Source organism: Actinoplanes sp. NPDC020271, from assembly GCF_044388125.1.
Classification (GTDB): domain Bacteria; phylum Actinomycetota; class Actinomycetes; order Mycobacteriales; family Micromonosporaceae; genus Actinoplanes.
The window spans coordinates 57,672-115,342 of the sequence record NZ_JBIRWQ010000027.1; the positions used below are offsets into that span (position 1 = coordinate 57,672).

The window sequence follows — 57,671 nt, forward strand, 5'->3', positions numbered from 1 at the left end:
GCGCTACGCGGGCGGCCGACCACCCCAACCTGCGTGCCCCGGCCGCAGTTCGGCTGCCGTTCGCCGAGTAGATCCGGTGAGACAGGACGGCGCCGCGAGCCCGTGCTCCATCAGCTTTGTCGGGTCCGACTCAAGGAGTCTTGGGCCTCAGCGTGCCCAGCGGTGGCGTCACGTAGGTAGGCGTGGCAAACCTCGCCGGGTGTCCGCGCTCCCGCCATGTAAAGCTGATTCCAGCGAGAACAATCGTCTGGTCTCGGTAGCAGAGCTGGGTCTGTCTGTCGTTCGGGTTGGCGCTGGGACCGTAGGTGATCATGAGTGCAGTGATCGAGGAGTCAGCGTCAGTGTGAACGGCCCATACTTCGCCGTAGCCGGCAAGGCCGGTGCCTTCCGGAGTGAGCACAACTGCGCGACCGCGTAGCGAGATGGTTGACGAGAGGCCATCTGGGTTTTGGATATACAGAGTTCCGGTGAGGCGTGGGGCCCGCCGGCGCCGTCGCCACCTGCGACGCTGGGCGCGCCGAGCTCCTGAGTTTGCGTCAATCCGCTTTGTCGATCCGCGGTCAAGGACGGTAGGGCCGGGTTGGGTTTCTTCAGGTCCGAGGAATCCAGCCGCAGTCACCGATTCATCGACAGCTGGAATGTCCTTCTCCAGCGCGCGAAGCAGGCGAGATGAAGCGCCGTATTGACGGATCCTGTAGACGAATTCGGATGATACTGCGCCGGGACGCGGAGCAGGAAAACGAATCTCGAAGCCACCTTGCGTAGAGCTGGCCCCGGGACCGGTGTCAAAGCTCATGAGCGGTCCACCATCCTCGAGGCGGTGACCCAAGCCGATCCAACGCTGTGGCCAGGTCACCGAGGACATGCCGCATGCCCTCGCTGTTCAGGTCATCCAGCTTTAAGGCACCGCTGAGTAAAATGCAGCCGGTCGGTAGACCACTGCCGCGTTCGAAAGTGGGCACTGCTAACACTCCCTGGGCGCGGGTGCCTGCGCTGATCAGTTGCCCCCAGTTCATGCCGTATCGCTGTGGGACCGGGAGTTGCTCCCAGGCGCCTTTGCCGCCCGCGACGGCTTGCTGAGTGAAGCTTGCCCAATCCACGCCGATGGCCTCTTGAGCGGCGAACGCGGTGCCCACCACCCCGGTACGAATTGTCCATGACGCCGCGGTGTGTGAGGTCCCGGCGCCCAGCCTCAGGGACGCGACACGAACTAGTCTGCGCCGCAGGAAAAGGTTGCGGCGGAGACGGTAGTAGGTCACCTCAATCTCATCCCATCTAGCGCCGGTAAGATCGACGACGGCGCACAGGAGCTGACTAAGTTCCGCGCGCAGGTCGAGGTCATACTCTCTAACTCTCGAGGCCCTTACGAGGTGGGTGACCTGCCGGACCTCACTATCAAAAATAAAAAGCGCCAGAATCGCGATGGATGCCCATTGCATTGCGACTGCAGTCGGATGCTGCCATACCTCCTTTGTCGGGAGGTTAAGCTGCGCGGCTGTCACCACTGCGGTTGCTAGAGGCACAGCGATGACAGCGCCGATGCGTGCAGGCGTCACGTCTTCATCTTCCAGGATGGATGCAAGCACGAGACGTCCACATGGTGCGTCATGACGATGGTTCAGCGGCTTCGGGTGAGCCTCGTCCGCAGCGCGGATCTTCGCCGTCAGCGAGTCTTGTCAGCCAACCGGAGGCGTATCAATCGGATGCCTGGGTGTGAGACGTATGAAATTCGGTGAGACACAGACCGCTTCCGGAGCTAAAGCTCCGCTGAATGAGGACCAGCGGAAGCGACACGGCCGCACCGGGCCAACCGCCGGTGCGGCCTTACGCGGGTAGTTCACAACGATCCCACCTGTCAAGCTGCCTCATCGACGCCGGCAGGAAAGCGGAAAGGCCCGGAGAGATCGCCTCGGGTGACCGCGGCCGCCACGACGCGTTCGGCGCGGCGGCGCCGCATGCGCAGTGCCGAAGCCGTGGTTCCTTGCTCGGCGGCGAGTTGCTCGATCAGCGCGTCGCCGAAGCGGGTGGCACTGATCAGCTCGGCCGCTTCGCCGGTGATCAGGCCGGCAGCAGCGGCCCGGCCGAGCAACAGGTCCGGATGGCCGTAGGGCATGCGCGGGGTGCGAGAGCCGCTGGGAAGGTCCAGCGGCAGTTCCTCGCCTTCCTGGTCCTTGACGACCGCGGCGCCGGCACGCCACGCCGTCCAGCACATCCGCAGCCACAGCCGCGGCTTGTCCAGATCCGTGGTGCGCAGCGCGGCCAGGAACCCGGCCAGGACTTCCGAGTCGACGTCATCGGCGAGCCGGGGCTGCCCGGAGCTGATCTTCGCCGCGAGGTGGGTCAGGGCGGGCAGCGCGACCCCGATTGCGCCGACGACCCAGGCCGGTCCCCACTCGCGGGCGTGCCGGGCGAGTTGGCGCCATAGGACGTCGGTGGTGTCGCTGTCGTACTGCTCGTACATCAGCAGGGTGCGCAGCCGGTCCAGCGGCATCGTGGTGTTCGGTAGTCCCGGCACGGGCCGGGCATCGAACACCAGCGGAGCCGGTTCGCAGGTCAGCAACGCGAATGCTTTCTCCGCGCTGGTCAGCGCGGTGCCGGTCGTACGGCTGCGGATGCTCGTCACCATGATGGGTTCCCCTCGGTGGGGAGCGGCTCGCCGGATGCGATCCGCTCCGAGGCACCGATTGGGACACCGGGATCTGACACCGGAGACGATTGTCAGGCCAGGACAGGTTGTGACCGGTTCGGACAGGATCGCGGCGCGCTTCCGCGTCCGGTGAGCCGGTCCGGTCACCTGGGATGACCGGTGCTGACAGGACGCGGCCGAGTTCGATTGACCTGACAACTGGGATCTGGGCATCGTCAGTGCGCTCGCCGGTCCGGGGGCCAACCCGCCCATGACCGAGAGAAAACACCAGCAGGCACCGGTTCCCGTCGGGGACATGGTGGCCGGCGACCCGCCCGTGCCGATCACCGTGTGGCCGGTGCCCGCCCCGATGACGGGCGAAACCATGTCCAACGCGATGGGCGTACGGCTCGTGCACAACCTCACCCACCCGTCCGACCTGATCACCGACCTCACCGCCGGGCCGCAGCTGGCTCGCGCGATCATCGCCGCCCGGCGGCGCAGCCACCTTCAGGACATCCGAGCGGTCGGCTGGGAGTGGTACGAGGCGACGCTGATCGTCACCGGCTGGCCGCCCCACGAGCCCGCCGAGCCGGGCGAGTTCTTCGACCGCTGCCGCGCCAGCCTCGTACCGGGCGGCTGCGTGGCCGTCCTGCTCCCGCACGGCGACGTCGTCCTTCCGGTCGACGTCATCGTCGCGGCGAAGAAGGCCGGGCTGGCGTACCTGCAACACATCGTGGGAACCGACCGGCTGCCCCGCCCGGGTCAGCAGACCCAGCTCGACATCCACACCGACGTGCTGGTCCTGACCCGCAGCACGGCTGAGACCGCAGGCCGCGATGGCTGAGAAGTCGTTGCCCGTCACCTCGGTCTGGCTGACCTGCCAGCAGCCGGCTCGCGACCAGCGCCGCGGTCGCTACGTCCCCGAGACCTCCGCTCACCCGGGCAAGATGCTGCCGAACCTGGCCGCCCACGCGATCAGCTCATTCACCGCACCAGGCGACCTGGTATTCGATCCGATGGCCGGCTCCGGCACCACCCTGGTCGAGGCCATGCACCTGGGCCGCAACGCGCTCGGCATCGACATCGAACCCCGCTTCACCGCGCTGGCCGAGAAGAACATCACCCTGGCCTCGGCGCAGGGCGCAACCGGCACGGCGAAAGTCATCACGGGAGACGCCACCCGACTGCTCGACCTCGTCCCCGCATCCGCGGTCGGCCAGGTGGCACTTGTGCTCACCTCACCGCCGTACGGACGCGGAACCCACGGACTCGTCCGGGTCAACAGCAGCGGAGTACGCAAGCGTGGCCATCTCTACGGGGACCGCGAGCGCGGGAACCTCGCCTACGCGGGATGGTTCCGCCTGCTCGACGGGTTCGCGACGATCCTGGCCGCCTCGTACGAGCTCCTGTGCCCCGGCGGAATCGTGGTGATCACCTGCCGACCGGTACGTCGCCGGCGCGACGACCTGATCGACCTGCCCGGCGAGCTTCTCAACGTCGCCCGGTCGACGGGACTGGTCCCGGTGCAACGGTGCGCAGCGATGCTCGCGGCCGTCCGCGACGGGCAGATCGTGCACCGCGCCTCCATGTTCGGGCTGATGGCTGTCCGTCGCACCCGCGCTGAAGGTGTTCCCGTGCATCTGATTGCGCACGAGGACGTCCTCGTCCTGCGGCGCTGACTCCAGCGACCGTCCCGGATCGACGGCTTGCCGGAAACGCCGCTTCAGCGAGTTTGCGATTCGCACCGGTGCTCGTCGCTCGTTGTCGGCCAGTCGGGTCGTCGGCGCTGGTTGACGAAGTGGGACCGATAGAGCCGAAGCGCTGTCAGATCGTTCCCGAAGGGGACCGCCTGTCTTTCGGCTGCACGGCGGGATCGCCGGCCGGGACTTCCGGAGTTCCGGCCGGTCCCGCTGGATCAGGCCAACCAACAGCGCTGCTGGATTCGCGTGTTGTCAGGCCGTGTCAGACCGGCCGACCGGACAGCCTGATGCCGAGACACCTGCAGCCCTCATACGCTGAGGGTTCTTCTTCTTTTTCGTGTCCCGATCCCCCGCTCTACGCGACGGCATCGCGCCCACCACCATGGTCGGCCGCCGCCGCCAGCCTTGGATCTGGCACTCATATCGCTGACGCCCTCCGCCTACGCGGACAGGGCGCGGTAGCCCCATCCCACTTCCCCGGCGGCCACCACCTGGTGGCCGCCTTCTGCTGTCCGCAGGAGGACGGCATGCCCAAACGCGTCTATACCTGCCCGGCATCTCAAGGAGGCCCACCTGCTGTTGCGCCGTCTCGCGCAGTAGCCAATTTCCTTATTGCCCTGGAAGGACAACTGATGAGTCTGTACCCGCTCGTCCCGAAGCCCGGCTTTGAGCGCTACACGATCACGGTCGGCTGGAACCCCCACCAAACCCTGTTCTGCACCGTTATCGACTTCGAATTCGATTACGACGCTGAGACAGACAGCCCGGCGGATTACGTCGAAATCGGCCGTTCGGAGCAAATTCTCGATCCCGGCGTCATCGTGGCCACGGTTGAGCCGTACGCCGTGATTCCGGACGACCTGATCGAGCGCCTGGAAATCGACATGATCGAGCACCACGTCTACCGCCGCGACTCTGCCAACCGCGGATGAACTCGCGAATGACCCCATCAAAGCCTCACGGACATCCTCGATCCACAACTCCGGCATCGATTCTGTTGAGCCTCAAGAAAGGCACACTCATGACATTGTTCTACATCGCCGTTTATCACAATATCGGTACCCGATTCCTCCGGTACGAGCCCGGTCACAACCTCATGAAGGTCATCTCCCACTGGCGGCACCTGCCCGCCGAAACCAGCCCGGAGCAGATTGCCGAGCTGGTATTCCACCTCTTCAACACGGACCTCGATCAACTGCAGGGCTGTCGCGGGGGAATGACTTCCGATGGCGAGATGAACTTCCTTCTTGCCTGTGCCTACCGGTTGCTGAAGCTGAGGTCGCTGTCGACCAGTGACGTCATATCGATCCTCGAACCGAACGCGGGCGTCACGTGGCTGGCGTGTGAGTTCGCCGGCTGGCGACGCATCACCGAACCGGAGGACTGGACCGGCCGCGGCCTTACCGCAGCGCGCGTTCACCAGCACGTGAGTCGCGGCGAAGATGCGTAACGACCCTTGCCGAAACCCCGGTAAGCGACACCCGAAATTACGTTCCAGGCGTCGCCGCGCCGAGGGTCACATCGTCATTCCCGCCCAGACATCTCCGAAGGGCTCGACCATGAACTTGTTCCGCATCGACCTCTACGAAAACACCGACAGCCGGCTCTTCCCGTACGAGGCCGGCCACCACCTCACCAAGATCCTGACGCATTGGCGGCACCTGCCCACCGAAAGCAGCCCGGAGCAGATTGCCGCGCACATGCGCTTTGTATTGAGCATCGACCTCGGCTACTTGCAGGACGGCCGAGAGAAGAAATGCGCCCTTCCCGGTTGCACCTTCGCCCATCGCGACGGCGACGGCGAGACGGACTTCCTACTTGCCTGTACGTTCCGGCTGCTCGGGCGAGCCGGGCTCGGGCCCGGTGACATCATCGGAGTCACCGCCAACGACATCACCGTGTTCCTGACGATCGATGCCACGTGCAGCCCTTTCGACTGGCGACGCCTCAACCCGCCCGAGAACGTCACCGGAAACGGGCTGACCGCCGACACCGTCTACCAGCAGCTGCGCGGAGGCCACCATGCCTGACCACCCCTGCCACCTGCACCGGCCCGGCCAGCACACCGACAAGTGCCTGACCGGCAACTGCGGCTTCTGCGGCACCAGCCTCAACCACATCGCCTCCGGCGAATGCCGCGCCTGCCTCCGGATCGTCTGCGAACAGTGCGATGCCGGATACCAGCCCGATCTCGGCCCGATCTGCCAGCCCTGCGCCCCGGCCGCACCCACAAGCTCGACCACCGAGGATGTCGAGCAGCACCGGCTGTGCGTGTTCGAGTTCGACCTGTCCTGCGGTCATGTCGTCATCGTGGCGCTCACCGGCTGGTACCCCGTCACCGTCCGCTGCTGCGACCGGCTCGGCGGCACCATCCGTGACGGCATCTACGTGCCCTACGCGTCCCACATCGACTACGTCAGAGTCCTGTCGGAGCGCTACGAGCTGCGGCCCACGGGGACCCCGCGCGGCCGGACGCAGGTGATCGGTCGGCGGGCACGCACGGATGAGCCCTACCAGGGCCCATACTCCGGCATCGATGACTCAGCCGGACGGTTCCCGGCGCGCGTCGGCGCCACGTGGAGCCTGGACGGCACCATCGCCGCCGAGAACGGCTGAACCGCTACCTCGACGCACCATCCACGCCGCTAGAAGGCCCGCTACGCGGGCCGTTCGCGTATCCGGAAATCGCTGAAAGCCCGCCGCAGGATCGCTCACATTCCGCGGCCTTGCGATCGACGGCTCAGCGCCTTCACACAACACCGCACTTGCGCGGTCCCACCCGTGTGCCGACGGGCAGGCTGGGACCGCCGAGGTCCCAGCCTGCTCGCCGCCACATAGCGGAGAACAGGAGAGACCCCCATGGTCACCAACGCCGAGGGCACTGCCCGCACCCCGAAGGACCAAGAAGCGTTCCTGCACAAGGTCAAGGAGGACTTCGATACCCGGCTCGCCCACCTCGCATCCAGCCCGGCGCAATGGGTCGAGTTCATCGAGCAGGCCGCCGAGTTCGGTGCCCGATACACCCTCAGCAACCAGTTCCTGCTCCTGATGCAGGCCGAGGAACGCGGCATCACCCCTCGATACTTCCTGCCCTTCGGCAACAAAAAAGGCACCAGCGGCTGGAGAAAGCACCACCGCATCGTCCGGAAAGGCGAAACCGCCTTCAAGGTCTGGGCACCGATCCGCCGCCGACCGACCGACGAAGAGGCGGCGCGGTGGGAAAGCGAAGGCCGGGCAGTGGTCCGCGAGCCGTCCGGGCGTCCCGCCGTTCAGGTCGTCGGTTTCGCGCTGTCCCCCACATTCGAGCTGTCGCAGACCGACGGTGAGCCGTTCGAGGTGCCGACAGTGCGACGGCTGCGCCGCGTACGGGCATCGGCGGCGGGTCTGCCGCAGCTGCTGTCCGGCGACGATTCGACCGGGGCGTTCAACGACCTGGTCGCCTTGATCGAGAACGCCGGATACAACTTCGGGCTGACCGCGCCCGGCAGCGGCTATCTCGGGACGGCGAACGGCGTGACCGTGGGCGGCGACGTCATGCAGGTCCGCGTTCGCGACGACATCAGCGGCGCACACCGGTTCAAGACCACCGTGCACGAGCTGGCACATATCCGCTTCGGTCACCTCACCGGGATGCAGAACGGCGAGAACATGCACCGCGGCCGCCGGGAGACCGAGGCAGAGAGCGTGGCGCACCTCGTCTGTGCAGCTCTGGGACTGGATTCCACTGCTTACAGCGACGCCTACGTGCTGGGCTGGGCGGACGGCGACTTGGATCTGGTGCAACAGTGCGCCGCCGGCGTGCTACGCGTCGCCAAGGGCATCCTCGCCGACCTCACACCGGCGGACGCCACGGACGGCACTGCCAGCGGCGAAGAAGCTGCGACGTCAACCGGCTCCACGAACTCCACGGGAGCCGGGCAATGATCAGCGAACGGGAACGCACCCGTACGGCCAGGGCCGTCCTCGCCTGTCTCAGCATGAACCTTCCGGCGTCTGCCGAGCGGTTGCACGAGCTGACCGTCTTCCTCGGACCGGTCGAGGCGTTGGACAAGCTGATCTCGCCGAGCACCTCCGCGCAGGACCGGGCGGTCTACCTCGGCGCTATGACGGTCGAGCAACTACGGACTCGCGCCGCCGCGGTTGCTGACGCCACCCGACGAGCGGGTGCCCGGGTACTCATCCCGGAAGACGATGACTGGCCGGAACGCCTCGACGATCTGTCCCGGGTGCCGTACGCGGCGGCGCCGAGTTCCGCCCTATGCCTGTGGGCGCGTGGAAGTGGGGGCACGTTCTCTGCCCGCACGGTGGCAATCTGCGGCAGCCAGGTCGCCAGCCCGTACGGGAATCATGTGGCCTCCGACCTCGGACGAGGCATGGCCGATGCCGGGTGGTCCGTCGCGGCCATCAGCGGTTACGGGATCCCGGCCGCCGCGGTCCGCGGTGCACTGGCCGCCGACGGCCGCGTCGTAATGGTCCTTTCCGGCGGCATCGATCGCCCGCATCCGCAGAACCTCAACGGCCTGCACACCCAGGTCGCTCGCACCGGTCTCCTGGTGAGCGCTTATCCGCCCGGTACCACCCCTACTCGCGACCGTGCGACTGCGGCGGGTCGGCTGCTGGCCGGCATGGCCAGCGGCGCTGTCCTGGTGGAGTCGCCCCTGCGCGGCCGTGCCATCGCGGTGACCAAGGAAGCCATCCGCCGCGGCCGGCGCGCCATGGTCGTGCCCGGCCCGGTCACCTCTGCCCTGTCCGCCGGAACTCACCAAGTTCTCCGCGACCATCCGCAGACTCGCCTGGTCCGTGACACCGCCGACATTCTCGCGGAGTTCCCGCACCTGCGATAGCTGACCGGTTCCCGGCGCACACAGAAAACGGCCCGCTGCGGCGGGCCGTCGTCGTATCCAGCGCCCGGGACGCACCGCCTGCAAAACGTTCGCGTCCCGGGCTTCTCCATCGGAATGGAGGACCCCAGTGTTCACCACACACCTTGTGATCGCCACCATCCTGGCGGCCACGCTCGCAACCAGTGCCGGATACCTTCTCGCCCGGCGAACCGTGAGCCGGCTACGGACAGAACTGGCCAAAGCCACGTGGAGGCTGAGCCACGACCAGCTCACCGGCCTGCTCAACCGCACCGGTCTAGGAACGCGCTGCACCGAGATCGCAGCCGGCAGCCCGGAACAAGCGGCGATCGTCATGCTGATCGACCTCGACCTTTTCAAAACGGTCAACGACGCGTACGGCCACGATGCCGGCGACGACCTGCTCATGGAGATCGCCGATCGCCTCCAGCAGATCGCCGAGATCTGCGCCGGAGGCGTGGCCCGGCTCTCCGGGGACGAATTCGCTGCCGTACTGCCCAGCCACGGCCGACCGGCCGGCGCCTTGGGTGAACTGGTCAACGCACTCATCGCCGAACCAGTAGAGCTTCACGTCGGCACTGGCCCGGTCAGCGTCACGATCACGGCCAGCATCGGGATCGCCGTCGTTCCGGCCGCCGATCTCCGCCACAGCAACCCTCTACGCCACGCGGACGTTGCGATGTACCACGCCAAACAGCGCGGCCGAGGCCGACACGTCCTCTATGCGCCGGGAATGACCATGCCCGGCGGGACACCGCGCAAAGGGCCGCGGGCGCGTGATCTGCACCGTCACAACCCGGGCGGCCGCGCATGAACCTCGCAACCCTCATCGCCTGCGGCATCTGCCGACTGGCCCTGACCGAGAACCGGGACGGAGAGCGGGTCACCTTCCGCCATCCCGTTGACGACGACTCACACGACCCGCAGCCGGTCGACGCCCGCCACCTCCAGCCGATCTTCAACCGCTGCCACACCTGCACCGCAGCCCCGCCCGCCTGGGACTACAGAACCGGCCTGATCGGAATCGCCGCCATGGGCAGCGGCGTCCTTCAGACCTACAACGATCACTGGCACGTCTGCTACCGGTGCGCGCAGTTCATCGAGGCCGACGACGTCGACGCCCTCACCGCGCACTGCGCCGGGCTGATGCACTGGCGCCCGGCGAGCACGCAATACACGATCCTGAACACGCTGCACCGCGGCATCGTCCTCGGCCGCCAAGAACGAACGCTGCTCACCACGACAGACTGGCCGGCCGCTCGGATCAACGCCGACATGCTCCCCAAGATCCGAGACCGGCTCACCGGTCTACTTCGCGGTCCCGCCGGCCTGCCGACCGCGATCGGAGACCGGCAGCAGCGCCGAGACCTGGCCAACCAGCTCGATCGGGCAACCATGTTCTGGATCAACGAGGAATCCACCGACCTCGTCAACGCCAACAGCGCCGATCAACCGGTCGCACGGGCAACCGACGCTCTCGCACCCGCACCGACCGGGCTGATCGCCTGGCCTTCCCCGGTCGGAGAAACCCAGCAGCTCGCCGCCGTGTCCTGGACACCGCGCGAAGACGGCTGGCAATTCATCGGCTACCACAGCGTCGGCAACGCCGTCGACGAAGATCTGATGCCCACGCTGCGGCACGAGATCGGCTGGCTCATCCCCATCCATGCCGAATACATCGCCCGGCGCGCCATCATCGACGGCGCACACCCACTCGGCCCCCTCATGACAACCTGGCTGCTCATCAAGCAACGAATGGCCGAAACAATTCCGGCGCAGCTGCCTAAGGGGATCCGCAAGTCGTACCAGCGCAACAAACGGCCCGCACCCGAGGTGCGGATCGTTCAGATCCGGCCACGCCGCACCACCGCGCCCACCCCCTCAGACACGCCATCGGCCAGCAAGAAAGCACGAGCTAAACCAGACCATCGATTCTGGGTATCCGGCCATGAACGGCAGCAGGCATACGGTCCAGGCCGCACCCTCCGGAAGCCCATCGACATCGAACCCTTCCTTAAAGGCGACGACGATCTACCCATTAAGCTGAGCACGACGGTACGGGTCCTGGGCGAACGCTCAAGCGATGTAGAGGCCCGCCGAGAAGACGAATAGCAGCAATACGGGTGGGCGGGACATAACCCCGCCCACCCGTGCGCATATACCGGATTTCTTTCGTTTTTGCGACACGTGGATCCGACTTCCCAATTCCTACCCCGCCTCGTTCCACTCCGAGTGGTTGAGGCCGGCCCTGGTCGTCGCCAGGAAAAGCCGGAGAAATTCTGTTAGAACACCGACGATCTCGTCATCGAGGAAAGCCTGGCCGCCTTCAGCCAAATGGTCAGCAAGTCGCTCAGCCAACTGCCGAACACCATCGTCGGCGCGGACGGCACACAGAGAAGGCGGTTCCCCCGCTCTCCACCTGTGGATCCACTCCTCTACTTCGTGTTCCCACCAGATACGACCCATCTTCAGTTCGCGTAGGGGTGCGGGGAAGTCGTCACGATCGGCCAGCTGCTGGATGCGCTGACGGGAAAGACCCAGTCGGATAGCAATTTCCCTGGAACCGACCGGCCGCAGGATCTCTCCTAAATGAACCGTCGATCCGTGCGGGATGAGCATACGCCTCATGGATAGGCCGCCTACTCGTCAGTTTGATTTAGATCGCAGTGACTATCAACGTTGCAACGAACCGCATGCTCCAGACGAGCCGCTCCATGCACCGTAGTCACCGCCGCCACGAACCGGCGCAACGCGTCGGGAACCTCCTCCGGATGCGGCCGAAGAAAAATCACGCCACGCCGTTCATCCAAACCGAGACTTTTAACAGTGAGGGGAATGCCATCCAAGCTGATCTGAACCTCAGCGTCGACACCGATTTCGGTCAACGCAGCTATGAGGTCTTTTTGCGTATACATACGATTCCCTTCGGAACATGAAGGTAAGAGTGATTGATCCGAGCGGTGAACCCTCGTGACCCAATCAGGAAGAGATCATTAACTGTGGCGTTCACAACGGGAAAGGTTGCGCGGCATGAGTTACCACTTATCCGGGTTCGATTACTTTCCGCTGCAGTCGCTCAACGTCGTACACTGAAGGCACCCCGACTCGCACAGCACCGATCAACTCGGGCCGGCTCGCCCCGGGCTGACGCAGAGGCAGGCGCAAGCTCCGACAGAAGATAGCCACCGCGCCTTCCCGCCGCCAGCATGGCCCCGGCGAGCCGCAGGCTAAGCAACGGCCCGTCGCACTCGACGTCACATGCAAATCGAGCGTCTCCTGCGCCCACCTCAGAGAACTCTCCGCTGAAACCGCGTAGTAGGTAGTGGTCGAGGGCCCGATATCTATGCCCTGGCTCTGACGCCTCACGTTTCCTTGCTCCCTTCTGGCCACAGGCCTGATTTCGCCCGGGATCGGAACGGCCAACATCGCCACACGCGGCAACATCGGCAGTCCCGGCCGGTCGTCGCATAGCCGTTGTAGGCGGCCAGTCCGGGCGGTGCTCGCCGCCTGAAGATCGTTCACTGCACCAACGTGTCTCACGAACCATCTGTTACAGACAGACTAAAACGAACTTCTACTTTTGCCTATCCGTGATGATTGATCCACTTAGGTTTTTTCGCCCCACGCCAGCTACCAGCCATAATGGGCCGCGCAACTTGCACACAGGAGGAGAGCAGGGTGGCCAACCCCACGATCCAGCGACGCAGGCTCGGCATAGCCCTCAAGCGGGCGCGAGAAGCAGCTGGCAAGACACAGGAAGACGCTGCGGAGGTCATGGACGCGGCAGCATCCAAGATCTCGCGGATTGAGCAGGGCGTCTCGGGGCTCCGCCTGACAGATCTCGGAATTCTGCTCGACTTCTACGGGGTATCCGGGCCGGAGGCCGACACCATGCGCGAGATGGCCAGGGCAGGTCGACAACGCGGCCGCTGGTCCTCCTACCGCGAGTCGTTGCCGACCTGGTTCCGGCAGTACATCGACCTGGAAGGCGACGCGACAGAGATTCGCTGGTACCACGCCGAGATCATCCCCGGCCTACTCCAAACCGAAAGCTACGTACGCGCGCTCTACGCTGGCTCGCCCGCCGAGAAGCCCGAAGAGGCCGAGAAGCAGATCAAGATCAGGCTTGAACGTACCGCGCTCGTCGATGCCGCAACCTCAGAGTTGCTCTTCGTACTCTCCGAGTCAGCTCTCCGCCGGGCGGTCGGCAGCCCAGCCACCATGGCTGCTCAGCTCGAACACCTGGTCGAGGTATCCCAACGCCCGAACGTGAGCCTCCAGGTCCTCCCGTTCCGGGCGGACTCCTACACGACCTCGAGCTTTCCGTTCATCGTCCTGCGATTCGGACCCGATTCGTCCACCGACGTGATCTACACCGAGGACTATCGGGACGCCACCTACCTCGACAAGTACGACGACGTCAAAGCGTACAATCGGCTCTGGGATGACCTACGAGCAGCAGCGCTCGGACCCGTAGAATCCGCGCGGCTACTCACCCTCGTAGCCAGTGAATTCGAAGAAGGTGGATCGTAGTGAACACCCCAGACCTGACCCACCTCACGTGGCGAAAGTCGGTACGTAGCGACAACAACGGGGGCTCCTGCGTGGAGGTGGCCGACCTGTCCGACGGCGGCGCAGCTGTCCGAGACTCCAAGGACAAGGGCACCGGCCCCGTCCTTATCTTCACCGCGGCAGAGTGGGACTCCTTCCTCGGCGGCGTCAAAGACGGCGAGTTCGACAAGAGATAGACCGAGCAAACAAGCTGCAGGCATCCGCGTTGTCGCCCAGCGCGTCGCTTGAGATGCTCAAGCAGATCCGCGACACGGACCACCAGCAATAGGAGTTGTGATGCTCGACCAGACCTGGCGCAAGAGCACCCGTAGCGGAGACAACGGTGCATGCGTCGAGGTCCGGCGCGTAGGCGACACTATCGAGGTCCGCGACACGAAGGACCGGAGCAAACCCGCGCACGTCTACACGCTGGCAGACTGGGAAGCCTTCATCGACGGCGCAAAGGCCGGCGAATTCGACCTCTGATCAACGGGGCGTGTAGCGGAGCAGCGCGCGACGGGAGCCCAGACTGTCGGTGTCTTTACTAAGCTAGGTACGTGACTAGCTTCGATGGGAACGAGGTCGTTGATCGTTTACGATCGGTGGCCGAGGACCTGGGCTCGTTGAGCGATCGTCTGCGACTCACAGCGCAAGCTGCCCAGACGCGGCATTTCCAGGCCGCTGACCGAGGCGGCCTGGCCGAGGTCACGGTGGATGGTCGGCCCCGGGTCGCTGAGCTGCGACTGCATCGTGATGCCCTCAGCATGAGGCCCGACGAGCTCGACAACATGCTGACCACCGTGATCAACCAAGCGCTGCAAGAAGCGCGCTCGGCGACGCACGAGGCGATTCTCGACGCCCTGCCCTCATCACTCCGGCAGGACGCCGACAAGGCCGCCGGGCAGGCACGACCGTGACCACGCCTGAGCAGTCGATGGAAGCGCTCCGATGGGCGATCGCGGATCTGCCACACCGGATTGCCGAGGTGACCGAGCGCGTCAATGCCATCTCAACGGCGACGGTCACCGGCCAGGACGAGAGCGATTCAGTCACGGTCACAGCGTCAGGAGAAGGGCAAATCAGGATACTTCGAGGGACGAGGCACCGGGACATCCTTCCCAGGCCGCTGTCTGGTTTCGAGGTGTCCGGTCCTAAGGGGGAACCTCACAGACCCCTCGCGCTCTAGCCACGCCAGGTCACGCCGCGTGCGTGAAATCCGTTGACGACGGAGCTGATCATTGAGCCTTTTTCATCCTGCGTAGTGGTTGGCTTCGACGTGGTGCAGAACGAGGATGGCCTGCACGATCGCGGTCGCGCGGCGCGGGCAGCAGCGCAGCTTGGTCAGGATTTTCCAGGTCTTGAGGGTGGCGATCGCTCGCTCACCGCGGGCGCGGATTTTCGCGTGGGCGCGGTTGATCGTCTTCTGCCGGCGTGACAGCTTCGGCCGGAAGCGGCGCCGCTTGAATGGAGTGCGTACGCTGCCGCGTGCTCCTTGGTATCCCTTGTCCGCGAAGGTCATCACGTCGGCGCTGGTCAAGGCGTCGATGATGCCGTGGGTGCGGGCGGCGGTCAGGTCGTGCGTCCAGCCGGGTAGCGCGGCCGAGGCCCAGACGAGACGCCCCAGTGCATCGGCGATGACCTGCACGTTGACGCCGTGACGCTTGTGTTTCCCGGAGTAGTAGGGCTTTTGGTCGGCGACCCGGTCGATCGGGATCAGCGTGCCGTCCAGGATCGCGTAGGCCAGTTGCCGGATGCGCTGCATGGCGGCGTTCAGGTCGTCGGCGGCTGCGCTGAGCAGGGCGATTGCTTCCTGGACGTAGCGCCAGGCGGTAGTGACGCCGATCTGGAAGCCGGCGGCGAGGCGGGTGTAGGTGTCACCGTTGCGCAGATGGGCCAGGGCGAGCAGGGCCTGACGGCCCGGAGTCAGCCGCCGCCATCGGGATTTGCGCTGCTGGCGATGGCCGCGGATGCGGTCGGCGAGGTGGTTCAGGGTCCGGCTGGACAACGAGATCGTGGCAGGGTAGGACAGCATGGCGAGGCTCCCGGTCGGGGCATCGGGTTTTGGTCGATTTGCTGTCCTACCTGGAGCCTCGCCCTCATCGATCAGCGACCCCCTGCCGACGGGCTCTGACCTGCAAGATCAGGATGAAAAAGGCTCATTATGGTTGGGCAGTAGCCGCAGACAGGCTTTGCCCTGCCGATGCCGGCCCGGCGCACAAGTGTCGTGCGCGGCCGGAAGGGAGGTACGGCGCTGTGGCAGTGACCAGGGGCGGGACGCAGATTCCCGCGGAGCAAATCGGGCGCGAGATCCTGCAGCGGTTGAGCGCGGTCGATGAGGCTGGGTACAAGAAATGGGATCTGATCCTTGACGCGGTCATCGCGCTGACCGAGTTGCATGAGGCGGCGGACGACGGCGAACTACCGCAGGTGGTCGACGGGCGCGACTTCAAGACGACTCTGGCCGCGGAATGGGACCGGCTGCGCCCGGAGGTCAGGGAGACCGTCGAGTGCCGCCTGGAGGAACTCGAGGGGACGAACGACGAGAACTTGTACTGGGCGCTGGAAGCCCGATCCGCGGTGCAGTTCCTCAAGGACGACTTCGCAGACACCGTGGCGACCGGACTGGTCGACGACGAGTGGCTGGCCGCGGCGGATGCTGAGCTGCGAGTCAGGTTGCCGTATTGCTCGCTGGAGTATCCGCTCTCGTCAATGCCGGCGCATGTTCCGCTGTCGCACTGGTGGTGGGACGGCATCTTTAAAGACGCCATGCTCGATCATGTGTGGCTGTTCCGGTACGGCAAGCCGGGTGATGTGACGTCGGCTTGCTATGTGGCGAACCGGGCGTATCAGCGGCTCGAGCTGGCACAGGCGGCCCTGGCCGAGGCGAGAGCGTACTTCGAGCGTCTTCCCGCGCACGTCGAGGAGGTGCAGTCACGCACTTTTGAAAATTTCGCTGCCGGATGGGTGCCGGCGTGGGCTGACTTCCGGGAACGTTTCGTGCTGCAGGGCGCGCCGCTGCCGGCCCGATTCGGTCCGCAGGACTACGGGTTCCCGCCGGGGTGGGATCTGATGATGGCCGAGATCCACCGGTCATGTGCGGTGTCTAAGGAAGAGCTGGGAAGGTTTGCCGCCGAGGTGGTCCCGCAGGCTTACGCCATGGTGTTGGACTCGGCGCCGGTCCGGTTGCCGCGGTGGTCGCTCAGCGGCGAGGTAGAGCAGTGGGGTTTCGACACGACGCTGTTTCTGCAGCGGTCTCACACGGTCCGGAGTATCGGTCGGACCCGCGTGCGGGTTGCGGCGTTGATCGACTGGTTGACCGCGGGCGGCTGGCATGTGGGTCAGGTGAAGATGGATCCTGAGCTCAGCGTTTCCGGGCGAACGGTCACCGCGACGCGGGACCTGCACACGCTGGTGGCCTTCGCCGGGCCCAGCGGGATGCAGATCTACATCGACTCGCCCGGTTATCGGGCCGACGGCCCAGGGTGGGTCGTCGAAGACAACCGCCATCGCCGGCTGTTGTCGTCGCCCTGGCAAGAAAATTCGTCGATCTTCCCGGCCAGCTGTTTCCCGGAAAAGGGTGACGAGGACCTCGACGAGCCCCTGAACACGTGAGCAAGCTGAGCGCCGCCCGGACAGCGACCCTGGGTCGCGCTCGGCATCGCGTGGAGACCGTAGGGAAGGCCGTCCGGTCAGATCCGGCTCGCGGCCGGCGCTGTAGGCCCAGACGGCGGTGCGGTCCTGGGTCAAGCAGGCTGAGCTCGACGCGGGCACCCGGGTGGACGGGCTGACCACTGACGAGCGGGCCGAGCTGGCCGGGCTGCGCTCGGAGAACCGCCGGTTGCAGCAGGACGTCGACATCCTCAAGCGGGCTACGGCTTTCTTCGCGCGGGAGACCCGGTGAACGTGTATCCGTTCATCGAGGTGGAGCAGGCCGGCAAGCACAACGTCAAGCGTGCGTGTGAGCTGCTTCAGGTCTCCCGGTCCGTCCACTACCAGCATGCCCGTGGCAAGCAGTCCACACGGGAGCGGGTCGACGCCCAGCTCACCGACCAGATCATTGCGGTGCATGCGGCATCGAAGGGCACCTATGGGGCGCCGCACATCCACGCCGAGCTGGCCGCGGCCGGGCGGCGGTACGGCCGTGAACGCGTTGCCCGCCGGATGCGCGCGGCCAGGATCGCCGGCAAGAGCCCGCAACGGTGGAAGACCACCACTGTCGCGGACCCGCACGCCGGAAGCCGCCCGGACCTGGTCGACCGCGACTTCCAGGTTGACGCGACCGCCGTCGACACCCGCTGGTGCGGCGACATCACCTACATCAACACGTGGGAGGGCTGGATGTACCTGGCCACCGTCATCGACCTCGCGTCGCGCCGGGTCGTCGGCTGGGCGGTCGCAGACCACCTCAAGACGGACCTGGTCGACGCCGCCCTGACCTACGCCCTGCGGTGGCGCAGGCCCGCCGAAGGCCTGGTCTTCCACTCCGATCGCGGCTGTCAATACACGAGTGCTCAGCACGCCCGGCTCGCGAAGCGGCACGGCGTACGGCTGTCCGTCGGCCGGCGCGGGTAGTGCTGGGACAACGCGGTCGCCGAGTCGTTCTTCTTCACGATCAAGACCGGCCCGCCCCGGCCACCGAGGCGAGGGCACCGGACACGGCCTGATCGGCATGCGCGAACGCGCCGAAGCCGCGGGCGGCCAGCTCAGTTGCGAGTTGGGCGTGGATGGCACGTACGCCGTCCACGCCCAGCTACCTACCGCGGGAAGTGCCGATACGCTCACGCGGTCCAGCCACCGCCCATAATGTCCGCACCAATGGCGCCGAACCGCTGCGGGCCGCGGCCGCGTTGAACCTCACTCGCGACGCGGCCTGGACATGCTCAGTCTTCGACGAGAATGGCCAGGGCTGGGCAGAGAGCGGCGGCCTGATGCACGTCGTCAGCGTGGCCGGGTTCGGGTTCGGCGGTCAGCAGGACGGCGATGCCGTCCTCGTCGCGTTGGTCGAAGGTGTGCGGCGCGTTGAGCACGCACTGGCCGGAAGCCACGCACTTGTCCTGGTCGAGGAGAACTTTCACCATGTCACCGGCAGTTCGTAGACGCCGTAGACCTGCCCGTCGTGTTTGAACGCGATGCTCTCCAGGTCGCCCGCCCGGCGCAGCGTGGGTATCCGCCGGTACAGGGTGCTGTAGACGACCTGCAGCTCCATCCGTGCAAGGGGTTGGCCCAGGCATTGGTGTACGCCGAAGCCGAACGCGACGTGCCGGCGGGCATCCCGGGTCAGGTCGAGGCTGGCCGGGTCGGGGAACACGTCCGGGTCGCGGTTGCCGATGTCGTTGGCCAGGATCAGGCCTTCGCCGGCGCGGACGGTGACTCCGGCGATCTCGATGTCCTCGAGCGCGACCCGGCGCCGGCCGGTGTGGGTGATGTTGAGGTAGCGCAGCAGTTCCTCGACGGCGCCGGCGATCAGTTTCGCCGTAGCCCTGACAGTGGAGCGGCCCGCGCACGTCGGGGCACGCCGAAGCACAACGAAGGCGCCGTCCGAGTGAGTTCACTCGGACGGCGCCTTCCCGGATGCCTACTGCAGTGGAATAATTATAGATAGGATCGGCATGGCATTGGCTTGTGTCGATCTATAGACACAACGACACAGACGTGATCTCACCTGACACAGTCAGCAAAAATCACGCCGAGGGATAACATCAAGCCCCCGGGGCAAACAATCAACCGCACCGCACCGCTGATGGCAAAACCAGCAGGGAGACCGCTTACCTGGTCACGTCCCCGACCGCCGCCGAGGCTCAACCCGCTGACCTGCAGAAATGGGCGAGGGCAGAATGGCTGATCGAGAACCAGGTCCATAACGTCAGAGATGTCACGTTCGGTTGAGGTCTACATCGAGCCCGGACCGGCACCGGTTCCACCGTCATGGCCACCCTGCGTAACACCGCGATCGGCTGGCATCGAATCAACGGCGACACCAACATCGCCCACGCAAACCGCCGGGCTGACCGCCAGTCACGCGACCTGATCGGCGCCATGACCAGCAGTTACACCAGCACGCAGTGGCCCTGGGCTAAAACGGCACCTCTCCATCCGATGGGGGATTTGGGCGATCGTAAATATCATCAGAGATGAGTTCGGCCGCGCGGATAAGGTAATGCTGATTAGATGAAATCTGGATAACTTCCTGAATGCGGGGTAAAAGCCCTAGCGAATGAATGACTTCATTGCTATCAAGAAGATAAGTCATTGCAATAACTGCAGCACATCGAACTAGAGGATCCGGATCATCGAGGAACGGCACGATAGCCTCACAGATGGCAGGCCGAAACGCTCGGAACTTCAGCACCTCCGGGCGATCTTCGAGTGGGGCAAATCCATGCCGTCTCATCGCTTCTGCAGCAGAATCACTGGCGTCATCAGCCATCTCTGCCAGCCAGTCCAATAGCACAGCACGCAAAGGGCGCGCGACATCATTCGGGCGATACACTCCGATCGTACCGACTCTTGCGTCGGAAAGGATAGCGGCTACATACAACGCCACAGGCCCCGTTGCGGAATAGATAGTGTTCTGGTGATGAACCGTCTGCTCAAGATGTCGAAGTGCACGAGCAACTTCAACAGGATCCTTCGCAAGCAGCTGAATAAGAAACTCTGGGACATCTTGGGCGGAACCTAAAGCATGATTAAAATCGGCCCATTGAATATCATGCAGCAATGCTTGGGGGTTCGAAAAAACTCCTGAAAGATTCGACAGATCCACGTCTCCCCTTATCGCCTAAGACAACCAGAGTGCACAGTATGCCAATTAGCAACCCAGGCAGACCCTATCAAACAGTCTTAAAACTACTGCAGGTTGCCGCGGCAAGTACGAGCCATCAACCGCGGCGGCCTGGGTACCGTGTCAGCGGCCGGTATACGGGACGCTCTGAAGAACACCCCCGCTGTCCCTATAGGTGATCGTGAGTGTCGATCCGGAAGGCAGCATCTGCTCCAGGGATGAGTGACATGATCCACAAATGTAGTCGCCCGTAATGAAGAGAGTGCCCCGTTTAGACCCTGTAGCCCTCATTCGAGCGGCCGCCTGCGCCTCCAAATGGTGCTCGAAGCCCGACATCGCCCCGGGAGGAACAACGTACCCAGGATCAAGATTCTTATATCCGGAACTCACGTAATACGGCGCGTCATCCATATCCGCATAGAGCACGCCATTCATTTTCCCCGATCCAGTTGAGGCGTTCGATGCAGCATCAGCCAAGCCAACTCTCGGACAGGGTACAGTCACATTATGCACAAGCACGGGGGTTTTGCCTGCAAGCACATAGTACGAATGTATGTCGGCAACCGTAAGGTTCAGCATGTGACGCGGTTTAGTGAACAACGTGACAGCTTCAACACGGACGTCTGCGCCGTCCAACGCGGTGAGCCTATCACCGCGTTGCAGGTCGGCCACTGTAGTCCACTGATCAGTGGTGGCATCCCAGAAGCGGTGATTCCGGGTTGTGCGGATTACACTCGTGTGACCTTGGCCGTCAGTTACCTTAAGGTTCGCTAGGTCGACGTCCAAGTTGTCATGCAGCTCGGTGACTGGTTTGTTCGCTGTCTCGTTAGTGCTCGGATCGGTTGCTACAACGAGGTCGCCGACTTCAATTTCGGAGATCGGCTTGGTACTTCCGTCGGCCAAGACGACGAGCGTATTGGGGTCGAAGCTGTCGCAGCTGGTCTTTGCGGCCTTGGCTGCGCCAGATGCGGCTCCAGATTCGGCGTCCTCAAGCGCTTCCAGGCCGAGCTTTGTGGTGGCTGCACCTCCAGCAACCACGGTTCCTGGCGCTGCGGATTCGATGGCGGCTTCGCCTGCCACCGTCGCGCACCCGACGATGCCCATGTCCAGGCATACAATGGTGCCACCTATGAGGACTACACCGCCGACGAGGATGATCGCGAGTGAGGCCGCGCCTTTAAGGACGCATTTGCCGGCGCTATCGTGGCAGGTGTTGTCTTTCCGGTGGTCATAGTCAAGATCATACTTAGCCATTTCTGGGCGGCTGATTCGATGATCTTTATTCGTGTCGGCGTATGCCATAACTTCGTCGGGTTGATATGTGCCGGTACCGGGGTTGTAGTTGGTCGGGTAGTCGATCTTTCCCGCTGGGTGGCATTCTTGGGATGTGCTATTCGCGCAATCTGCCGGGTCGTAGTCGGGGTTATGCCATGGGCGCGGTTCCAGGCCGCTGGGGTCGGACAGGGTGATCGGGTTGTTGTTGGCGTAGGAGTAGCCGTTCCACTGTTGCGGGTTGGCGGGGTCGAGGATCGGGTCGACCGAAATGAAATGTCCGAAGGTGGGGTCGTATTTGCGGGCTCCGACGTCGGTGTATCCGGTGCTGGTGTCCTTCGGTGCGTGGAGGTATCCGCGGGTCATGTCGGGCCATGCGGTGGTGTTCGCGTTGCTTCGTTCTTCGCCGTAGGGCTTGTACTGGTGGCGGGCCACTTGGAGTGTGGTGGTGTCGATCGACATGCTGGCGGTGCCGTTGGCGGTGCCGAAGAGGTAGTGGGTGCCGCCGTTGGGGAGTGTGGAGCGGATGGCGACGGTGGCGCCGCCGTGGTTGTAGGTGCGGACGGCGCCGAGGAGGGCCGGGGTGCTGGTGGAGGTGTCGACGACGATTTCGGTGTCGCCGATGAAGAGGCTGGTGCGGCCGGGGTCGCGGCGGATGAGCTGGTTGCCGTCGGCGTCGTAGAGGTATTTGGTGGTGCCTGCCTGGGTGCCGCTTGTGGTGACCTGGCTGAGTTGGCCTTCGTGGTTCCAGGCCAGGGATTGATTGTTGCCGCTGCTGGCGGTGCGGGTCAGCAGGTTCCCGCTGGCGTCGTAGACCAGGGTTGTCGGGTCGGCGTTGCCTTTGACCTGCGTGAGCGTGTGCGGTTGGGTGCCGTTGGTCGCGCAGGTGGTCATGCAGCCGTTGGCGTATGTGGTGGTGGTGTCAGCACCACCGGTCGTGGCGTGCTCGACCAGCTGTTCGCGGTTGCCGTTGGCGCTGTAGGAGAAGCTCTGCCAGTAGGAGCCGGCGCCGTTGGCGACCTCGTCGGTAGCTGGTTTGGCGATGTCCGGCTTCGGGCATGCTGAGGCTGCGGTCCAAGCGTCGACGAGCCGGTCGAGGCTGTCGTAGCGGTAGCACTGGGCATCGGTGACGACGCTGCCTGATTCGGATTGCTGGTTCACTGTCGACAGCGGGTTGCCGGCGTCGTCGTAGGTGAAGGTGGTCTGGTCGATCTGGGGTCCGACGCCGTGGCTGCGGTAGATCGACTGGGATGCCGGGCGCAGGGTTTGCTCGTCGTAGGAGTAGAGCGCGTCTACATGATTGGTCGAGTCGCCCATCGTCAGCTTGGACGGTTGCCCGAAGTCGGTGTGGATGGTTGCAGCCACGTACAGGTCGATGCCTGAGGTGCTCATCGCGGCGCCCAACGCGTCGTGGTTGTAGGTGATCTTCTCGCCGGGCAGTGTGCCGACGGCGGGATCTTCCTGAGTCGCTGGTAGTTCAGTGTTCGGGGTGTAGGTGAACTTCGTGGTGTAGGCGGCCGGGAGCGGTTGCTCGATGCTGGGCAGGGTGAGGGTCTGGCCGAGGGGGTTGCCGAGGACGGAGTAGCCGGTGACGGCGACGGTGTATCCGCCGGTGACGCCCGAGACGTAGCGGGTGGAGGATGTCGGCAGGCCGATGCGCAGGGTGTCGTAGGTCCAGGACGCGTATTTGAAGTTGCTGGCGCTCTTGTCGACAGCGGTCAGTTTGCGGCCGAGCAGGTCGTAGGTGTATGTGAGTTGGTTTCCGCGCGCGTCTTTGGTGAGGGCTAGGTTGCCGGCGTCGTCGTAGCTGCTGTAGCTCGTTCCGGCGTCCGGGTCGGTGTGTGAGATCTTGCGGCCGAGCAGGTCGTAGGCGTCGCTCCAGACGGCTTTGTCCGGGCCGGTGATAGTGGCGGACTGGCCGGCCGAGGTGTAGGTGTAGGCGACGCTGTTGCCGGTGCCGCCGGTGGCGGTGAAGCCGTCGGTGAGGTTGCCGTTCAGGGTCGGTGCGGTGGTGTGCTGGGTGAGTTCGACGAGTCGGCCGCGGGCATCGGTGGTGCTGGTCGTGGCGACTGCGCCGGTGGGCGGGATGGTGGTGACCTTGTCGCCGGTGTAGGCGGTGCGGGTGTACCAGGTTTTCGTGCCGTTGTGCTCGGCGGTGCTCTGGGTGGTCCGTCCCATGGCGTCGTGGTCGGTGACGGTGGTCGCGGGAATCGACACCTGGGACAGGTGGTCGGAGATCAGCGTGTCTACCGGGTCGCCGGAGACGGCGTAGGAGTCGTTGGTGATGACGGTCCAGCCGTGCGAGTCGTATTGGGTGTCCGACACGATCGTGCTGCCGTTCTCCCCGGTCTGCTGGGTCTCCAGGGGCCGCAGCATCGCGTCGTAGAGGGCTTTAGTGACCGCGTAGACGGGTGTGGTGTCCGCCGAGTCGCTGTCGAGCAGCGTCCTGGTGGTGACCACGCTGGGTCCGTTCTTGGACACCTGGTAGGTGTGTGTGATGTTCGGCGGTGCGCCGGCGGCTTTAGTCTTGTTCGGCCGCCACACCGCGGTGATGCGTCCCAGAGCGTCGTAGGTGGTGGATGTCAGGAGGCCGGCCACGTCGGTCGTGGCGACCGCCAGCTGGCGGACCGGGTCCATCGTGACGGTGGACAGCTGGCAGTCCTTGCTCGATTTCGTCACAGCTGAGCAGCTCACCCCGGCGGTGACCTGTTTGATCGTGGTCACGGTGGTGGGAAGGGCACCGGACGCGGGGGACGTTTTGACGTAGACGGCGCGGGCCAGGCTGGTGGTCCCGTCGGCGGCCTTGGCGTTCGGGGTTTGGATGGTTGACGTGGTACGGCCGTAGCTGTCGTATGTCGTCTTGTGGGCGTCGATGAATCGGTCCACCGTGACGCCGGTGGCGGCCGCTGCGGTTTGCGTGAGGGTGGGGTTGCCGCGGGTCGGCTGCGGTGGGCTGGACTGCCCGTCGTAGCCGAATCCGAGGTCGTCGTAGGAGGTCCGAGTGTCGGACAGCAGCGTTCCGGACGGCTTGGCGTCAGCCGTGTTGCAGTCCTGGGCGGTGCCAATCACCTCAGCGGGCAGGACCAATGGAGCGGTTTTGCCTGCGGCCAGCGGCACGCTGCTGCTGAGGTAACGGGTGAAGGTGCACGTGGCGACGTTGGCGGCCGCGCCGGTCTCGCCTCGGTCGACGCTCTGGACCGGCATACCGGTGGTGCTCTGGCCGAGGGCCTTGTTGTAGAAGGTGTCCTTCTCGGTGCGGCGCCAGCCGTAGGAGACCTTCTGGCGGTGCAGGGTCTGCGAGGTTCCCTGTACGTATGCCTGCAGGGCGCTCATGCCGTCGCGGATCCGCGAAGCGGTCGGGCCGATGAGTGTGGGGACGGTGACTGTCGCGTTGTCGATGGTGGCGTCGCTGTCGGCGCTGGTGTAGGTGACGGTTTCGAAGACCTTGCCGGCGTACTGGTCGTCGTCGGAGATGGTCACCGATCCGTCGGTGCTCTGCAGGTCCGGGACCACTCGGACGCCGTCGCCGGGCAGCGTGTCGGCGTCCATGCCGCGGAAGTAGTAGGTCTTGGTCAGCGTTCGGCGGTCGAAGACCTTCTGGCCGTCGGTGTAGTGGAAGACGGCCGGGATGCCGGTGGTGACGTCGACCTCGGGATAGCCGCGGAACTGTCCCCAGGTGCGGTTCTTGGGCTTGACCACTTCGTTGTCGTCGTAGTGCCAGCCCGGGTCGCCCAGGTACTTGTACTCGGTGATCAGCTTGGGCTGGGTGCCGTCCTGGTAGTGGTTGCCGGCGCTGTCATAGGTGGTGACTGATTTCACCGGGTGTGTGTAGAACCAGTCCAGGAGCGGCTCGGGCTGGTACGTCGGGGTCCAGTAGACCGGGAAGCAGCCGGTGGTGTTCGTCGAGGCGAATTTCTGCGCTGCTTTGTTGGCGTCCGGGTCGCTGGAGGGATTCGCGGGCGGCAGTCCGGTGCAGGTGGGGGTGTTGTAGTCGATCACGGTTTCGGCGCCGGTCTCCGACCACACGGTGCCGATCCGGTTGTAGTACATCTTCGGGCCTGGCAGTATGCCGACGCGGTTGGCCAGCTGCATCGGTTCGAATGACACGGTGCCTGCAGGTTGGTCGGCGGATGCCCCGCCGAGCCGGTCCAGGCCCTTGCGGGTGATCGACTGGAGCCATGGGGTCGGCGAGTGGTCGGCGTTGTCCGGGAAGCTGTGCGTCAGGTCGTACTGGTCGATCTGCTTGATGACGCCGCCGACCTTGGCCTGCGTGACGATCTTGGTCAGCATCACGCGGGACCAGAAGCTCGGCCCGTGGATGGTGCAGTCTTTGCCCTTGGTGCAGTTGAGGTCGACCGGCACGTCGGGCCAGTACTCCGGGTTCGAGGCGGTGAACTGGCTGTCCGCGCAGGTGTTGCCGGCAGGCTGCCCGGCGAGGCAGCGTTCATCGGTGGTGAACACGATCTGTTCGGGCGCGGTGGCCGAGAAGATCGTGGAGGCGGTCATGCCGTAGTCGATGCGCTTGAGGGTGGTCGCGCGGATGTAGGACACCGCGGTGTCCTTCATGTTCGGCCCGTAGTAGCCGATCTCCGGGTCGTTGTAGTAGTAGGCGATGGCGTTGTTGTTGCGATCCACCACGTAGTCGAGGTTGAACCGGTAGCCGAGGGTGCACGCGGTGTCGGCGAACGAGCCGTCCGGGCAGGCGCTGTTGTCGGCGTGGCTCTTGTAGACCGGGACGGTCTGCACCGACTGGGTTTCCTCGTTGCCGGCGGTCCAGCCGGGAAGCCGGTTCAGGCCGAAGTAGTACTGCGTCCCGTTCTTCGTGACGCGGAAGTACTCGCCGTTCTTCGTGCCGTTGGTCGCGTCGAACAGGTTGTCGATCTGCGTCGTGGCGTCGTCGGTCTGCGGCCGGAAGGTGTGGAACTTGTCATCGTATACGATGGATGTCGATGCGCCGCCCAGCGACAGCGTCAGGATCTGTCCGGCCCAGCACAGGTCACCGGAGTATTTCGGGGCGCCGGAGTCCTTGACGTCCTCGCAGGTCTGGTAGGTCCGTTCGACATAGTTCTCGCTCATCGACCACCCGTCTCCAACCCAGGAGGACTGGCTGTTAGTGCCCATGGTGCGGGCATCCTGGCCGGCAGAGTTGTAGGACAGGTCGGTGTCGGGCGCGGCGCCGCCAATGGCTGGGGGGACCTTGATGGGATAGCTGTAGGTGAAGGCGCCGGTGTTGCCGCTGGTCGACCAGGTGCCCCCGGGAGACAGGCTGGTCGCGGCATAGTCGCCGCCCGCCCCGGCGGTGTCCGAGGTGGCAGCCAGCACCATCGCACCGGAGGTCGCCGCGGTGAGCGATACCTGCGCGGACAGTGGTGAGACGGCCGTCGTGGTCACCGGGGTCCGCGTCCGGCACTTCTCCTGCTGCGGGGTGCTCAGCGCACAGGCCGGCATCTGCACCAGGTGCAGTCGTGAGGCGTATCCACCGCCGTAGGCGTTGGCGAACGTCGACGGGTCGACGTTCACCTGGACCTCGCCGGCACCTGAGGTGGCGGCGAGCGTGAAGAGCACGCCGTGAATGCCGGCGGCTTCGGTGGTCTTCTGATCGGCCGTCTTGACCTGCACGCGATCCGGGCCCGCGCCGTTGGCGGGGCGGCCGACCGCGATCGGGGAGGATCCTGCGCGAACCGCCGCTGGTGCGCTGTTGTTCGCCGTTGCGGCGGGCAGCGTCACCGTGGTGGCCGTCGCCTCCGGTAATGCCGTGCGGGCAGAGGGGTTGAACGGCGCCGTCACACGACGGATCTTGGCCTTCGAGGTGACCTTGCTCTTGCCGAGGGTGACGCGCTCCAGCTTGGCCGGTTCGGGAATCTTCGGTGCGGCGAGTGCGGGCTCTCCGGCTACCAGGTTCATCAAGGCCGGGGCCAAGGTCACTACGAGAGCCGCAACGGCGAGCCTTCGCCAGCGGGGCATGAGCCGGATCTTCGGACCGTTTATGGACAGCATGCTGCGCCTTCCCCCGTGTATCCGCATTCCGCAGGCGCAGGCGCGCAAGAAGAGGGCGGACTCATCCCGTTGGCGTCGAACGCGACCCTGGCGCCTCACTTGCAGCGCGATGATCTTCGATGCCGCGCTCTGTCTATCAGAGATCTAAATAGTGGAGTTATGAGTGTGACCCACTGCACATTTACCGATACGGGTGGTGTCGAAGGGTCGATCCGCGGCCGCCGCAGGGGTCAGAATGTGCGCCACCACGATCGATGATCGTCTTCTGCGGGGAAGGTCTGCCACTCACCATGTCATCACGCTCGACGCGACGGGGGCGTCTGCCGGTATTCACGGTGGTCGCCGCGTTGCTCACCACCACCGCGCTCGGGGCAGGAACCCCGGCGTGGGCGCAAATTCCTACCGTTCCGAACCCGACCACACCGCCGGTAGCGCCTCCGGTGCAGACCGGCGAGCTCGAACCGGGTCCTGCCGCCACGCCGGCGGACAACCCCGCCAAGCCGATCGCAGCCGCGATCGATCAGGCGAAGAAGACCGGCCAGACCGTGCCGATTCCGTCGTTGACAGACGAGTTCTCCACCACCTCGGCCAGCCCGGACGGGTCATTCGTCACCACTTACTCGGTTGCCCCGGAACGGGTGCAACGTGCCGGCGCTTGGGCATCGATCGACACCACTCTGACCAAAAAGGCCGACGGCACTTACGAACCTAAGGTGGCGGCCGCCGACGTGTCATTCAGCGGTGGCGGTGACACAACTCTGGTCTCGCTGAAGCAAGGCTCTTACGCGCTGACGTTCACCTGGGCTGAGAAACTTCCCACACCCGTGGTCTCCGAGGACACGGCCACGTACCCGAATGTGTTGCCCGACGTCGATCTGCAGGTCACCGCGAGCAGCACCGGGTACTCCTCAATGTTCGTGATCAAGACGCCGGAGGCCGCCGCAAATCCTAAGGTTCAGCAGCTGAACCTGGGCCTGACCGGCACACGAGTGAAGCTGGCGACGACCCGCGACGGCGGCGCCGAGGCGGCCGACAAAACCACCGGCCGCACGGTGTTCTCGGCGAACACCGCGATGATGTGGGACAGCACCCCCGGTAGCCCCGATCCCGCTGAGAAGGCGATCCGGGCGCGGGTACTGTCTAGCCCGCAGGCGACGCACGAGGCCGCCGATCTGATCGGAAAGAACCGCGCCAAGATCAAGCTTGGTTTCGCTGACGGCAAGCAATCCATGACGCTCGACAAGTCGCTGCTGACCGCCAAGACCACCAAGTACCCGGTGTTCGTAGACCCGGAGTGGGCGGGTTACTACGGTAGCCAGTCGGCGTGGGCACGGATCTCTAGCAACGGTTGGAACATCTACAACTCCACCCTTACCAGCGGCTTCAACAGTGCGCGCATCGGCCTGGACGACTGGCCTCAGTACGGCGGCGAAGGCGAGACGGCCCGCACGTATTACAAGCTGAACATCTCCGGGATCAAGGGAGCGACGGTCAAGGCCGCGACGCTGAACATCCAGCACCGCTGGTCGGCATCCTGCACCGACACCAACGCTGCGCTGTACGCGACGAGCGCACCCGCGGGGTTCACCTCCTCGACGCTGAACTGGAGCAAGCAGCCTACGCGTGGCGCCTTGCTGGCCACCCAGCGCGGCCGGGAGGTCAACTGCAGCACGTCCAGCCCGGCCGCGACGCCAGGAACCTTCGGATTCGACGTGTCCAGCAATATCGCCTCGCTGGCCACCGGCAAGAAGGACTACGCCTACTTCCTGGCCCAAGCCGGGAGCGAAACCAATCGCGACTACTGGAAACAACTCGGGTACAAAGGCGGTGCCAGCCTCACCGTGCAATACAGCTACCCGCCCACACTCAACGCCAACGACGGCAAGCTACACGTCACCCCGAACAACAACAACGAGGGCGGCAAGCTCGTCACCACTTCCAAAAGCCCCACCCTGTCCTGGGGCGCCTCGAACATCTTCCCTAACGGTGTCAAGCGGCGCGTCCTGATCGAATACCAGGTCGAAGAGAGAGCCACCGGCAAACTGATCGCCGGCGGATACGGGCCGAGCCCGACGACCTTCAACACCAACGGATCGCCCTGGACAGTCAACAAAACGCTTCCCGACGGCGACTACCGGTGGAGGGCCTGGGCCAAGAACGAGGACGGCCTATGGGCAGCCGCCTGGACCCCCTACATGTACTTCACGGTGGATACCACCGTACCGAACGCGCCCGCGGTCAAGTCGACACAGTTCCCGCCCGCACAGGTCGGCGCCGCCTTCACCGACAAGGGCGTCTTCGCGCTGTCCACCGACGCCACCAGGGCAGTCACCGGATATCTGTTCACCCTCGACGGGGACCTCACCAACGTGGTCTACGCCGCGGGCAAGAACACCCAGTGGGTGACCGGCACGACGATCACGCCGGGCGTCGTGTACTACGCCAAGGCCGACAACAAGGACGGCACCGGGACGGCCGTCACCAACGGCAGCGCGGCACCGGTCTTCGCACCGGGCACCGCCGGTCCTCACAAGCTCGTCGCCAAAGCGGTCAACGGGGCCGGCTCGACCTCCGGGCCAACAGCGTATGAGTTTAACGCCGGCACCAGCACACCGCTGTATGTGACCGGCGACCAGATGATCAACGGCTACACCGCCACCAACACCGACGGCACCACGACCACCGTGCCGAAAGCGACGGCCAGCACCGCCGGCGGCGTCCTGGCGGCCCAGGAGAGCTTCAATGGCGGCTACTACTTCGTCGGCGGCTACCAGGCCATGCTCGCCAACAACGCCACCACCGGCACCAAGGTAGCCAACGGCGACAGCGCCACGTTCTCCTTCGCCATCCCGCAGCAGGCCATGTGGGAGATCGGCGCGAATATGCTCTCCACCGGCGACTACGGCATGTACACCCTGATCCTGGACCAGGGAAAGTCCACCCAGTCGACGCTGATCACCGACTTCGACGCCTACGGCCAGCCCAACGGCACGGTCTACCGCAACTTGGCTACGCCGAAGGACGCGAACGGCTCACCGATCCAGCTCGACAAGGGCGTGCACACCATCACCCTCAAGGTGACCGGCAAGAACGCCAGCTCCCTCGGCTACCAGGCCAGCATCGAAGCCCTACGACTAGGCAGGATCCCGACCTGCGCGATCAACGACACCAAGAACTGCCTGAACAACACCGCGATCAGCACCCACAACACCAGCGGAACACCGGCCCTCACCACCGCAGACGCCGACGGCTGGGGCTGGAGCCTTGACGCCGGCGACCTCAAGAGCGCCGGCTGGGCGCCCGGCAGCACTGTGAACGTGCACGGCGCCACCATCAAACTGCCCGCCACCTACGGTGACGGCAACAACGACAACATGCTCGCCGCCGGGCAACTGATCACCGTGCCGGCCAGCGGTGTAGTGAACAAGGGCAACGCCGTCGTCTTCGCCGGCCTCGCTGTCAACGGCGACGTCAAAAGCGCGACTGGACGCATCAACTATGCCAAGGGCAGCGCCTGCAACTGGCCCTCCCAAGCCTATTCGATCGACTTGGCCCCGGACTGGGTCTACTGGCCCACCGGCAACGCGGTGGTCAGTCTGGAAAGCCTCAACTCCTCGGTCAACGGCTACCACACGGGCAGCTCCCCCGGCATTATGGCCTACAGCGTTCCGCTGGTATGCCCCAACGCCGCCATCGCCAGCATCTCCCTGCCCCTGGTCGCCGGCAGCATCCAAGGCCACGTCAACGCGCTGCACATCCTCGGCCTGGGTATCCGCCCAACCTCGACCACTCCAGACGGCAGCCGCTGGGTCGGCTCCTGGGCGGCCGCCCAGGACACCGGCGCGGTGCAGACTACCGCGTCGGTCAACGCCACGCTCAACGCCCAGACCGTGCGCATCCCGGCACACCTGAGCATCGGCGCCGGCGGCGACTCCCGTCGCGTCCGGGTCCGCCTGGCCAACGCTCAAGGCAAAACCCCGGTCACCTTCGACGCAGCCTCCATCGCGTTGCAGGACCCCACCGCCGGCGGCGCCACCGTCGCCGACACCCCGCTACACCTGACCTTCAACGGCGGTGCCACCAGCCTCACCCTGCCCGCCGGCACCGAGGCGATCAGCGACCCGGTCGACCTGCCGGCCGACGACCAGACCTCGGCACTGGTCAGCCTTAAGGTCAAGGGCAGTCCCACCGCCCTGGCCGGCCACCTCGACGCACGATCGCCGGTCTACGTCAGTAGCTCCGACGGCGCCGACCACACCGGCGACATCGACGGTTCCGGCTTCACCCGCTCAACCATGAACGGCATTCCGTTCCTCGCCGGGATCGACGTCAGCACACCATCCAAGAAACCGGCCGGCGCGATCGTGCTCTACGGCGACCAGACCATCAACTCCGACACCGCCAGCAACGACGGGCTCAGCCAGACCAGCGACCAGCTCGCCACCGCCATGTCCACCGACGAGTACGGCCAGCGCTACCCGGTCCGGGCCGGCGTGCTCAACCAGGGCAGCAGCAGCTGGACCAACAAAGCACAACTGCCGCAGGTGGCCAACAGCCAATACCCGCAAAACTCCTACGGTCTGATCGACCGGGAAATCCTCGACCAGACCGATGCACGCAGCGTGCTCATCTCAGCCGGCAGCAGTGACCTGCTCGCCTGCACCGGCACCGCCGACGCCTGCGCCACCTCGACCAACAACAAGTTGGACGCCCTCGCCGGACAACTGCAGCAATACCGGCCCGACGACGCACTCGACTACGCCGTAGATCTGCCCACACCCGTCACCCGCACAATTAAGGTGTACGTCGCCACCCTGCCACCGTTCAGCCACACCTACACAGCGGCGCAGGAGTCAGCGCGCCAACTGGTCAACGCGCACATCCTCGGTCCCGACGGACCGGCGAACATGCAAGGCCACGCCGACGGCGTTATCGACTTCGCCGCCGCGGTCTCCGCCGACGGCACCGCCACCAGCGCGACTACCAATGCGGAGAACCTGACTACCGGCACCGACGGCAAGGCATACCCGAACAACCTCTACTACCAGAGGCTCGCCCAGCAATACGTCACGGACGCCGACAGCGTCGACGGCATCACCGGCGACGGCACGGTCAGCGGTGGAGACACCACCTACCCGATTGCCGAATGGAAATTCAGCGAGGGCACCGGAACGACCGCTGCCGACACAGGCATCGGTACCGGAGACCCGGCCAACCCGGTTCACCACCCCGCTGAACTCACCAACGTGGCATGGACCCTGGGCCGCAAAGCCGACACCAAGGCCGGCACGTTCAATGGCACCAATAGCTACGCCGACACCAAACTGGCCTTCAACACAGGACACAGCTTCACCGTCGCCGCATGGGTCCGGCTGACCGACAAATCGACCGACCGCACCTTCCTCGCCCGCAGCGCCAGCGGCTACGCGTCCCTGTACCTCGAATACAACAAGGAGCATGACCTCTGGCAGGCACGAATGCCGTCCGCGACATCGGGCGACACCGCCGCGATCCACATGGCGACAGCCCCGTCCGACCAACCTCCGGCTGTCGGCGTCTGGACGCATCTGACCGCCACATACGACGCAGACGTCAAACGGCTAGGACTTTACGTCAACGGTGAGTCCGAAGGAGCCGCCGACGAAGCCACCACTTTCAACGATCCCGAGACAACGACCTGGATTGGGCGCAGCACCGACAACTGGTTCGCCGGAGACATCTCCGACATCCGTATCTGGCAACGCGCCCTCGACGCAACCGACGTCGAAACCGAGGCACACCCCCGCGCCGCAACCCTGAGCTGGCAGTTCGAGGACCCGAACTCCGCAACCGCAACCGACTCGGCCGCCAACGAAGCACAGGCACAGGCGCCTGGCACCTTCACCCCCGGCGTCACCCTCAAACCGGAGGGCCATCCGGACCCGGACAGCACCACGAGCGGTGCCGACGCCGACCTCGGTGCGATCACGCTCAACGGCACCACCGGCGCGGTAAGCACCCGAGCGCGGCTACGCACTGACCAATCTTTCACCGTGTCCACCTGGGCACGGATCACCGACACCACCCGCGATCAGGCCGTCGCCAGCCAGTACGGCAACCACGCCAGCGGCTTCCAGCTGAACTTCGGCACCAGTTGCAAATGCTGGCAATTCCAACTACCCACGAGCGACACCACCAACCCCACCATCACCACCGCACAAGCCTCGACCACAGCAACGGCCAACACCTGGACCTATCTGGCCGCCGTCTACGACGCGAGCACCGGCACAGCCAAGCTGTACGTCAACGGCATCGAGGCTGGGACCCAGACGGTCACCGCCCGTACCTGGAACGCCACCGGCAACTTCAATGCCGGCCGAAGCCTGATCAACGACATCAACACCAGCTACCTTGCCGGCGACATTGACGATGTCGTCACCTATCAGGAAGCACTCACCCCCCAGGAAATCAACAACCTATGGCGCACGGAACTACCCCGCGGCTAACAACCTCGTCGTGAAATGAGCGGCGGTCGTCAGGTGACGACCGCCGCTTTTATTTGTGCCCGCACCAACGTTGCTATTCACCATTGAGCCGCTCCGCGCAACGGTCCGGTTGCGGACTGTAGCTGTGGGAGTGTCAAGAAACGGCTCCGGCTCACATTCGGTGGTAGAGCTGGATATTCCTTCTCCTGCTGAGGTTGGCGGAGTCAAAGTGCCGGATATGAGCCAGAGCCGTTTTCTTGAAACTCCCGGTTGTACGCGTTGCTCGACGCCAGAGTGTTACCGGCCATGTCGAACCGCGCCGCGCCACCTCAGAACCGGACGTACACGTTTCCATGCATCCGGCTCAAGCAAGCCCGCGAAGATCGATTGAGCCGACGCCATACGGTGCCAGCTCAATGAGCGGCAACGTCCTCAGATCGTTCACCACCCCGAGAGGGCGGCGTCTAACTTGTCCATCGGTGACGGCCTCGTCTTCTACGTCTCCACGCGGTTCACCTGACCCGCGTCAGCCCGCTTTCGCGGCCGGGCACAAGCCCGGTATCCGGCCAGTAATCGGAGAACCTCTGGTAGAAGGGCCAGCGATTCGGTTCGGCCGCCGGCCTTCGCTTCTCGGGTTATCCCGTTCCCCGCCAGGGGTTGGGGCTTCCTCACGGTGTCGATAGAGACAAGCCGTGTATCGCAGACCGGTGAACCTCGGCCCACTCCTGCGCCCGACGTACCCCGACCAGCGACTGGTGGCTGCTGCGAGCGGCTGTCCGTGTTAGCGTTGAAGCCCGCGAAGCGGAGTCTTCGGTAGCACCGAGACAACCAGCGCGGCTCCTACACCTCACACTATTGCCCCGTCGCGCCTTCAGCGCCTTCCGGGAGGAGCCTCCGTGGCCAGAAAAGTCCTTGCATTCGTACCTCAGCACACCACCACCAAGTCCCGCGTCATGGCGCTCGTAGACAAAGGCGACGGCCCCGAACTCGACGCGATCGCCACCCTCGACTGGCCGCATGAAGCCGTCGCGATCTGCAACATCCTCAACACCCCGCACGAGGGTCACGAGGCCACCTCCGGCTTGTGGGCGAGCCTGCCTGCCAGCGCCCGTGCCAATCTGGAACAGGCAAGCGACCAGCGCATCGACGACACGGACGACCGCCACTTCCTCGCCACCTGGTTCGTCACCGAACTCGAAACGCCCGAACTGCCGCCCGACGGCAGCACCATCGACTGGGCGAAGCTCTTCCCCACCACCCAATGCCCTGCCGAAGGATGCGAGGTCTGCGACGGGTGCCCCGGGCACGCTGCTGCCCGCGGCGACGAACCCGGCACCAACCGATGCGGCCCCGGCGGATCATGCCGATGTCTGACCGATGACAGCGACGACAACGACGGGTGCGGGTGCGGGTGCGGGTGCGCGATCATGGACATCGGCCCGCGCTGGGCAGCAGCCCTGTACAGCTCGCTGGCCTCAACCGCGGAAGTGCTCGTGGACCAGGCCGAAGACCTCATGTGGGGCAACACCGGGCCTGCCGTCGGATTCCCGGCCTCGCTGATCGCCCAGCCGCCGAAGTTCTTCATCCGGCTCGCCCAGACCTGCATCGACCTGTGCGAGGTCTTGGCCAACGGAACAGTGCCTGTGCCCCACACGATTGCCGAACTGCTCATGCTGGACGAAGCTGCCCGCGCGCACCTCGACGGTTACACCGGAGGCGCCGGCCTCGACATCGAAGCCATGAAAGAGGACGTGAAAGACCTCCCGGAGGCTCACGGCGACTTCGACCTCGACGCACTGTGGATGTTCCAGTTCACCGACTCCGACTGGGTCGACATCGCCGAGTCAGACAAGGTGTACGAACCGAACTCGATGAACCGGATCTTCGACCAGCTCCCGGAAGCCACACAGTTCCCACGGCCCCACCAGCAGTGAAGATCGCCCCTGGGGCGACACATCCGAGCTACCACACAGCAAGCAGGCGAACGGGCGCGGCACAAATTGTGGTGACGGCTGGGGCAGCAACACTCCAGCCGTCGTTGTCAGTCCAGACGGATGATCAGATCGAGACCCCGGACGATCAAGCCACGGCAGTGCTCAGCGAAGACCGCGTGTGTCGTCACCTTCTCCGGGTTGACCTTGTAAACGCCGACCTCGGCCACCTCTCCGCCAGCGAACTCACGTCGGGCCGTTAAGATCCTCGCCGACGGCGAACCGTCGGCGCTGGTCACCACCATGTTGGGGGTGGCGCCGTTCTCGAAGTTGAGATCCTCGCCGACGGCGGAAGGTCGGCGCTGGTGCCGCGCTCGGCGACGCCCACCTGGCCGGAGGGGCGTTGAGATCCTCGCCGACGGCGAACCGTCGGCGCTGGCCGGTCCAGTAGATGCCGCCGAGCTGCTTTGCGTTGAAGTTGAGATCCTCGCCAACGGCGAACCGTCGGCGCTGGCGCGGTCGGTCGTCCGGGCGCGGCTCAGCTACGTGCAATTGAGATCCTCGCCGACGGCGAACCGTCGGCGCTGGTCCTCGAGTTCGCGGGCATACGCGTTGGCGTCCAGGTTGAGATCCTCGCCGACGGCGAAGCGTCGGCGAGGATCTCAACCTGTCGGCGCCGGCGGTGACGTTGTCGACGTCGTTGAGATCCCCGTCGACGGCGGACCGTCGACGCTGGTCACCGCCGGTCTGCGGCTCGTGTGTGACGTCGTAGTTGAGATCCTCGCCGACGACGGGCCGTCGGCGCTGGCGGACGCGATCAGGCCGAGCAGTTTGACATCCTCGCCGACGGCGGACCGTAGGCGAGGAAGGCCACCCTGAAGGTTCTCGACGGTGTTCGACTTGTCGAGATCCTCGCCGATGGCCGGCCGTCGGCGCTGGCCGTGCTGTACGCGGCGGCCATCCCGTAGATCGCGATGTTGAGATCCTGGCCGATGGCGGGCTGTCGGCGCTGGTCACCGACTGCCTGCGGTGGATGGCGTGGATGGACCGATGGTTGAGATCCTTGCCGACGGCGGGCCGTCGGCGAGGGTTCATGGCTGCCATTCCCCGGAGTTTGTTCGCACTTCAGGTTGAGATCCTCGCCGACGGCGGGCCGTCGGTGCTGGGCTTCGCCCTACTGGTGCTGGCAGTCTTAGAACTCCTAACTCAATCGGGTGCACCGGCATGACGTATCCCTCGACTCATGCGTTGTCGCTGGCGTGAGGAAGCGCGACCCCCAGCCGTGGCTGGTCGACGACGACCTCTGGGCCCGGATCGAACCGCTGATCCCCAAGCAGCGGCCACGTTCGGGCCCTGGTCGCCGACCGGTCGACGACCGCAAAGTCTTGTCCGGCATCTTGTTCGTCCTGTTCACCGGTATCCGCTGGGAGTGGCTGCCCAGGGAACTCGGCTTCGGCTGCGGCATGACTTGCTGGCGGCGACTGCGGGACTGGAACAACGCCGGCGTCTGGCAGCGGCTGCACGAAGTCCTGCTGGCCGAGCTACGCGCGGCCGGCAAGCTCGACCTGTCCCGCGCGGTGGTCGATTCCAGCCACGTCCGGGCACTCAAGGGCGGCCCAAAACCGGCCGGAGTCCAGTAGACCGCGGCCGGCTGGGCTCCAAGCACCACCTCATCACCGACGCCGGCGGTGTCCCCCTGGCGGTGCTGCTGACCGGCGGCAACCGCAACGACGTCACCCAGCTCATCCCGCTGCTCGAAGCCGTCCCGCCGATCCGCGGCAAACCCGGACGGCCACGCCACAAACCGCCGAGGGTGTACGCCGACCGTGGCTACGACCACGACAAGTACCGCGCCTTGGTTCGCGAACTCGGCATCACGCCGGTCATCGCCCGGCGTGGCACCGAGCACGGCTCCGGGCTGGGCAAGCTGCGCTGGGTGGTCGAGCAGAGCTTCGCGCTGCTGCACTGGTTCCGCCGGCTACGAATCCGCTGGGAAATCCGCGACGACATCCACGAAGCCCTACTCAAGATTGGCTGCGCACTCATCTGCTGGCGCCGCCTTGGCGCTTCAAAGAGTTAGGAGTTCTTAGTGCGGCCAGGAAGACGCTGAGTTCGGCGACGATGGTGGAATCGTGTCGATGATGTCCGGGGGATCTCGACCCGGTGGCGGCGTCGGTCGGCGTGGGTGAAAACCTGCGCGTACGGGATTTCTAGGTCGAGCGTCTCCCGCAGGCACAATGCCTGGGTTGCGGCTTGCAGATCGGCAGGGCCGCCGGGCCGATAGGCGCCGATCTTGTGCTCAACAGGCACGGCCGCCCTGCCGCCGATCTCCACAATGTCGCAACGGCCGTACAAGCTGAGGGTGCGGCTGCAGACCGGCACAGCGTAGTGCTGGCGGGTGCCTGGCGTGGCGGTTGCTCGGATGCCAGGCCGATCCACCCGCTCGTGGGCCAGGTGCCCCCGCACGGTGTTGACATCGTCGGTGAAAATTCCGTCGACATGGATGAGAGCAGCCTGGCGCGGGCAGTAGGCGTAGTGCTCCAGGGCGGGAATCGGAATGCGAGACGCGTCGTTGTCGCCTTCGGGCCACCAAGTCACCCTTGACCACCTTTCGTGATAGTGGCCTGCGGAGATGGCGCTGAGGCCACCTCCGCAGGCTGGTGCTGTCACGGCCAGAGGTCGACGATCTTGGTGAGTTCGATACCGTCGGGCAGAGGTGTTGCGTCCCAGGAGCGCCGGTAGTCGGTGAGGGCCCGGGGTGCCTTTTCGGGGTTGTCTCGGTTGATGGTGAGTCTATTGGTCAGGGCTTTCGCGGGTTGAGTTCCGTAGGCGTCGGGGTGGCTGAACACGTACAGCCCGCAGAGTGCCATTTCGCCGCGGGTGGCGGCGCGGTCGTGGTCGAACATGACGGTGATGGCCTGCCAGAGGGCGGCGAGGTCGTTTTCGGTGATGCCGGTTTTCGCCGCGCGGGGTGCGGAGTAGAACAGGTGGGCGCGGTAGAGGCCGTATGGGACGGTCCATTTCGAGCCCATCTCGGTGCTCTCGCCTTTGTCGATGTCTTCCTGGCGGGTTTGGGTGACGCGGGTGATGGCGTGGTCGGTGGGCAGGATCGGGTCGATGCTGCGGGCGAAGGTGAGTTGGATGGGGCCGCGGACCTGGCCGGCGCCGCCTTTGGTGGCGCCGGTGCTCAGGACGCCGCCGAACATGCGGATGTCGTAGTAGTGCTCGCATAGCCAGGCTTTGGCCTCGTCGGGTTTGCCGGGGTTGGCTTTGAGGGCTTCTTCGATGCGGGTGTTGAGGGCGTGTCCGGCCTCGACGAAGATGCCGTAGCGCGGGTCGTGGCCGTGCAGCAGTGCGACGGTGTCGCGGATTTTGCGTTTGATCGCGACATCGGTTACCAGGCCTTGGCCGGTTTCGTCGTCGGTGCGGGGCTGGTTTCCGGCGTCGGGGTCGCCGTTGGGGTTGCCGTCGATGACTTCGAAGAGCAAGACGGCGTCGTGGCGGCGGGTGGGGTCGAGGTGCGCGCTGCTCATGCGAGGTCTCCTTGCGGGTCGTCAATGCCGGCCGGCTGGGTGTTGGTGTTCTTCTTGGCTTCGGCGGCTGCGTTGCGTTCGGCGCGCATGGCGGCGCGCTGCTGGTGGTAGCCGAGAACGAAGTTGCCCTGCTGGGCGAGCAGCGCCTGGTTAGGGAAGCCACCGTGTTCGGCGATCATGGAGTACACGTCGTCGAGGCGCTGCTGGTAGGCGGCCGCCCAGCCGGGTCGTTTCAGTGGCCCGCCGAGCCGGCGCAGCCAGGCTTGGGAGGTTTTCTCGCCGGAGACGAGCACGGCGCGGGGGTTGATGATGGCGCGGCCCAGGTAGCGCTGGGCGAAGCTGGTGTTCAGCTTCTGGTTGGCGACGGTGCTGACGTCGCGTTGGAGTTGGTCGAGGATCGCGAAGGCGCGGCCGCAGTGGTAGGCGGCGTCGGGCATGTCCAGGTTGATGGTGGGCATCAGGGCCTCTCTGCGGTGAGGTGGGCGGCGCAGGGCGAGTCGGATCAGGGCTGCCCGAGCAGGGTCGATGCGTCCGTCGGTGCGGATGCGGTGCAGTAGGTGGGCGAGGAGACCGGGCGGCAGTGGGCGGCCTGAAAGTGCTGCGCGCAGGAGGGCGTGGAAGACACCGGCGGGGCGGTCCTCGCCGGAGCTGCCGAACGATGCCCATTCGCCGGCACCACGGCGGTTGTTCTTCCACCGGCCGGTCGCGCGGGCCAGTTGGGCCAGGCTGACGTGGGTGGTTTCGCCGGTCCAGGCGTCGACGATCTCGTGGTCGGTGAACCACTGCCGCAGGTTCACCTTCACTTGCGCGACGGGCATTTCGATCCAGTCGCGGACGACGACGCGGGCGACGTTGCCGCCGACTGTCGCCGAGCAGTACAGCGACAGGTCCTGCGCCGCGGGCTGGGTGGCGTCGACCGGGGTGGCGAGCAAATCGCGGATGTGTGCCGGGTCAGGCTGGTCCAGTGGGCCCATCGGGTCGAAGGTGGATCCGCCGGTGACCCACCACACCAGGCGGGCGTTCTGCCCGGGCAGGGTCATGCTGTGCAGCTTGTCGTCGAGCAGCCGTTCCAGGGTGCCCATGAACTTCAGGGCGCAGTCAGCGCAGATCGGTGTGTGACCGAGGAATTTTTGCAGCTCGTAGCCATGGACTGCTTCGTTGACGCTGACCAGTGACGCGCTTTGCCGGGCGCCGGGTAGCAGCCGGCGCGGGATCTGCTGCGGGATCGTCTTGAGCAGCGGTTGGATTCGTTGACAGACCAGGCACAGGCCCGCGTCGCCGGAGCCTTTGCGGTCGCTGGCGACCTTGGCCCAGTAGTCGATCGCGGAGGGGCTGCTGTGGGCCCATACCTGGTTGATGCGGAAGCCGACCAGGTCGGCGCGGCCCCAGTTCGGGAAGTCGTCGTGGCTGATCGTCAGGTGGTGGCCCGTGCGGTAGAAGGCAGCGATCGCCGTGCCCGGCCCGGCCGGATCCGCGGCCGCCCACTGCTCGACCAACTCGCGGAATGCGGCGGCCTGCTTCGGAACCCGATCGGGGTTGGATCCCTCGAAGGTCCAGCCGAGTACGTATTCGGCGTTGTCGACCGCCAGCGCCGGGGCGACGCCGACGGTGCGGGTGATGGCCGGCACCGGACGCCGCGGCCCGTATTTGTTGTCGGCATCGGCGAGATCCGTGGGCAAGGTCAGCAAGGTGCCGTCGGCGGCGATGTCCAGTAGCCAGCGCACCGGTTTGCGCTGGTAGAACGGTGGGACGTTGCCCCCGCTGGTGGTAGCGTCGGCGTACTCGACGAGGCGCTGTAGGAGCATCAGGCTTCTCCACCGGTCGGCAGGGCCAGCTCCATCCCGTTGTCCGGGACGGCCAGGACGCCCTGTTTGATGCTGGCGGCGAACCAGTGCATCCGCGGCTTTCCAGCCGGGTCGCGGTGGATGGAATGCAGCATGATCCCGGCCTCCTGGTTCAGGTCGGTCAGCCGCGGCGTGTCATCCGGGTCGCTGAAGTCCGCCGAGAATTCTCTCGCGCCCAGGAACGGCTGTTGGAAGCAGGCGCCGCGGCTGACCCGGCGCCGGAACTGGTCGCGGTAAGCGGCCGGAGGCCGACCCGAATGCGGTTTGACGTGGATGTGAGCGTGAATCCGATATGCCACGTCGCGCAGGCACACCGCGTTGCGCTGATCGCGGTGCGCGGCGGTATCCACCCGCCGGCCCCCACGGATCGCATCGGCGAGGGCTGCCACGTCGGTGGTCTCGTTACGCCGCACCGAGAACTGCCGGATCGGACGTAGTACCTCGATCGCGACCACCTGGAAGCGCATCTCCGGTTTCCAGAAGATCGCCTCCAGTACCCCGACCGCCGCTGTCGGCGTCATCACCGGGTAACTGACCCGCTCCACCTTCAGCTCGGGCCGGGAAAACAGCGCCGCCTCCCCCGCCACCTGCACGACCACAGGCGGATGGCCGTGGCTGTCGCGAGGCAGCACGAGACCCGCGGCGGCGGGCTGTGTGTGGCTTGTCGTCATAGCAGAAACTCCTCCACTGCCGGATCCAGATCGATACCAGTCGCCTCGTCGTAACCGCCCCGCCACTCCGCAAGGCCACCCGGTGCGAGCTCCCCCTTGATCGGATCGAGCTGAGCGATCACTTCAGGACGGCGCAGCAGACTCGGATGCAATGTCGTGACGTACGGCTGCAGTCGGCGGAAGTCCTCCGCCGACGGCGCATCGCCGCGCAGCTTGTCGATGAGTGCACGCACCTGCCGCTGCTCATCGCCGTCAATGGCTACCTGCGGGGTGACCACCGACAGACCGGACTCGGCGATCATGCGAAACGCCAGCCGGCGATCGCGGGCCTTCGTGCGGGAATCCAGCGGACCGTCGGTCACCGTCTGGAATTCCCACCGGCGACGGGCCTGCTGGATGCGCTGACCGACGTGCTGCGCATCCTGCAACGCCAGCGCGTCATACAAGCCTTGGTAGTAGGCGGGATGCGCGTCGAGGTCATCGGGTTGCTTACGGTTGGGTCCGAAATGCAGCAGCGTCTGATCCACGGCGACCCGATAGCCGGGCGGCATACCGCCGTCTGACGGCCGGAAGATCACTACCCTTCCCAGGCCGGGCAACCGGCCCTCCCGGTTCGCCCGCCCGGCCGCTTGCAGCAGCGAGTCGACCGAGGCGACGGCCCGAAAGACGTCCGGGAAGTCCAGATCGACGCCGGCCTCGATCAATTGGGTCGACACCAGCAGAGTCCGCTGACCGGCAGCTAGTCGCTCCCGGACCGCGCGCAAAACCCGCCGCCGGTGCGCGGGACACATCCGGGTCGACAGATGCCACGCTTGCCCGTACGGCAGAGCACGCCAACAGTCGAAGACAGCCGCCGCGTTCGCGGTTGTATTCACCACCACCAGCGCCGTATCTAGGGCGGCCGCCTGCTCGGCGATGTCCGCGAGCGACGGCTGCGGGTCGATCTGCCACTCGAACCGGACCCGGCGCAACTGCGCCGCCAACCGTTTCGGATCCGTCACCAGATCCACGGGGTTGAGTTCGTCGAACTCCTTAAGCGCCCAGAAGTCCGGCTGCGTCGCCGACGACAGGACCACCGTCGTCCCGAAATGCTGTACGAGCAGCTTCAAACCGCTTAGGATCGGTGCCAGCATCGCGTGTGGCAACGCCTGGATCTCGTCCAGAACGATCACCGAACCGGCCAGCCGGTGGACCCGCCGCATGGCCGACGGTTTACGCCCGAACAACGACTCGAACAGCCGCACGAACGTGGTGACCACGAACGGCGCATCCCAGTTCTCCGCCGCCAGCCGATCCCACGGGCCACGGCTACCAGCGTCCCAGTCGACAGCACTGTGATGTTCGAGCACCACCTGGCCGCCGTCACCCAGCAGATCACGGTAGACGGCCGCGTTCTGCTCGGTAATCGTCAGGAACGGCACCGCCACGATCACCCGGCGATGGCCATGCGCCGCAGCGTGCCGCAACGCGAACCCCGCCGCCGCCAACGTCTTACCAGACCCGGTCGGCGCCGCAAGCCGGAAGATCCCCGGCGGAAGCGATGCCGCGGCGACACACCCGTCGTAAACCTGCTCCCGCACCACATCAACCGGAGCACCACGACGACCACGCAAACGCTGCACACGGGCTTCCTCAAACCGCTGCGACAACAACTCGAGGTCCGCCTCCGCCGCCACCCGCGGCGAGGCCATCTGCCGAAAATGCGCCTCCGTATCGAGGAAGTCAGCGTCGACCAACGCGCTGAAACACAACCGCGCGCCCAGCTCACCAGCCAGCGGCTCCTGCAACCAGGCGCTCGGCACCGCCACGGACAGGTCATCGGGAAGGTCAGGAACCAACGCCGGCAACGACCTCAATGCATCAGCGTCGTTCACGGCAACGCCCCTCGCAAACTCGCGAGGCAAGGATGGAACATCAACCAAACCGTTGTGATGGCCGACGATCGCCGCCGAAAAGCCACGCAGCCCACGATCGAACGCCAGCCGAGCGCCAACCAGCTTGTGATCAATACCGATCCGGCCACCACCACCGGCGACGGCGGCGAGACGCCGCTGCCAGGCTGTGCTCGCCTTGCCCAAATCATGAAGCCGCCCCAGCCAGTAGGTGATCTCACCACCACCGAACGGGCCGGCGAACCGCTGCCCCAACTCCGCAGTTCCGCGAAGGTGCGCATCCAGCGCATGCCATGCACCTCCGCCCGGCGGCGGACTGTGCGCCCACAGCGGACAGATCTCCAACACGAGCCACTCCTTCTCAACCGGGACCTACATCAGCGACGAGCACCTACGCGCCGTTTAGGGCACGCCAGCTCGTCAGCGCGGTATCTACGACGAGGCACAGAAAACCAGGCGGGTACGACAGAATTTGCACTCACGGCCATGAGGTGTCACGCAACTGACACTTTGTACCGTCCATCGGCACCGAGAGATCACTTACACAGCTGCCATCGATCCCACTCCGACAGCGCGACGGCTACGAGAAAACGTCTCTCGATCCGTCCGGTGCAGGCCTGGACTCGTCCTCGCCCTGGTAGGCGCCAGTTACAGCCGGAACCACGGGCACCGCTTCGCATCACGATATTGACGTTCGTTGCGCGCAATCAAGTCCCCATTCGAGTGGAAAAGCCAGTTACTACTGCTCCGAAGGTGCGCAGGCCGCTGCTGAGAACCTTCGTTTGCCGGTAGGGTGGGATTCTCAAAGCGGCAGCAGCCGGGGATCTCAACAGAGCAGTAGTGGCTGGATTGCCAGCTTGCTGGTGGGCCCTCAGATGGTGCCCACCAGTATCCGTTCCATACAGCTCCGTCAACGCTTCGTTTGCCGGTAATCGCGCCGACGACAGAACCTGCGAGACCACTAAAAGTCCTGGCTGGGATTAAACGACGACCGGGCTGAGTACCTCGCCGACAAACCGAAACGTCGGCGCTGCCACCGGGCGCGGCAACGCCGCCGCGGTGGCAGCTTAGATCGCAGTCAACGACGGGCTGCCTACGCTGGCAAGGATCATCGGCCACCGCCCGAGCCACATGCGATTGACATCCTCGCCGACCGCGAACCGTCGGCGAGGATGCGCGTAGGCCCCCGCTTCCATGTCCATCCGGACGTTGGGATCCTCGCCGACGGCCAACCGTCGAAGCTGGGGCGGGTCGGTCGCCGAGCCGATCCGACTGTCCACCTAGGTTGAGATCCTCGCCAACAGCGAACCGTCAGCGCTGGCGATCCTGGATCGTCATCTGCTGACCTTCGTAGATGTTGAGATCCTCGCCAACGGCGAACCTTCGGCGCTGGCTACCCCTTCAGCGCGCCCGGCCGTGCCGAGCACTTGAGATCCTCGCCGACGGCGAACCGTCGGCGCTGTTCATCGCTGGCGCTGACAAGTTCGTGATGGAGGTCAAGTTGAAATCCTCGCAGACGGTGAACCGTCGGCGCTGGGCTGAACGCAGTGATCAACCGGCGGGACACGATCCTGTTGAGATCCTCGCCGACGGCGAACCGTCGGCGCTAGCGGCGGTGTAGCCGTACCACTTGGCGATCATGTGCCGGTTGAGATCCTCGCCGATGGCGAACCGTCGGCGCTGGTCCGACATGCGCTTAGCCGCGTCGGAGGGAATCCAGCCGTTGAGATCCTCGCCGACGGCGAACCGTCGGCGCTGGTGCGCTGGCGGGCCAGCACGCCGGAGGTGCTCTGGTTGAAATCCTCGCCGACGGCGAACCGTCGGCGCTGGCAGCCCCGGCGGATGGACGCAGCCGGTGAAAGCCATTGAGATCTTCGCCGACGGCGAACCGTCGGCGCTGTTGTTTCTCGACGTAGGCGATCTCGCCGCGCCCGTTGTGGTTGAGATCCTCGCCGACGGCGAACCGTCGGCGCTGGCCACCCGCATTGTGCACCCGATGCTCTCGGACACGCTGGTGTTGAGATCCTCGCCGACGGCGAACCGTCGGCGCTGGTTCACGGTGTCAACGGATGTCCGACCTGCGGTGAGTTAAGAACCTCGCCGACGGCGACCCGTCGGCGCTGGTGGGGCAGCGCCAAGATCTTGCGGTAGTCGTCGTGGCTGTTGAGATCCTCGCCGACGGCGAACCGTCGGCGCTGGTCGGAGCGGCATCCGGGTCACCGTCCGGCTCGACGAGCAGTTGAGATCCTCGCCGACGGCGAACCGTCGGCGCTGGGATCCGCTCGAAGGCGTCCTTCTTGCTGGTGCCGATGGTGTTGAGATCCTCGCCGACGGCGAACCGTCGGCGCTGGCGCGGGTCCCCGAGAGTCTGGGGCCACAACGACCAGTTGAGATCCTCGCCGACGGCGAACCGTCGGCGCTGGCGGAGGCACTCCGCGCAGATCCCGTAGGGCAGCTCGGTGTTGAGATCCTCGCCGACGGCGAACCGTCGGCGCTGGGCTTCGCGACCAGCACTAACAGTGTGGCGACAAAGCACCCACGCGTCCGATGCCACAATTATGTCCGTTTTGCCAGCAATTCCGGTCGGGAACCTCTCCATGTTTTGGGTCGAACTTGAGGTTCCTAGATCATATTAAAAAAAGTTGCTGCACTGGGGCCAAGCCCACTCGACCGAGCAGCGCCACACCTTGCGGCACCCCTGGCTGAGACCATACAAACCGGACGCATCCCCGACGGCGCGGTCCACGATGCCGGCCGGTCTCCCCTCGATGATGGCTGACCGAACTGGCGTACGAGCAATTCCTAACTCTACCGGCCATATCCTTCGGATGGTATGGCGACCACCGTCGCCGCATGATCCCTGTCAGCCAATTAAGGCCCATTTCTAGGCATCGCCAACTGGAGCGCTACCCGCCCTTACACGAAGACGCCGTCCGAGTGCATACACCCGGACGGCGCTTCAGACCCCTACGGCAGTAGAATAGTTTTAGATAGCTTCTTGGGGCATTGGTTTGTGTCGATCTCCGGACACGTTAAACCCCTGTAGGTTATTCGCGTTTCACGCGACTCCTGCCGGGGTTTTTTGCTGTCCAGGCCCGCCGGATCGCCACCGCATCCGGCACCACCGGACCACGACCCTGCCGCCTGCCACCGACGGTGAACGGCAACGCCAACTGCGACGGGCCCCGCTGCGCCGGCACCGGGCGCTGTGTCCCGACCGTCGCGGTGTCACCGTCGGCGCCCGGGTCAGCCGCGGTCACGGCATTGAACTCGTCTGCCGGTTCGATGATCGCATCCTCGATTGCGAGGGTGCCCGAACCGCAGACCACTACCAGGTCATTCGCCCGCAGATACGCGCCCAGATCCTCAGCATCCCCCAGATCCGCGAGCTCGGCGTCCATAGCTTGCAGGGTGCTGAACAGCCGCTCCTGCGGCCAGTACACCCACGGCGGCTTTCCCTCAGCCGCCAGCTGCGCGCTCGTGTGACCGTGCCGGCACCGGTAGCCCGGCTTCCGATTCAACCAGTGCGCCGACAGCCGCCGCCCGCACACCGCGCAGATCAGCAACCCGGTCAGCGCATACCGGCGCACCTGCCCACCATCCGGCTCCGCAACAGCAGTGATCCCCTGCGCTGCCAGGTAGTCGGCAGCCGACACCAACTCCGGATGCGTCTGCTCCGCCGAGACCACCCAGTCCGACCGCGGAGTCCACACCCTCACCGGCCCCATACTGGACCGTTTGTCCCCCGGCACCGCCTCCCGATGATCGGTGAACTGCCGATTCCACACCTGACGGCCGGTGTACCGCGGATTCGCCAGGATCGCCGCGACCGTCCGCAACGTCCACACCGTCTTCCGCCGGTGCGGATTCCGCTCCGGATCATGCGCACTCGGTGACGGCACTCCACGCTCGTTGAGCGCCCGGGCAATGCTCGACACGCTGTAGCATCTTCAACACCGCCCGATGCTCCGGCTCGGCCAGATCCACCGGCCCCTCGAGCTCGGGCAACCACAGCTGCACCCCGTAGGCATTCAACTGCGCGATGACCGACTGCGCCTGACCCGCGGTGAACGCCCGCTCGAACTCCGCCACCACCACCGCGTCGAACTCACCCGCAGGATTAGCGGCCGCCGCCAGCAGCGCCGCCGCCTGCGGACGCCGCGTCCATGGCAGACTTCTCGACCAGCCTTCGTCGAAGAACTCGGCCACCACCCGGCCCCGGCCGGCGATCACCCGTCCGGCAGATTCCAGCTGCCACGCCCGCGACGTGGCAGGATCCTGATAGCCAACCGTCGAGAAACGACCGTAGAACGCGAACCGCAAAGGACCAGGGCGCGGCGGACCAGTGCGACCCCGATGCCGCGACGACGTCACGGGCACCTGGAGCCAAGAGTCAAGTGAGTAAGTCGGCGAATATTGCAGCCCAGAGGATGGCATATCGATCACCGCAATCTCAGGTGATTAACCGCCATTTATCTCTAGCACCACAGGCTTTCCAGTAACCAGGCCCGCGCTCGACATGTCACCCTGACCGCGCTCAGGACGCATGCATGCATCGTCCGGCAGGAGTACAACAAGGAAGCTGCCAAGCCGACCGTACGCTTCATCGTCTGGGCCACCTATCGTGGTTTAGACAACAACGTCGACCGACGCTGGGCTCTCGGGACGATTCGGTCCAGCATTCTTCGCCTGCGGCGCGCTCTGCCACCTGATTGCCGCCGTCGGTGTCGAGGACGACCCGGCATACAACTTGACTCAACTGCCGAGTTGAGTGCAGTCACCACACCAGCGAGAAGTTGTGGGGGTAACGGTCTTTGTTCACATTTTTCTCAGTAGTCGCGCTGGTACCGAAGAGCTGGGGATTTGAAGCGCACGCCACGGCCCCAAAGTACGCTAAACGCCGGTAGCAACCGGCGCTGGAACTCACCGACATAACAACCCAATACGGTTCGGAGACGATGCCGCTGCATACGTTTACCGCCACGCACGCAGACCGGGTGCGGGGCGGCGAAGGAATGCACGAGGCCGGCGAGAGCCGTCATCTCGGGGCAGGCGGTCGTGAGGAGGCGAACATGTCCTGTTGCCGCTGGCTGCGTGTAGGTGTCGCCGTTGCGCAGGTGGGCAAGGGCGAGCAGAGCCTGGCGGCCGGGGTTCAACCGCCGCCATCGGGATTTGCGTTGCTGGCGTTGGCTGCGGATGCGGTCTGCGAGGTGGTTCAGGGTCCGGCTGGACAACGAGATCGTGGACGGGTAAGACAGCATGGCGAGGCTCCCGGTCGGGGCATCGGGTTTTGGTCGATTTGCTGTCCTACCTGGAGCCTCGCCCTCATCGATCACCGACCCCCGGCGACGGGCCCTGACCTGCAAGATCAGGTTGAAAAAGGCTCACTGCAAGGCCGACAGCAGACGGACCCGGCACGTCCGGTTAACTCCTTGACCACCGCGCCGATCTGGCTGGCCAGCCGGGGAATGCGGCGTTGATAGCGTTCCAGCACGCCGGGGATCTGCTCACGGAAGGTCTGCCGGCAGCCGCGGGTGGGACGGACCAGACGCCGCACCTGGACCCGCAGCATGACTCGGCGGGCACCGACCGGAACGTCGGCAACCACGCGTCCGTGATAGCCGTGTACCCGCTGCGTCAGCGCCCCGCAGCTCGGCACGCCATCACTGACGACGGTGTCGTTGCCTGGATCAGCATCAGTTCACCTTGGTCAACGACATCCTCGATCACCAGCAGAGACAGACCGGCGAACACCGTGCTTAACACCGCATCGACATCGTTCATACGGCTACAACGAGGCCGATCACTTTTGGTCACCACCGAAAGCGAGACAGAGCCGTTTCCCTGACACTCCCCTCGACGCGGCCCGGATCCGACTATTGCGAGTGAAATTTTGGCCCGCGCACACGGTTCAGCTAATGGACCCTTGATTCTTGCCCAACCTACGGCTCGGGCGAGACGTGGCTGGATCTAATCGACAGACGAGGCATATCCGGCGATTTATCAGCGATATCACATTGCCGCTAATCGACGGTGGGTTCGCATACTTAATCGGCGCTGATGGCACCGAATCGATCGATTGTCAGTCTGGTGGTGGAGCGATTCTTTCGGCGAGTTGCCACAGTTCAGGTAGGGCTTCCGCGATGCGTCGTACTGAATCATCAGGCATGCCCGCCAGTGCCTGAGCAACTCCAGCGTAAAGGCTGGTGTCCGTCTCCCGCGTGGCCGCGTTCATCTTCGCGGTGGGGTGCAGTTGTACATATCTGCGGTCCGCGGGGTCGGGGACGCGAGTGAAGTAGCCGTCGTTGACCAGAATAGTGACGAGGCTGCTGACGTTGTGGGCTTGCATGCGCAACGCTGCCGCAGCCTGCCGGACGGTGATTCCAGGTTCGGCGGCCACCAGGCGCAGCAGCTCTACTTGAGCTGGCGGCCGCACGTTCTCGCCGGTGGGGGGCCGCTGCGATTGGAGGAGTCGGCGGTGCAGGGTCCAGACCAGCCGGGTGAGTTCTTCAGGCATTTCCGCAGCGGTCACGGTCGGCCATTCTATCCAGTGGGCGGGCCTGGGTAGGCGACAGCCGAGGTCGCCTACGACAGTTGGTTCCGGGAAGTGGGTGACGCCCGGCTGCTTCGGACGGGACGGTCCAGCAGCCGGGCGTCACCGGTTTTGGGGCCGGTCAGCCGAGGCCCCGGGTCGCCGATGGTGCGGCGAGCGCTGGCGCGTGGGCGGCTTCTTCGGTGGCCGGCTGGTGCAGGTGGTGGCCGGCGTGCAGGAATTCGCGGATGCGGGTGATCGCGTGCGGGTGGATGCGGTGCAGGCCTTTGCGGTCGTACCAGGTCAGTCCGCCGAAGCCGAGGACCAGGCTGATCAGCAGGCCGGTGAGCAGCAGTGTCCAGCCTCGGGTCAGGCCGGCATCGCCTTGGGCGTCGAAGTAGATGATGGCGCGGACGCCGTCGACCAGTGCCCGGATGGGTGCGAATTCGCCGAGGGTGCGCCAAAAGCTGGGCATGACCTGGAGGGGTACGGCCCCGCCGGAGACCGGGATGGCGCCGGCGACGAAGAAGACCATGGCCGCGATGGTGCCGATGGCGCCGAACAGCGACAGGACGACCAGGGTGCCGATGCCGATGGCGCTGATGCCGGCGACGCTGTAGACCCACAGCAGTGCGGTGTGCGGCAGGTCCAGGTTCAGGGCCAGAGTGCCGGCGGCGATGATGGCGGTCGCGCCCACCACCGCAGCAGCGACCATGACTAGGCATTTGGCGAGCAGGGTCTGGCGCCGGCTGATCAGTTGCGGCAGTTTCACCTGGCGTACGGGGCCGAGGTCGGAGGCGTTGAATCCGAGGTCGGCGTCGACCATGGCGTTGATCAGGTTGGCGCCGAGGAAACCGATCATCATCAGCAGCATCGCGTAGAAGAAGGCTGTCATGCCCATACCGGTGCGTTCACCGAGCGGGGCGCCCTGCTGTTCGGTGACGGTGATGGGGTCGGCGAGCAGGACGGCGTTGGCGGCGGCGATCGTCGCGCCGGCGCTCTGCGCCTGCTGCGACAGGATTCCCGCGGCGTATGCGGATCCGCCGCGAACTGCGGACTCGGCGATCTCGGTGCCGATCGACGAGGCCATGCTGCCGGCACCGTGATTGGTCAGCACGGTCACTTCGGGGCGCTGCGGAGCGGCGCTGACCAAGGTCAGCATGCGGCTGGTGTAGTCCTCAGGAATTACGACCGCGGCGAACAGCTTGTCTTTGCCGATGGCGGTCTTGACGGCTTCGAGGGAGTCGTAGGTCTTCCACAGCACCGCGTCCTGTGGCTGCTGTTTCTGGGCGAGGATGCCGGCGACGACCTGTGTGCCGAGGTTCTGCTGGGTGCCGTTGACTTGCGCGCCCTTGTCGAGAGAGACCAGTCCGACGGGTGCGTCGCGCAGGTCGGCCTGCGGGTTGGCGACGCTGCCGGCGAACACGATGGCGATCACGAAGATGGTGACCGACAGCAGCACGGTGGGCAGGAGCCAGGTGCGAGGGGCGCGCAGGAAACGCAGCGCGGTGAGCGGCGTGGCCGCATGGCGGTGATCGGGGGACGGCATGAGCAAAAGATACCTCTAGCACTAGAGCTATTTTCTAGTGGCGATCACTGTGGGTATCGGCACACTCGGGCCGACCGTCCCCCGGCCTGGCGTCATCGCACGGTGTGGACGAGGTGCTTGATCTCCTGGAACTCGGTGAGAGCCCGCGCCCCGTTGAGCCGGCCGACGCCGCTCTGTTTGAAGCCGCCCTCCTCCATCTGGTCGCGGATGACACCCCACCCGTTGGTCCACACCGTTCCCGCGTCGATGCGGCGGGCCACCCGCAGAGGCCGGTCCACGTCCCGGGTCCAGACCGAGGCTGCCAGTCCGTACTCGGTGGCGTTCGCGCGCACGATCGCGTCGGTCTCGTCGCCGAAGACCTCGAAGGTGGCGACCGGGCCGAACACTTCACGCTGAACCAGCGGCGCCTGCACGTCGTCGACCTCGATCAAGGCCGGCAGTACGAATGCGCCGGCCCCGGCAGGATCGGCCAATCCGCCGCGGACCAGGATCGAGCCGTACTCGCCGGCCTCGGCGATCATCCGGTCGATGCGCAGCGCCTGTGCCCGGTCGATCACCGGGCCCATGTCGGTTCCCGGTTCGTCACCGGGGCCGACCTTGATCGCCTGCAGTGCGGCGATCATCCGCGTACGCAGCTGCTCCGCGATGCCGCGCTGGGCGAGGATGCGGCTGCCGGCCATGCAGAACTGGCCGGCGAACGTGGTGATGGCGGCGGTGAGGATCGGCACGACCACATCGAGGTCGGCGTCGTCGAAGACGATCATCGGTGACTTGCCGCCCAGCTCCAGCGAGCATGGCTTCAGGCGCTTCGCGGCGTCGGCCATGATCCGGCGCCCGACAGCGGTGGACCCGGTGTAGCTGATCACATCGGTGTCCGGGTGTGACACCAGCAGGGGCGCACCGTCGTTGCCGGCTTCGGTGAAGGCATTTACCACGCCGGCCGGCAGGCTCTTGGTCGCCGCGATGATCTCGTACAGCAGCCCGTTGGTCAGCGCGGTCTGCGCGGGCATTTTCATCGCCACGGTGCAGCCGGCGGCGAGCGCCGGCGCGAACGATCGCACCGCCAGGATCACCGGGGAGTTCCAGGGGACGATCACCGCCGCGACGCCGAGGGGTTGGTGCAACGTCATCGAGTAGCTGCCGGGGGCGAGTTCGGCGGCGCGGCCGGTGTCGGTCAGTGCCAAGGCGGCGTTGTAGCGCAGTTTCGGGATTGTGGAGTCGATCTCCATTGCCGCGTCAGCGAGCTTCTTGCCGTTCTCCCGCGACAGGATTTGGACCAGCTCGTCACGGCGGGCGTCCATCCGGTCGGCCATCTCCAGCAGTGCACGAGCGCGCATCTGGCGGTCGGCGGCCCACGCGGTGTCGCGGAAGGCGGCGCGGGCTGCGGCGATGGCGTTGCCGGCGGTCACGGCGCCGGCGTCGGCGTAGGTGCCGATGACAGCGCCGGTGGCCGGGGCGTGCGCGTTTCCGATCGCGTGGCCGTCGCTCCATTGCCCGCCGATGTAGTTGCGTGCGTGCGGGAGCGTCATCGGTTCGCCTCGCTCGGCTCGTCGTCGAAGACGATCACCGGTTTGATGGTGCGCCCGGAGCGGGCATCGTCGACCGCCTGGTCGAGCCGCTGCACGGGATAGAGCTCGACGAAGCGGTCGTACGGCAGCCGGCCCTGCCGGAACAGGTCGATCAGGGCGGGGATGAAGGTGATCCGGTCGGAGCCGCCTTCGGTGACGCCGCGGATGGTGCGCCCGTCGATGAGGGCGTTGACGTCGAAGCAGGCCCGGCTTCCCGCGGCCGGGGCACCGACGACAGCGACGGTGCCGTAGGCGGCGATGGCCGTGGCGGCCAGTTCCAGTAGCGCGGGCACGCCGGTGGTCTCGACGACGTAGGTGACGCCGCGGCCGCCGGTGATGTCGGCCAGACGCTTGCCGAGGTCTTCGGTGCCGGTGTCGATGGTGTGGGTCGCCCCGAGCTCGGCGGCCAGGTCGAGGCGTGACCGCACGCGGTCGGCGGCGATCACGGTTGCCGTCGTGCTCAGCCGGGCGGCCATCACCGCGGACAAGCCGACAGCTCCGGCACCGAAGACCGCCAGGGTGTCGCCGGGTCCTGGCTGAAGCAGGTTCAGCACGGCCCCGGTGCCGGTCTGGATGCCGCAGCCGACCGGTGCGAGAAGGGCGAGTTCACGATCGTCGCGCGGTTGCACGCGGACCACGCTGTGCGCGGACACCACCGCGTGCCGGGCCAGTGAAGACTGGCCGAAGAACAGCGCTCCGACCGGTGTCCCATCGGCGGTTCGCGCCGGGCTGCTCCCGTCGGGCCGGGCGGCACCGAAGTTGCGCGGGAAGTAGGTATCGCAGCGGGTGGGCTGACCGATGCGGCAGCGGGGGCACCGGCCGCAGGAGTTGAAGGACAGCACGACCCGGTCGCCCGGTTGCAGGTGCGGGGTGCCGGGACCGACGGCTTCGACGATTCCGGCGCCCTCGTGGCCCAGGATCGCGGGCAGTGGCGTCGGCAGACGCCCGGCGAGCACCGACAGGTCGGTGTGGCACAACCCGGTGGCGACCAGCCGGACCAGGACCTCGTCCGGTCCCGGTTCGTCGAGCAGGACCGTCTCCCAGCTGAAGGTGTCCGCGCCGGGTCTGGCGATGGCCGCCGTGGTGGGGATGGGCACGTGGATTCTCCCTTGATCAGACGGCTGAGGTCGTGGCGGTCGCCGCGGGTTTGAGGACGATCCGGCCGACGACATCGGTGCCGTCCTCCATCAGCGTGTGGGCCGCGGCAGCTTCGGCCAGCGGGAAGCGCGCCGCGATCGGCGTATGCAGCCGCCCGTCGGCCAGCAGAGCCAGCACGCGCAGCGCGTCCTCGTGCCGGGCACCGCGGGCGCCGACGATGCCGGCCTCCAGGCGAGTCATGTCGAAGACGGTGAACGGCATCGGCCCGGGCGGGTTCTGCTCCCCCGCCGCCGGGCACAGGGTGCCGCCCAGGCGCAACGCATCGAACCCGAGCCGCAGCAAGACTGCACTGGTCGAATAGTCGACGGTATGGTCGACGCCGACGCCACCGGTCAGTTCGCGGATCTGCGCGGCCGCGGCGTCGAGGTCGGCGGTGAGGATGACATCGTCGGCGCCGGCGTCGCGCAGCCGGGCGGCACGGTCGGCGTGCCGGGTGGTCGCGACGGCCCGTACGCCGAAGATCGCGGACAGTTGCAGGGTGGCCAGGCCCATCGGTCCGCCGGCACCGGTCACCAGCAGGGTGTCTCCGGCGCGAACCTGGAGCCGGTCGCGCAGAATCCGGTGGCTGGTGCCGTAGGACCAGAGCGTGACCGCGGCCTGTTCGAGGTCCACGTGCTCAGGCAGCGGCAGCCACAGCCGTTCGTCGCGCACCAGGTAGTCGGCGTACGCGCCGGGCGCCTGATGTCCGGGGATGGCGATGCCGGTCGACAGGTTGCCCAGCCCCCGGTACGTCTCGATGGTGTGGGGGTTCTCCGGATGGACGACGGCGACGACCCGGTCACCCGGCCGGTGTGCGGTGACGTCCGTACCGACGGCGACCACCGTCCCGGCGGCTTCGCGGCCGAGCTGTTGCGGCATCGGGAACGGATCGCGGCCGGGTAGTTTCGTGCCGTGCTGCAGACCCCGCCGGTATTTGAGGTCCCAGCCGGAAACGCCGGCGGTGTCGACGGCGACCAGGACGTCGATGGGCCCGATCGGTGGCAGGGGGCGGGTTTCGACGACCAGGTTGCCCGGGCCGCCGTGTTCGTGCACCCAGATCGCGGTGGTGCTGCGCGGCGTCGTCATGCGAGCACATCCCAGACGCCGGCGCCGATCTTCTCGACGTCTGCCGGGCCCATCACCGCGGCGACATACCGGTCGGGTTTGACCAGCACGAACCGGCCGCGCGCGGACTGCAGGGCCTGTTCCATGGTGCCGTCGGCGTCCGCGACTGCCAATCTGTCGTCGGTGTCGCAGGGCAGCCGGTCGTCGAAGAGCACATCGATGCGGCGGAACGGCACCGCGAGCCCACGCCACCAGGCGCTGGTCTCGAAGGCCTTCCAGGCGACGGCCGGCACCTGCACGCCGAGCACGGCGAATCCGGGGCCGAGTACGTCGTCGAGCGGCACGGGACGCAGGCGCGGTGGTTGCAGCACGCGCGGTTGCGGCAGCAACGTGCCGGTCAGCTGGTGGGTGTCGAAGACGCATCCCTGGCGCTGCCGGACCGCCGGCCGGAACCGCATCTGGGTCAGGTAGCGGCGCCCGGCCGGCACTGTCAGCATGGCGCGTACGGCGAGGTCACGGATCAGGGCCCGGCAACGGTCGGTGGTCATGACGACGTTACCGAGCTGCGCCGAGTACTTGACCATCGCGGTGGCGTGCGGCAGGCGTTCCTGCTCGTAGGTGTCGAGCAGGCGTGCGGCGGCGCGTTCCTGCCAGACCTCGGTGATCTTCCATGCGATGTTGGCGGCGTCGCGGACCCCCGAGTTGAGGCCCTGCCCGGCGAACGGTGGCATCATGTGCGCGGCGTCGCCCAGCAGCAGGCACCGTCCGTCGCGCCAGCGGTCGGCGACGACCGCGTTAAAGGTGTAGTTGGTGGAACGTTCGACCTGTTGTTCGGTGATCTGCCGGTACGGGGCGACCAGCCGGCGGATCGTGTCGAAGTCGGTGGGGCCTTTCTGTCCTTCGCCGGGCTGCAGTCGGAATTCGTAGCGGCAGCGGCCGTTGCGGCCGGGAACGATCACGGTGGGCCGGTCCGGGCGGCCGTGGTGCATACCGTATCGCTGGTCGTGGGTGTCGCCGGTGGTGTCGGCGACCAGCCACACGTCGGCGTGGCTGGTACCGGTCATACCGATGCCCAGAATCTCGCGGACGGTGGACCGGCCGCCGTCGCAGGCCAGCACCCAGCTGAATTGGCGTGTCTCGGCCGGGGCGCCCGGCTGGCCGGTGGGGCGCAGCTCGACGACCGCGGCGGCCTGGTCGCTGCCGCGGTCGAGGACGGCGACCAGTTCGGTGCCGAACCGTACGTCTGCTTGCGGCCGTGACTTGAGGGCGTCGAGCAGCACCCGCTCCAGTTCGGGCTGGGCGAACTGGTTCTTGAACGGGAAGCCGTTGCGGTAGGGCTGTGGTCCGCGGGCGTGGAACAGCGGGCGACCCTTGCGGTCGTAGTAGCGGGTGCCGGTGCCGGGCACGACGATGTCGAGCACCGCCTCGGCGAGGCCGGCGCGTTGCAGCGTGCGCAGCGACTCATCGTCGAGGCTGATCGCTTTGGCCTCGTCGCTGGTCGACAGGTTGCGTTCGACGAGCGTGACCGGCACTCCGGCGGCGCTGAGCAGGTTGGCGACGGTGAGCCCGACCGGGCCGCCGCCGACGACCAGCACCGGCAGCTGGTCCTGGGTCACGGGGTGACCACCGCCATCCAGATGGGTTCGACCCGGCTCTGCAGGGCGGCGACGGCAACGTCCGCCTGGGCCAGCGG

44 protein-coding genes, 2 pseudogenes and 2 CRISPR repeat arrays (1 of these 48 only partly in view) are annotated in these 57,671 nt (G+C 65.8%); of the genes and pseudogenes, 20 read left to right on the forward strand and 26 right to left on the reverse strand.

Features of this window, described 5'->3' with window-relative positions; translation table 11 throughout:
• Positions 1-785: 785 nt before the first annotated feature.
• Both ACH442_RS38870 and ACH442_RS38875 read right to left on the reverse strand, forming a co-directional pair.
• Complete coding sequence (locus ACH442_RS38870; protein WP_396343117.1) at positions 786-1,586, reverse strand: hypothetical protein; 801 nt, start codon at positions 1,584-1,586, stop codon at positions 786-788.
• 269 nt (positions 1,587-1,855) lie between these two features.
• Positions 1,856-2,626 carry a hypothetical protein gene (locus ACH442_RS38875; RefSeq protein WP_396343118.1) on the reverse strand — a complete coding sequence of 257 codons (771 nt, stop codon included), beginning with the start codon at positions 2,624-2,626 and terminating at the stop codon, positions 1,856-1,858.
• 271 nt (positions 2,627-2,897) lie between these two features.
• On the opposite strand from ACH442_RS38875, the gene ACH442_RS38880 reads away from it, so the two are divergent.
• The 10 genes from ACH442_RS38880 (at position 2,898) to ACH442_RS38925 (ending at position 11,303) form a co-directional block, all read left to right on the forward strand.
• The gene (locus ACH442_RS38880) at positions 2,898-3,473 is read left to right on the forward strand and encodes a hypothetical protein (RefSeq protein WP_396343119.1); all 576 of its coding nucleotides are present in this window, start codon (positions 2,898-2,900) and stop codon (positions 3,471-3,473) included.
• Positions 3,466-4,308 carry a TRM11 family SAM-dependent methyltransferase gene (locus tag ACH442_RS38885; RefSeq protein ID WP_396343120.1) on the forward strand — a complete coding sequence of 281 codons (843 nt, stop codon included), beginning with the start codon at positions 3,466-3,468 and terminating at the stop codon, positions 4,306-4,308. The genes ACH442_RS38880 and ACH442_RS38885 overlap by 8 nt, the downstream gene beginning before the upstream one ends.
• 548 nt (positions 4,309-4,856) lie before the next feature.
• Positions 4,857-5,261 carry a hypothetical protein gene (locus ACH442_RS38890; protein ID WP_396343121.1) on the forward strand — a complete coding sequence of 135 codons (405 nt, stop codon included), beginning with the start codon at positions 4,857-4,859 and terminating at the stop codon, positions 5,259-5,261.
• 89 nt (positions 5,262-5,350) lie between these two features.
• Complete coding sequence (locus tag ACH442_RS38895) at positions 5,351-5,779, forward strand: hypothetical protein (protein ID WP_396343122.1); 429 nt, start codon at positions 5,351-5,353, stop codon at positions 5,777-5,779.
• 109 nt (positions 5,780-5,888) lie between these two features.
• Positions 5,889-6,359: a hypothetical protein gene (locus ACH442_RS38900; protein ID WP_396343123.1), complete on the forward strand. Its 471-nt coding sequence runs from the start codon at positions 5,889-5,891 to the stop codon at positions 6,357-6,359.
• The gene (locus tag ACH442_RS38905; RefSeq protein WP_396343124.1) at positions 6,352-6,945 is read left to right on the forward strand and encodes a hypothetical protein; all 594 of its coding nucleotides are present in this window, start codon (positions 6,352-6,354) and stop codon (positions 6,943-6,945) included. Before ACH442_RS38900 ends, ACH442_RS38905 begins: the two co-directional genes overlap by 8 nt.
• A gap of 243 nt (positions 6,946-7,188) precedes the next feature.
• The gene (locus ACH442_RS38910; protein ID WP_396343125.1) at positions 7,189-8,253 is read left to right on the forward strand and encodes an ArdC family protein; all 1,065 of its coding nucleotides are present in this window, start codon (positions 7,189-7,191) and stop codon (positions 8,251-8,253) included.
• Positions 8,250-9,173 (forward strand): DNA-processing protein DprA, encoded by a 924-nt coding sequence (locus tag ACH442_RS38915; RefSeq protein ID WP_396343126.1) that lies wholly within the window; start codon positions 8,250-8,252, stop codon positions 9,171-9,173. Before ACH442_RS38910 ends, ACH442_RS38915 begins: the two co-directional genes overlap by 4 nt.
• A 211-nt stretch (positions 9,174-9,384) precedes the next feature.
• Positions 9,385-10,005, forward strand: a complete 621-nt coding sequence (locus tag ACH442_RS38920; RefSeq protein ID WP_396343186.1) for a diguanylate cyclase domain-containing protein — start codon at positions 9,385-9,387, stop codon at positions 10,003-10,005.
• Entirely contained in the window at positions 10,002-11,303 is a 1,302-nt protein-coding gene (locus tag ACH442_RS38925; protein ID WP_396343127.1) for a hypothetical protein, read from the forward strand. The genes ACH442_RS38920 and ACH442_RS38925 overlap by 4 nt, the downstream gene beginning before the upstream one ends.
• A 96-nt stretch (positions 11,304-11,399) precedes the next feature.
• Here ACH442_RS38925 and ACH442_RS38930 read toward each other — a convergent pair whose 3' ends face one another.
• Positions 11,400-11,810: a helix-turn-helix transcriptional regulator gene (locus tag ACH442_RS38930; RefSeq protein ID WP_396343128.1), complete on the reverse strand. Its 411-nt coding sequence runs from the start codon at positions 11,808-11,810 to the stop codon at positions 11,400-11,402.
• Between the two features lie 20 nt (positions 11,811-11,830).
• The gene (locus ACH442_RS38935; protein WP_396343129.1) at positions 11,831-12,106 is read right to left on the reverse strand and encodes a hypothetical protein; all 276 of its coding nucleotides are present in this window, start codon (positions 12,104-12,106) and stop codon (positions 11,831-11,833) included.
• 763 nt (positions 12,107-12,869) lie between these two features.
• On the opposite strand from ACH442_RS38935, the gene ACH442_RS38940 reads away from it, so the two are divergent.
• From ACH442_RS38940 to ACH442_RS38955, 4 genes are all read left to right on the forward strand, one after another.
• Positions 12,870-13,724: a helix-turn-helix domain-containing protein gene (locus ACH442_RS38940; RefSeq protein WP_396343130.1), complete on the forward strand. Its 855-nt coding sequence runs from the start codon at positions 12,870-12,872 to the stop codon at positions 13,722-13,724.
• Positions 13,724-13,939: a DUF397 domain-containing protein gene (locus tag ACH442_RS38945; protein ID WP_396343131.1), complete on the forward strand. Its 216-nt coding sequence runs from the start codon at positions 13,724-13,726 to the stop codon at positions 13,937-13,939. Before ACH442_RS38940 ends, ACH442_RS38945 begins: the two co-directional genes overlap by 1 nt.
• Before the next feature lie 100 nt (positions 13,940-14,039).
• Positions 14,040-14,228 carry a DUF397 domain-containing protein gene (locus ACH442_RS38950; protein ID WP_396343132.1) on the forward strand — a complete coding sequence of 63 codons (189 nt, stop codon included), beginning with the start codon at positions 14,040-14,042 and terminating at the stop codon, positions 14,226-14,228.
• Positions 14,229-14,344: 116 nt separating this feature from the next.
• A complete protein-coding gene (locus ACH442_RS38955; RefSeq protein ID WP_396343133.1) occupies positions 14,345-14,659 on the forward strand; it encodes a YbaB/EbfC family nucleoid-associated protein in 315 nt (104 codons plus the stop codon).
• A gap of 332 nt (positions 14,660-14,991) precedes the next feature.
• On the opposite strand, the gene ACH442_RS38960 is transcribed toward ACH442_RS38955, so the two are convergent.
• Positions 14,992-15,774: a transposase family protein gene (locus ACH442_RS38960; RefSeq protein WP_396343134.1), complete on the reverse strand. Its 783-nt coding sequence runs from the start codon at positions 15,772-15,774 to the stop codon at positions 14,992-14,994.
• Between the two features lie 113 nt (positions 15,775-15,887).
• Here ACH442_RS38960 and ACH442_RS38965 point away from each other — a divergent pair, with 113 nt between their 5' ends.
• From ACH442_RS38965 to ACH442_RS38975, 3 genes are all read left to right on the forward strand, one after another.
• Complete coding sequence (locus tag ACH442_RS38965) at positions 15,888-17,354, forward strand: hypothetical protein (protein WP_396343135.1); 1,467 nt, start codon at positions 15,888-15,890, stop codon at positions 17,352-17,354.
• A 118-nt stretch (positions 17,355-17,472) separates the two neighbouring features.
• On the forward strand, positions 17,473-17,643 hold the full coding sequence (locus ACH442_RS38970; RefSeq protein WP_396343136.1) for a transposase: 171 nt from the start codon (positions 17,473-17,475) through the stop codon (positions 17,641-17,643).
• A complete protein-coding gene (locus ACH442_RS38975) occupies positions 17,640-18,314 on the forward strand; it encodes an IS3 family transposase (protein WP_396343137.1) in 675 nt (224 codons plus the stop codon). The genes ACH442_RS38970 and ACH442_RS38975 overlap by 4 nt, the downstream gene beginning before the upstream one ends.
• Before the next feature lie 40 nt (positions 18,315-18,354).
• Here ACH442_RS38975 and ACH442_RS38980 read toward each other — a convergent pair whose 3' ends face one another.
• The 5 genes from ACH442_RS38980 to ACH442_RS39000 all read right to left on the reverse strand — a co-directional run bounded on the left by ACH442_RS38980 (position 18,355) and on the right by ACH442_RS39000 (position 27,792).
• Positions 18,355-18,486 (reverse strand): hypothetical protein, encoded by a 132-nt coding sequence (locus ACH442_RS38980; RefSeq protein ID WP_396343138.1) that lies wholly within the window; start codon positions 18,484-18,486, stop codon positions 18,355-18,357.
• A gap of 136 nt (positions 18,487-18,622) precedes the next feature.
• The gene (locus ACH442_RS38985; RefSeq protein WP_396343139.1) at positions 18,623-18,820 is read right to left on the reverse strand and encodes a ferredoxin; all 198 of its coding nucleotides are present in this window, start codon (positions 18,818-18,820) and stop codon (positions 18,623-18,625) included.
• The gene (locus ACH442_RS38990; RefSeq protein ID WP_396343140.1) at positions 18,814-19,266 is read right to left on the reverse strand and encodes a cytochrome P450; all 453 of its coding nucleotides are present in this window, start codon (positions 19,264-19,266) and stop codon (positions 18,814-18,816) included. Before ACH442_RS38990 ends, ACH442_RS38985 begins: the two co-directional genes overlap by 7 nt.
• Positions 19,267-19,815: 549 nt before the next feature.
• Positions 19,816-20,505 carry a hypothetical protein gene (locus ACH442_RS38995; protein ID WP_396343141.1) on the reverse strand — a complete coding sequence of 230 codons (690 nt, stop codon included), beginning with the start codon at positions 20,503-20,505 and terminating at the stop codon, positions 19,816-19,818.
• A 141-nt stretch (positions 20,506-20,646) separates the two neighbouring features.
• Positions 20,647-27,792 carry a polymorphic toxin-type HINT domain-containing protein gene (locus ACH442_RS39000; RefSeq protein ID WP_396343142.1) on the reverse strand — a complete coding sequence of 2,382 codons (7,146 nt, stop codon included), beginning with the start codon at positions 27,790-27,792 and terminating at the stop codon, positions 20,647-20,649.
• Between the two features lie 254 nt (positions 27,793-28,046).
• Here ACH442_RS39000 and ACH442_RS39005 point away from each other — a divergent pair, with 254 nt between their 5' ends.
• From ACH442_RS39005 to ACH442_RS39015, 3 genes are all read left to right on the forward strand, one after another.
• Positions 28,047-34,277, forward strand: coding sequence for a LamG-like jellyroll fold domain-containing protein (locus ACH442_RS39005; protein WP_396343143.1), 6,231 nt, complete (start codon positions 28,047-28,049; stop codon positions 34,275-34,277).
• 875 nt (positions 34,278-35,152) lie between these two features.
• Positions 35,153-36,190 (forward strand): hypothetical protein, encoded by a 1,038-nt coding sequence (locus tag ACH442_RS39010; RefSeq protein ID WP_396343144.1) that lies wholly within the window; start codon positions 35,153-35,155, stop codon positions 36,188-36,190.
• 255 nt (positions 36,191-36,445) lie between these two features.
• A CRISPR array of direct repeats spans positions 36,446-37,353; the repeat unit is 37 nt; unit sequence ATTGAGATCCTCGCCGACGGCGAACCGTCGGCGCTGG.
• Positions 37,354-37,473: 120 nt separating this feature from the next.
• Positions 37,474-38,267 (forward strand): IS5 family transposase gene (locus ACH442_RS39015; RefSeq protein ID WP_396343187.1). Its coding sequence is split into 2 segments (ribosomal slippage): positions 37,474-37,804 and positions 37,804-38,267, totalling 795 coding nucleotides; the frame shifts between segments, so codons are not numbered across the junction.
• Here ACH442_RS39015 and ACH442_RS39020 read toward each other — a convergent pair.
• From ACH442_RS39020 to ACH442_RS39095, 16 genes and pseudogenes are all read right to left on the reverse strand, one after another.
• The gene (locus ACH442_RS39020) at positions 38,264-38,785 is read right to left on the reverse strand and encodes a Dna2/Cas4 domain-containing protein (RefSeq protein ID WP_396343145.1); all 522 of its coding nucleotides are present in this window, start codon (positions 38,783-38,785) and stop codon (positions 38,264-38,266) included. The genes ACH442_RS39015 and ACH442_RS39020 overlap by 4 nt on opposite strands.
• Positions 38,786-38,853: 68 nt before the next feature.
• Positions 38,854-39,720, reverse strand: coding sequence for a type I-C CRISPR-associated protein Cas7/Csd2 (gene cas7c / locus ACH442_RS39025; RefSeq protein ID WP_396343146.1), 867 nt, complete (start codon positions 39,718-39,720; stop codon positions 38,854-38,856).
• Positions 39,717-41,525: a type I-C CRISPR-associated protein Cas8c/Csd1 gene (gene cas8c, locus ACH442_RS39030; protein ID WP_396343147.1), complete on the reverse strand. Its 1,809-nt coding sequence runs from the start codon at positions 41,523-41,525 to the stop codon at positions 39,717-39,719. The genes cas7c and cas8c overlap by 4 nt, the downstream gene beginning before the upstream one ends.
• Entirely contained in the window at positions 41,525-42,235 is a 711-nt protein-coding gene (gene cas5c, locus ACH442_RS39035; RefSeq protein ID WP_396343148.1) for a type I-C CRISPR-associated protein Cas5c, read from the reverse strand. The genes cas8c and cas5c overlap by 1 nt, the downstream gene beginning before the upstream one ends.
• Complete coding sequence (cas3, locus tag ACH442_RS39040; RefSeq protein WP_396343149.1) at positions 42,232-44,475, reverse strand: CRISPR-associated helicase Cas3'; 2,244 nt, start codon at positions 44,473-44,475, stop codon at positions 42,232-42,234. The genes cas5c and cas3 overlap by 4 nt, the downstream gene beginning before the upstream one ends.
• A 788-nt stretch (positions 44,476-45,263) precedes the next feature.
• Positions 45,264-46,625: direct repeats of the CRISPR family, unit length 35 nt; unit sequence TTGAGATCCTCGCCGACGGCGAACCGTCGGCGCTG.
• A 549-nt stretch (positions 46,626-47,174) separates the two neighbouring features.
• Positions 47,175-48,065: a recombinase family protein gene (locus ACH442_RS39045; protein ID WP_396343150.1), complete on the reverse strand. Its 891-nt coding sequence runs from the start codon at positions 48,063-48,065 to the stop codon at positions 47,175-47,177.
• A complete protein-coding gene (locus tag ACH442_RS39050) occupies positions 48,007-48,450 on the reverse strand; it encodes a recombinase family protein (protein WP_396343151.1) in 444 nt (147 codons plus the stop codon). Before ACH442_RS39050 ends, ACH442_RS39045 begins: the two co-directional genes overlap by 59 nt.
• A 734-nt stretch (positions 48,451-49,184) precedes the next feature.
• Positions 49,185-49,388 (reverse strand): annotated as a pseudogene (locus ACH442_RS39055) (IS5/IS1182 family transposase); the annotation flags it as partial.
• A gap of 146 nt (positions 49,389-49,534) precedes the next feature.
• Positions 49,535-49,911, reverse strand: a pseudogene (locus tag ACH442_RS39060) (transposase family protein); the annotation flags it as partial.
• A gap of 298 nt (positions 49,912-50,209) precedes the next feature.
• The gene (locus tag ACH442_RS39065) at positions 50,210-50,659 is read right to left on the reverse strand and encodes a MarR family winged helix-turn-helix transcriptional regulator (RefSeq protein WP_396343152.1); all 450 of its coding nucleotides are present in this window, start codon (positions 50,657-50,659) and stop codon (positions 50,210-50,212) included.
• A 142-nt stretch (positions 50,660-50,801) separates the two neighbouring features.
• Positions 50,802-52,208, reverse strand: a complete 1,407-nt coding sequence (locus tag ACH442_RS39070) for a DUF3533 domain-containing protein (RefSeq protein ID WP_396343153.1) — start codon at positions 52,206-52,208, stop codon at positions 50,802-50,804.
• Positions 52,209-52,300: 92 nt separating this feature from the next.
• The gene (locus ACH442_RS39075; protein ID WP_396343154.1) at positions 52,301-53,737 is read right to left on the reverse strand and encodes an aldehyde dehydrogenase family protein; all 1,437 of its coding nucleotides are present in this window, start codon (positions 53,735-53,737) and stop codon (positions 52,301-52,303) included.
• Complete coding sequence (locus ACH442_RS39080) at positions 53,734-54,873, reverse strand: NAD(P)-dependent alcohol dehydrogenase (RefSeq protein WP_396343155.1); 1,140 nt, start codon at positions 54,871-54,873, stop codon at positions 53,734-53,736. The genes ACH442_RS39075 and ACH442_RS39080 overlap by 4 nt, the downstream gene beginning before the upstream one ends.
• 16 nt (positions 54,874-54,889) lie before the next feature.
• Positions 54,890-55,999, reverse strand: a complete 1,110-nt coding sequence (locus ACH442_RS39085) for a zinc-binding alcohol dehydrogenase family protein (protein ID WP_396343156.1) — start codon at positions 55,997-55,999, stop codon at positions 54,890-54,892.
• Positions 55,996-57,594 (reverse strand): bifunctional 3-(3-hydroxy-phenyl)propionate/3-hydroxycinnamic acid hydroxylase, encoded by a 1,599-nt coding sequence (locus ACH442_RS39090; RefSeq protein ID WP_396343157.1) that lies wholly within the window; start codon positions 57,592-57,594, stop codon positions 55,996-55,998. The genes ACH442_RS39085 and ACH442_RS39090 overlap by 4 nt, the downstream gene beginning before the upstream one ends.
• On the reverse strand, positions 57,591-57,671 hold the 3' end of the coding sequence (locus ACH442_RS39095) for an alcohol dehydrogenase catalytic domain-containing protein (RefSeq protein WP_396343158.1). The gene runs 1,020 nt beyond the window's last position; the window shows 81 of its 1,101 coding nt (coding positions 1,021-1,101); its start codon lies beyond the right edge, outside the window — the gene reads right to left on this strand; it ends in the stop codon at positions 57,591-57,593. Before ACH442_RS39095 ends, ACH442_RS39090 begins: the two co-directional genes overlap by 4 nt.

Coding starts and splice junctions, on each gene's coding strand:
- ACH442_RS38900 (WP_396343123.1), top strand. CDS start 5,889: ATGAACTTGTTCCGCATCGACCTCTACGAAAACACCGACAGCCGGCTC.
- ACH442_RS39005 (WP_396343143.1), top strand. CDS start 28,047: ATGATCGTCTTCTGCGGGGAAGGTCTGCCACTCACCATGTCATCACGC.
- ACH442_RS38890 (WP_396343121.1), top strand. CDS start 4,857: ATGCCCAAACGCGTCTATACCTGCCCGGCATCTCAAGGAGGCCCACCT.
- cas7c (WP_396343146.1), bottom strand. CDS start 39,720: ATGAGCAGCGCGCACCTCGACCCCACCCGCCGCCACGACGCCGTCTTG.
- ACH442_RS38880 (WP_396343119.1), top strand. CDS start 2,898: ATGACCGAGAGAAAACACCAGCAGGCACCGGTTCCCGTCGGGGACATG.
- ACH442_RS38885 (WP_396343120.1), top strand. CDS start 3,466: ATGGCTGAGAAGTCGTTGCCCGTCACCTCGGTCTGGCTGACCTGCCAG.
- ACH442_RS38905 (WP_396343124.1), top strand. CDS start 6,352: ATGCCTGACCACCCCTGCCACCTGCACCGGCCCGGCCAGCACACCGAC.
- ACH442_RS38875 (WP_396343118.1), bottom strand. CDS start 2,626: ATGGTGACGAGCATCCGCAGCCGTACGACCGGCACCGCGCTGACCAGC.
- ACH442_RS38985 (WP_396343139.1), bottom strand. CDS start 18,820: ATGGTGAAAGTTCTCCTCGACCAGGACAAGTGCGTGGCTTCCGGCCAG.
- ACH442_RS38965 (WP_396343135.1), top strand. CDS start 15,888: ATGAAAAAGGCTCATTATGGTTGGGCAGTAGCCGCAGACAGGCTTTGC.
- ACH442_RS39085 (WP_396343156.1), bottom strand. CDS start 55,999: ATGACGACGCCGCGCAGCACCACCGCGATCTGGGTGCACGAACACGGC.
- ACH442_RS38930 (WP_396343128.1), bottom strand. CDS start 11,810: ATGCTCATCCCGCACGGATCGACGGTTCATTTAGGAGAGATCCTGCGG.
- ACH442_RS38935 (WP_396343129.1), bottom strand. CDS start 12,106: ATGTATACGCAAAAAGACCTCATAGCTGCGTTGACCGAAATCGGTGTC.
- ACH442_RS38910 (WP_396343125.1), top strand. CDS start 7,189: ATGGTCACCAACGCCGAGGGCACTGCCCGCACCCCGAAGGACCAAGAA.
- ACH442_RS38925 (WP_396343127.1), top strand. CDS start 10,002: ATGAACCTCGCAACCCTCATCGCCTGCGGCATCTGCCGACTGGCCCTG.
- ACH442_RS38915 (WP_396343126.1), top strand. CDS start 8,250: ATGATCAGCGAACGGGAACGCACCCGTACGGCCAGGGCCGTCCTCGCC.
- ACH442_RS39075 (WP_396343154.1), bottom strand. CDS start 53,737: ATGACGCTCCCGCACGCACGCAACTACATCGGCGGGCAATGGAGCGAC.
- cas8c (WP_396343147.1), bottom strand. CDS start 41,525: ATGCTCCTACAGCGCCTCGTCGAGTACGCCGACGCTACCACCAGCGGG.
- ACH442_RS38895 (WP_396343122.1), top strand. CDS start 5,351: ATGACATTGTTCTACATCGCCGTTTATCACAATATCGGTACCCGATTC.
- ACH442_RS38950 (WP_396343132.1), top strand. CDS start 14,040: ATGCTCGACCAGACCTGGCGCAAGAGCACCCGTAGCGGAGACAACGGT.
- ACH442_RS38960 (WP_396343134.1), bottom strand. CDS start 15,774: ATGCTGTCCTACCCTGCCACGATCTCGTTGTCCAGCCGGACCCTGAAC.
- ACH442_RS39000 (WP_396343142.1), bottom strand. CDS start 27,792: ATGCTGTCCATAAACGGTCCGAAGATCCGGCTCATGCCCCGCTGGCGA.
- ACH442_RS39070 (WP_396343153.1), bottom strand. CDS start 52,208: ATGCCGTCCCCCGATCACCGCCATGCGGCCACGCCGCTCACCGCGCTG.
- cas5c (WP_396343148.1), bottom strand. CDS start 42,235: ATGACGACAAGCCACACACAGCCCGCCGCCGCGGGTCTCGTGCTGCCT.